Origin of the sequence: Actinosynnema sp. NPDC053489 (assembly GCF_044544865.1) — a bacterium.
Lineage (GTDB): Bacteria > Actinomycetota > Actinomycetes > Mycobacteriales > Pseudonocardiaceae > Actinosynnema.
The window spans coordinates 113,926-169,823 of record NZ_JBITXT010000008.1; the positions used below are offsets into that span (position 1 = coordinate 113,926).

Annotated in this window: 55 protein-coding genes (2 of these 55 only partly in view); 36 read left to right on the forward strand and 19 right to left on the reverse strand. The window is 73.0% G+C overall.

Going from position 1 to position 55,898, the window contains the following annotated elements; translation table 11 throughout:
• The 4 genes from ACIGNX_RS20110 to ACIGNX_RS20125 form a co-directional block, all read left to right on the forward strand.
• Positions 1-383: the end of a YifB family Mg chelatase-like AAA ATPase gene (locus ACIGNX_RS20110; protein ID WP_396542147.1), read on the forward strand. Its footprint begins 1,129 nt before the window's first position; only the last 383 of its 1,512 coding nucleotides appear in the window; the start codon falls outside the window, past its left edge; it ends in the stop codon at positions 381-383.
• A 382-nt stretch (positions 384-765) separates the two neighbouring features.
• Positions 766-1,914, forward strand: a complete 1,149-nt coding sequence (gene dprA, locus ACIGNX_RS20115; protein WP_396542149.1) for a DNA-processing protein DprA — start codon at positions 766-768, stop codon at positions 1,912-1,914.
• A 33-nt stretch (positions 1,915-1,947) separates the two neighbouring features.
• The gene (locus tag ACIGNX_RS20120) at positions 1,948-2,925 is read left to right on the forward strand and encodes a tyrosine recombinase XerC (protein WP_396542151.1); all 978 of its coding nucleotides are present in this window, start codon (positions 1,948-1,950) and stop codon (positions 2,923-2,925) included.
• Positions 2,900-3,895, forward strand: coding sequence for a FliA/WhiG family RNA polymerase sigma factor (locus tag ACIGNX_RS20125; protein WP_396542153.1), 996 nt, complete (start codon positions 2,900-2,902; stop codon positions 3,893-3,895). The genes ACIGNX_RS20120 and ACIGNX_RS20125 overlap by 26 nt, the downstream gene beginning before the upstream one ends.
• 21 nt (positions 3,896-3,916) lie before the next feature.
• On the opposite strand, the gene ACIGNX_RS20130 is transcribed toward ACIGNX_RS20125, so the two are convergent.
• A complete protein-coding gene (locus tag ACIGNX_RS20130; RefSeq protein ID WP_396542155.1) occupies positions 3,917-4,735 on the reverse strand; it encodes a M23 family metallopeptidase in 819 nt (272 codons plus the stop codon).
• Between the two features lie 359 nt (positions 4,736-5,094).
• On the opposite strand from ACIGNX_RS20130, the gene rpsB reads away from it, so the two are divergent.
• From rpsB to ACIGNX_RS20155, 5 genes are all read left to right on the forward strand, one after another.
• Positions 5,095-5,940: a 30S ribosomal protein S2 gene (gene rpsB / locus ACIGNX_RS20135; protein ID WP_396542157.1), complete on the forward strand. Its 846-nt coding sequence runs from the start codon at positions 5,095-5,097 to the stop codon at positions 5,938-5,940.
• A gap of 161 nt (positions 5,941-6,101) precedes the next feature.
• Positions 6,102-6,917 (forward strand): translation elongation factor Ts, encoded by an 816-nt coding sequence (gene tsf / locus ACIGNX_RS20140; protein WP_396542159.1) that lies wholly within the window; start codon positions 6,102-6,104, stop codon positions 6,915-6,917.
• Between the two features lie 139 nt (positions 6,918-7,056).
• Positions 7,057-7,767, forward strand: a complete 711-nt coding sequence (pyrH, locus tag ACIGNX_RS20145) for a UMP kinase (protein ID WP_141984185.1) — start codon at positions 7,057-7,059, stop codon at positions 7,765-7,767.
• Between the two features lie 46 nt (positions 7,768-7,813).
• Positions 7,814-8,371: a ribosome recycling factor gene (gene frr, locus ACIGNX_RS20150; protein WP_141981148.1), complete on the forward strand. Its 558-nt coding sequence runs from the start codon at positions 7,814-7,816 to the stop codon at positions 8,369-8,371.
• Between the two features lie 68 nt (positions 8,372-8,439).
• Complete coding sequence (locus ACIGNX_RS20155) at positions 8,440-9,303, forward strand: phosphatidate cytidylyltransferase (protein ID WP_396542161.1); 864 nt, start codon at positions 8,440-8,442, stop codon at positions 9,301-9,303.
• A 6-nt stretch (positions 9,304-9,309) separates the two neighbouring features.
• Here the strand turns inward: ACIGNX_RS20155 and ACIGNX_RS20160 are convergent, their stop codons facing one another.
• Positions 9,310-10,125: a VOC family protein gene (locus ACIGNX_RS20160; RefSeq protein ID WP_396542163.1), complete on the reverse strand. Its 816-nt coding sequence runs from the start codon at positions 10,123-10,125 to the stop codon at positions 9,310-9,312.
• A 57-nt stretch (positions 10,126-10,182) separates the two neighbouring features.
• Here ACIGNX_RS20160 and ACIGNX_RS20165 point away from each other — a divergent pair, with 57 nt between their 5' ends.
• Positions 10,183-10,929, forward strand: a complete 747-nt coding sequence (locus ACIGNX_RS20165) for a class I SAM-dependent methyltransferase (protein WP_396542165.1) — start codon at positions 10,183-10,185, stop codon at positions 10,927-10,929.
• Positions 10,930-10,952: 23 nt separating this feature from the next.
• On the forward strand, positions 10,953-11,936 hold the full coding sequence (locus ACIGNX_RS20170; protein ID WP_396542167.1) for an aldo/keto reductase: 984 nt from the start codon (positions 10,953-10,955) through the stop codon (positions 11,934-11,936).
• 1 nt (position 11,937) lies between these two features.
• On the opposite strand, the gene ACIGNX_RS20175 is transcribed toward ACIGNX_RS20170, so the two are convergent.
• On the reverse strand, positions 11,938-12,621 hold the full coding sequence (locus ACIGNX_RS20175; protein WP_396542169.1) for a PadR family transcriptional regulator: 684 nt from the start codon (positions 12,619-12,621) through the stop codon (positions 11,938-11,940).
• Positions 12,622-12,753: 132 nt separating this feature from the next.
• On the opposite strand from ACIGNX_RS20175, the gene rlmN reads away from it, so the two are divergent.
• From rlmN to ACIGNX_RS20190, 3 genes are all read left to right on the forward strand, one after another.
• Positions 12,754-13,860, forward strand: coding sequence for a 23S rRNA (adenine(2503)-C(2))-methyltransferase RlmN (gene rlmN, locus ACIGNX_RS20180; protein ID WP_396542171.1), 1,107 nt, complete (start codon positions 12,754-12,756; stop codon positions 13,858-13,860).
• A 147-nt stretch (positions 13,861-14,007) separates the two neighbouring features.
• Positions 14,008-15,138, forward strand: coding sequence for a helix-turn-helix domain-containing protein (locus tag ACIGNX_RS20185; protein ID WP_396542173.1), 1,131 nt, complete (start codon positions 14,008-14,010; stop codon positions 15,136-15,138).
• A 24-nt stretch (positions 15,139-15,162) separates the two neighbouring features.
• The gene (locus tag ACIGNX_RS20190) at positions 15,163-16,014 is read left to right on the forward strand and encodes a hypothetical protein (protein ID WP_396542175.1); all 852 of its coding nucleotides are present in this window, start codon (positions 15,163-15,165) and stop codon (positions 16,012-16,014) included.
• 73 nt (positions 16,015-16,087) lie between these two features.
• Here ACIGNX_RS20190 and ACIGNX_RS20195 read toward each other — a convergent pair whose 3' ends face one another.
• On the reverse strand, positions 16,088-16,576 hold the full coding sequence (locus tag ACIGNX_RS20195) for a beta-class carbonic anhydrase (protein WP_396542176.1): 489 nt from the start codon (positions 16,574-16,576) through the stop codon (positions 16,088-16,090).
• 223 nt (positions 16,577-16,799) lie between these two features.
• The gene (locus ACIGNX_RS20200) at positions 16,800-17,057 is read right to left on the reverse strand and encodes a DUF2631 domain-containing protein (RefSeq protein ID WP_396542178.1); all 258 of its coding nucleotides are present in this window, start codon (positions 17,055-17,057) and stop codon (positions 16,800-16,802) included.
• Between the two features lie 227 nt (positions 17,058-17,284).
• Between ACIGNX_RS20200 and ACIGNX_RS20205 the strand changes: the two genes are divergently transcribed.
• Positions 17,285-18,925, forward strand: coding sequence for a sensor histidine kinase (locus ACIGNX_RS20205; RefSeq protein WP_396542180.1), 1,641 nt, complete (start codon positions 17,285-17,287; stop codon positions 18,923-18,925).
• 2 nt (positions 18,926-18,927) lie between these two features.
• Positions 18,928-19,578, forward strand: a complete 651-nt coding sequence (locus tag ACIGNX_RS20210) for a response regulator (protein WP_396542182.1) — start codon at positions 18,928-18,930, stop codon at positions 19,576-19,578.
• Between the two features lie 89 nt (positions 19,579-19,667).
• Here ACIGNX_RS20210 and ACIGNX_RS20215 read toward each other — a convergent pair whose 3' ends face one another.
• Positions 19,668-19,934 (reverse strand): GlsB/YeaQ/YmgE family stress response membrane protein, encoded by a 267-nt coding sequence (locus ACIGNX_RS20215; RefSeq protein ID WP_233824889.1) that lies wholly within the window; start codon positions 19,932-19,934, stop codon positions 19,668-19,670.
• A gap of 155 nt (positions 19,935-20,089) precedes the next feature.
• Here ACIGNX_RS20215 and dxr point away from each other — a divergent pair, with 155 nt between their 5' ends.
• The 6 genes from dxr to map are packed head-to-tail and all read left to right on the forward strand — an operon-like array spanning position 20,090 to position 27,354.
• Positions 20,090-21,310 (forward strand): 1-deoxy-D-xylulose-5-phosphate reductoisomerase, encoded by a 1,221-nt coding sequence (gene dxr, locus ACIGNX_RS20220; protein ID WP_396542184.1) that lies wholly within the window; start codon positions 20,090-20,092, stop codon positions 21,308-21,310.
• 1 nt (position 21,311) lies between these two features.
• A complete protein-coding gene (locus ACIGNX_RS20225; protein WP_396542186.1) occupies positions 21,312-22,508 on the forward strand; it encodes a M50 family metallopeptidase in 1,197 nt (398 codons plus the stop codon).
• A gap of 22 nt (positions 22,509-22,530) precedes the next feature.
• Entirely contained in the window at positions 22,531-23,688 is a 1,158-nt protein-coding gene (gene ispG / locus ACIGNX_RS20230; protein WP_396542188.1) for a flavodoxin-dependent (E)-4-hydroxy-3-methylbut-2-enyl-diphosphate synthase, read from the forward strand.
• Positions 23,689-23,738: 50 nt separating this feature from the next.
• Entirely contained in the window at positions 23,739-24,593 is an 855-nt protein-coding gene (locus tag ACIGNX_RS20235) for a GNAT family N-acetyltransferase (protein ID WP_396542190.1), read from the forward strand.
• A gap of 29 nt (positions 24,594-24,622) precedes the next feature.
• Complete coding sequence (locus ACIGNX_RS20240; RefSeq protein ID WP_396542192.1) at positions 24,623-26,437, forward strand: penicillin-binding transpeptidase domain-containing protein; 1,815 nt, start codon at positions 24,623-24,625, stop codon at positions 26,435-26,437.
• 59 nt (positions 26,438-26,496) lie between these two features.
• Positions 26,497-27,354, forward strand: a complete 858-nt coding sequence (gene map, locus ACIGNX_RS20245; protein WP_396542194.1) for a type I methionyl aminopeptidase — start codon at positions 26,497-26,499, stop codon at positions 27,352-27,354.
• Here map and ACIGNX_RS20250 read toward each other — a convergent pair.
• Positions 27,341-28,039 carry an alpha/beta fold hydrolase gene (locus ACIGNX_RS20250; RefSeq protein WP_396542196.1) on the reverse strand — a complete coding sequence of 233 codons (699 nt, stop codon included), beginning with the start codon at positions 28,037-28,039 and terminating at the stop codon, positions 27,341-27,343. The two genes, map and ACIGNX_RS20250, sit on opposite strands and share 14 nt — an antisense overlap.
• Before the next feature lie 68 nt (positions 28,040-28,107).
• On the opposite strand from ACIGNX_RS20250, the gene ACIGNX_RS20255 reads away from it, so the two are divergent.
• Positions 28,108-29,631, forward strand: coding sequence for a cobyric acid synthase (locus tag ACIGNX_RS20255; RefSeq protein WP_396542197.1), 1,524 nt, complete (start codon positions 28,108-28,110; stop codon positions 29,629-29,631).
• Between the two features lie 67 nt (positions 29,632-29,698).
• Here the strand turns inward: ACIGNX_RS20255 and ACIGNX_RS20260 are convergent, their stop codons facing one another.
• A complete protein-coding gene (locus tag ACIGNX_RS20260) occupies positions 29,699-30,625 on the reverse strand; it encodes an EamA family transporter (RefSeq protein ID WP_396542198.1) in 927 nt (308 codons plus the stop codon).
• Between the two features lie 73 nt (positions 30,626-30,698).
• Here ACIGNX_RS20260 and ACIGNX_RS20265 point away from each other — a divergent pair, with 73 nt between their 5' ends.
• The gene (locus ACIGNX_RS20265) at positions 30,699-31,607 is read left to right on the forward strand and encodes a LysR family transcriptional regulator (protein ID WP_396542199.1); all 909 of its coding nucleotides are present in this window, start codon (positions 30,699-30,701) and stop codon (positions 31,605-31,607) included.
• Positions 31,608-31,760: 153 nt separating this feature from the next.
• Here ACIGNX_RS20265 and ACIGNX_RS20270 read toward each other — a convergent pair whose 3' ends face one another.
• On the reverse strand, positions 31,761-32,432 hold the full coding sequence (locus tag ACIGNX_RS20270) for a FadR/GntR family transcriptional regulator (RefSeq protein ID WP_396542200.1): 672 nt from the start codon (positions 32,430-32,432) through the stop codon (positions 31,761-31,763).
• Between the two features lie 125 nt (positions 32,433-32,557).
• Between ACIGNX_RS20270 and ACIGNX_RS20275 the strand changes: the two genes are divergently transcribed.
• On the forward strand, positions 32,558-33,772 hold the full coding sequence (locus ACIGNX_RS20275) for an MFS transporter (RefSeq protein ID WP_396542460.1): 1,215 nt from the start codon (positions 32,558-32,560) through the stop codon (positions 33,770-33,772).
• A 187-nt stretch (positions 33,773-33,959) separates the two neighbouring features.
• On the opposite strand, the gene ACIGNX_RS20280 is transcribed toward ACIGNX_RS20275, so the two are convergent.
• Positions 33,960-35,336, reverse strand: coding sequence for a mycothione reductase (locus ACIGNX_RS20280; RefSeq protein ID WP_396542201.1), 1,377 nt, complete (start codon positions 35,334-35,336; stop codon positions 33,960-33,962).
• A 55-nt stretch (positions 35,337-35,391) separates the two neighbouring features.
• Positions 35,392-35,919, reverse strand: a complete 528-nt coding sequence (locus tag ACIGNX_RS20285; protein ID WP_396542202.1) for a YbhB/YbcL family Raf kinase inhibitor-like protein — start codon at positions 35,917-35,919, stop codon at positions 35,392-35,394.
• A gap of 161 nt (positions 35,920-36,080) precedes the next feature.
• Between ACIGNX_RS20285 and ACIGNX_RS20290 the strand changes: the two genes are divergently transcribed.
• Complete coding sequence (locus tag ACIGNX_RS20290; RefSeq protein ID WP_396542203.1) at positions 36,081-36,908, forward strand: polysaccharide deacetylase family protein; 828 nt, start codon at positions 36,081-36,083, stop codon at positions 36,906-36,908.
• A 111-nt stretch (positions 36,909-37,019) separates the two neighbouring features.
• Positions 37,020-38,666, forward strand: a complete 1,647-nt coding sequence (locus ACIGNX_RS20295; RefSeq protein ID WP_396542204.1) for a PstS family phosphate ABC transporter substrate-binding protein — start codon at positions 37,020-37,022, stop codon at positions 38,664-38,666.
• A gap of 114 nt (positions 38,667-38,780) precedes the next feature.
• Here ACIGNX_RS20295 and lon read toward each other — a convergent pair whose 3' ends face one another.
• Positions 38,781-41,150, reverse strand: coding sequence for an endopeptidase La (gene lon, locus ACIGNX_RS20300; protein WP_396542205.1), 2,370 nt, complete (start codon positions 41,148-41,150; stop codon positions 38,781-38,783).
• A 151-nt stretch (positions 41,151-41,301) separates the two neighbouring features.
• Between lon and ACIGNX_RS20305 the strand changes: the two genes are divergently transcribed.
• Complete coding sequence (locus tag ACIGNX_RS20305; protein ID WP_396542206.1) at positions 41,302-42,102, forward strand: SAM-dependent methyltransferase; 801 nt, start codon at positions 41,302-41,304, stop codon at positions 42,100-42,102.
• Here ACIGNX_RS20305 and ACIGNX_RS20310 read toward each other — a convergent pair.
• Both ACIGNX_RS20310 and ACIGNX_RS20315 read right to left on the reverse strand, forming a co-directional pair.
• Positions 42,068-42,931 carry a serine hydrolase gene (locus ACIGNX_RS20310; RefSeq protein WP_396542207.1) on the reverse strand — a complete coding sequence of 288 codons (864 nt, stop codon included), beginning with the start codon at positions 42,929-42,931 and terminating at the stop codon, positions 42,068-42,070. The genes ACIGNX_RS20305 and ACIGNX_RS20310 overlap by 35 nt on opposite strands.
• Positions 42,928-43,869 carry a LysR substrate-binding domain-containing protein gene (locus ACIGNX_RS20315; protein ID WP_396542208.1) on the reverse strand — a complete coding sequence of 314 codons (942 nt, stop codon included), beginning with the start codon at positions 43,867-43,869 and terminating at the stop codon, positions 42,928-42,930. Before ACIGNX_RS20315 ends, ACIGNX_RS20310 begins: the two co-directional genes overlap by 4 nt.
• A 92-nt stretch (positions 43,870-43,961) precedes the next feature.
• Between ACIGNX_RS20315 and ACIGNX_RS20320 the strand changes: the two genes are divergently transcribed.
• On the forward strand, positions 43,962-44,879 hold the full coding sequence (locus ACIGNX_RS20320; protein WP_396542209.1) for an MBL fold metallo-hydrolase: 918 nt from the start codon (positions 43,962-43,964) through the stop codon (positions 44,877-44,879).
• On the opposite strand, the gene ACIGNX_RS20325 is transcribed toward ACIGNX_RS20320, so the two are convergent.
• Positions 44,876-45,460 (reverse strand): TetR/AcrR family transcriptional regulator, encoded by a 585-nt coding sequence (locus tag ACIGNX_RS20325; protein WP_396542210.1) that lies wholly within the window; start codon positions 45,458-45,460, stop codon positions 44,876-44,878. The genes ACIGNX_RS20320 and ACIGNX_RS20325 overlap by 4 nt on opposite strands.
• Before the next feature lie 71 nt (positions 45,461-45,531).
• Here ACIGNX_RS20325 and ACIGNX_RS20330 point away from each other — a divergent pair, with 71 nt between their 5' ends.
• Positions 45,532-46,164, forward strand: a complete 633-nt coding sequence (locus tag ACIGNX_RS20330; protein WP_396542211.1) for a CatB-related O-acetyltransferase — start codon at positions 45,532-45,534, stop codon at positions 46,162-46,164.
• A gap of 192 nt (positions 46,165-46,356) precedes the next feature.
• Complete coding sequence (locus ACIGNX_RS20335) at positions 46,357-48,270, forward strand: patatin (protein ID WP_396542212.1); 1,914 nt, start codon at positions 46,357-46,359, stop codon at positions 48,268-48,270.
• 9 nt (positions 48,271-48,279) lie between these two features.
• On the opposite strand, the gene ACIGNX_RS20340 is transcribed toward ACIGNX_RS20335, so the two are convergent.
• Positions 48,280-49,209 (reverse strand): alpha/beta hydrolase, encoded by a 930-nt coding sequence (locus ACIGNX_RS20340; RefSeq protein WP_396542213.1) that lies wholly within the window; start codon positions 49,207-49,209, stop codon positions 48,280-48,282.
• A 69-nt stretch (positions 49,210-49,278) separates the two neighbouring features.
• Here ACIGNX_RS20340 and ACIGNX_RS20345 point away from each other — a divergent pair, with 69 nt between their 5' ends.
• Positions 49,279-50,301, forward strand: coding sequence for a M48 family metallopeptidase (locus ACIGNX_RS20345; protein WP_396542214.1), 1,023 nt, complete (start codon positions 49,279-49,281; stop codon positions 50,299-50,301).
• 73 nt (positions 50,302-50,374) lie between these two features.
• Entirely contained in the window at positions 50,375-51,127 is a 753-nt protein-coding gene (locus tag ACIGNX_RS20350; protein WP_396542215.1) for a S1 family peptidase, read from the forward strand.
• A gap of 45 nt (positions 51,128-51,172) precedes the next feature.
• Here ACIGNX_RS20350 and ACIGNX_RS20355 read toward each other — a convergent pair whose 3' ends face one another.
• Positions 51,173-51,778, reverse strand: coding sequence for a LysE family translocator (locus ACIGNX_RS20355; protein ID WP_396542216.1), 606 nt, complete (start codon positions 51,776-51,778; stop codon positions 51,173-51,175).
• A 176-nt stretch (positions 51,779-51,954) separates the two neighbouring features.
• On the opposite strand from ACIGNX_RS20355, the gene ACIGNX_RS20360 reads away from it, so the two are divergent.
• Positions 51,955-52,674: a S1 family peptidase gene (locus tag ACIGNX_RS20360; protein ID WP_396542217.1), complete on the forward strand. Its 720-nt coding sequence runs from the start codon at positions 51,955-51,957 to the stop codon at positions 52,672-52,674.
• A 20-nt stretch (positions 52,675-52,694) separates the two neighbouring features.
• Positions 52,695-53,153: a GNAT family N-acetyltransferase gene (locus ACIGNX_RS20365; RefSeq protein WP_396542218.1), complete on the forward strand. Its 459-nt coding sequence runs from the start codon at positions 52,695-52,697 to the stop codon at positions 53,151-53,153.
• On the opposite strand, the gene ACIGNX_RS20370 is transcribed toward ACIGNX_RS20365, so the two are convergent.
• Positions 53,107-54,285, reverse strand: a complete 1,179-nt coding sequence (locus ACIGNX_RS20370; RefSeq protein ID WP_396542219.1) for an 8-amino-7-oxononanoate synthase — start codon at positions 54,283-54,285, stop codon at positions 53,107-53,109. The genes ACIGNX_RS20365 and ACIGNX_RS20370 overlap by 47 nt on opposite strands.
• Before the next feature lie 36 nt (positions 54,286-54,321).
• Here ACIGNX_RS20370 and ACIGNX_RS20375 point away from each other — a divergent pair, with 36 nt between their 5' ends.
• A complete protein-coding gene (locus ACIGNX_RS20375) occupies positions 54,322-55,554 on the forward strand; it encodes a cytochrome P450 (protein WP_396542220.1) in 1,233 nt (410 codons plus the stop codon).
• On the opposite strand, the gene ACIGNX_RS20380 is transcribed toward ACIGNX_RS20375, so the two are convergent.
• A protein-coding gene (locus ACIGNX_RS20380; RefSeq protein ID WP_396542221.1) for a zinc-binding alcohol dehydrogenase family protein crosses the window boundary here: on the reverse strand, positions 55,474-55,898 show its 3' portion. Its footprint extends 475 nt past the window's final position; 425 of the gene's 900 nt are visible here — the last part of the coding sequence; the start codon falls outside the window, past its right edge; it ends in the stop codon at positions 55,474-55,476. The two genes, ACIGNX_RS20375 and ACIGNX_RS20380, sit on opposite strands and share 81 nt — an antisense overlap.

Sequence of the window (55,898 nt, forward strand, 5' to 3'; positions counted from 1 at the left end):
CCCTCCTGGACCGCGTGGACCTGCGGGTCGTGATGCGCCCGCTGACCGCCATGAGCGGCGTGGACCTGTCCCCGCCGGAGCCGAGCGCGGCGGTGCGCGAGCGCGTCCACAAGGCGAGGACGCGGGCGGCGGAACGGTGGTCGGCCCACGGCTGGTTGACGAACGCCGAGGTTCCCGGCCCCGCCCTCCGGCGGGAGTTCGCCCTGCCCAGGCACGCGACCAAGGTGCTGGACCGGGCCCTGACGACGGGGGCGCTGACGGGCCGGGGCGCGGACCGGTGCCTCCGCGTCGCCTGGACCCTCGCCGACCTGGCCGAAGAGGCCCAACCCACCCCCGACCACGTGGCAGCCGCCCTGGAGTTCCGAGAGCGCAGGACATCATGACCACCCCGACCCCACCCGAGCGCAGGTCCCGCACCCAGCCTCACCGCATCCCATCAGCCCTCACCCCGCCGGGACCGGCGGTCGCCCCGGCAACCGGCGACCCACTCCAACCCGCACGGGTCCGCGCCTCTCGCCCGCCGTTCGGCGGGCCGGCACCACTGCCGACCCCCGGCCCACCCGCCACCGTGCCGCCCGCGGCGGGCCCGCCACGCCCCGCCTCGTCGGCACCGCTGGTGCTCGGCCCGGCCACAGCGGCTGCGCCGGACCCGGTCCCGACGCTCGACCCGCCTCCCGTCACCACCGGCGAAGCGGTCCGTGCGAGGGGCACCGGGGTGGGGGAGACGGTCCTGTCCCGCGATCCGGGCGAGTGGTGGCGGTGGGCATGAGCTCCGACGAGATCCGGTTGGCGCGGGCGTACCTGTCGCGGGTGGCCGAACCGCCGGCGGCGGCGCTGGTCCGGTTCGTCGCCCAGGTCGGGGCGGTGCGGGCGGCCAAGGCGGTCCGTTCCGGGGAGGTCCCGCCCGCCGTCGACAGCGAGACGTCCGCGCGGCGGGCGGTGGACCGGGCGCAGGAGGACCTGGAGGCCGCCGCGAAGGTCGGCGGGCGGCTGCTGGTCCCCGAGGACGACGAGTGGCCGCGGTGGCCCCTGAACGCGTTGGCCATCGCCGCCGCCAACAACCTGCGGTGCGGGGTGGAGCCGTTGGCGCTGTGGGTGCGCGGTGCGGCGAACCTGGCCGAGGTCACCCGACGGGCGGTCGCGGTGGTCGGTTCCCGGGCCGCCTCCGGGTACGGGCAGCACGTCGCCGGCGAGTTCGGGTTCGGGCTGGCCGAGGCGGGGGTCACGGTCGTGTCCGGTGCGGCCTACGGCATCGACGGCGCCGCCCACCGGGGTTCCGTGACGGCCGGTGGGCCCACGATCGCCGTGCTGGCCTGCGGCATCGACGTCGCCTACCCCGCGGGCCACCGGGCCCTGCTGGAGCGCATCCCCGGCCACGGCCTGGTGGTGAGCGAGTACCCGCCGACGCACACGCCCGCGCGCCACCGGTTCCTCACCCGCAACCGGCTCATCGCGGCGCTCGCCGAGGGCACGGTGGTCGTCGAGGCGGGCAGGCGCAGCGGTGCGAAGAACACCGCGGCGTCGACGGCCGCGCTCGGTCGGGTGCTCATGGCGGTGCCCGGGCCGATCACCTCGATCAGCTCGTCGGGCTGCCACGAGCTGCTGCGCTCCGGGATGGCGCTGCCGGTTACCAGCGTGCCGGAGATCGTCGAGTCGACCGGGCGGCTCGGGGTCGACCTGGTCGAAGCCAACCGGAGCACCGACACCGGACCGCCGCAGGGCGACGCGATGCGGGTCTTCGAAGCACTCGGCCTCACCGCCGGGCACAGCCCGGAGGCGATCTCGGTGGAATCCGGCGTGGAACTCGCACGGGTGCGCGCATTGCTCCCACAATTGGAACTGGCCAGTCTCGCGGAACGCGTGGAAAGTGGTTGGAAGCGCTCCCAGAACGGGGATTGGCGTGGCGATACTTGACCAAGAGCGCTTGAGGGCGCAGCGTCAGGGGCTATGTCCCCGCCGCCGCCCGCTCGGACACGTCGCGTCGACCTCGTTCGCCTGCGTCGCGCGCTCCCCGCGGATGTCGGGGCGGCCCTGGACCGCTATGAACGGCACCTCGCTATGGAACGCGGGCTGTCACCGCACACGGTGCGCGCCTACCTCGGCGACGTGGTCGCCCTGCTGGTCCACTTAGCCGGCGGCACGCCCGAGAACGCCACCGTGGAAGCGGTGGACCTGGCCGGCCTCCGGTCGTGGCTCGCTTCCCAGCACTCCGCCGGCGCCGGCCGGACCACGATGGCCAGGCGTGCCGCGTCCGCCCGCACGTTCACCGCCTGGGCCTTCCGCACCGGCCTGCTCGCCGCCGACCCGGGCCCGCGGTTGTCCGCACCCCGCCCCCACCGCACCCTGCCCGCGGTGCTGCGCCCCGACCAGGCGGGCGCGGCCTTGGCGGCCGCCGGGGCCGGGGCAGAACAAGGTGATCCGGTTGCGCTGCGTGACCAAGCCGTGGTGGAGTTGCTGTACGCGACGGGTGTCCGGGTCGCCGAGTTGTGCGGTCTCGACCTCGACGACGTGGACTACTCCCAAAGGGTGATTCGAGTTCTGGGCAAGGGTGGTCGTGAGCGCACCGTGCCGTTCGGCGTCCCGGCCGAACGGGCGGTACGGCGCTGGGTGGAACAAGGACGATCCGCCCTGGTCAACGACCGTTCACAGCGTGCGCTGCTGCTCGGTGCGCGTGGCGGTCGGCTCGATCCGCGTACCGCGAGGAAGATCGTCCACGACGTAGTGGGTGCGGTACCCGAGACGGTCGACGTCGGCCCCCACGGCCTACGCCACTCCGCGGCCACGCACCTGTTGGAAGGGGGAGCGGACCTGCGCACCGTCCAAGAGCTTCTTGGTCACGCTACGCTCGCAACGACTCAGCTCTACACACACGTCACCGTCGAACGGCTGAAGGCGATCCATGACCGAACCCACCCCCGCTCCTGACGTCGCAGGGGGAGGTTCGCGGACCGCAACCGTGACCTCTCCCTCCGCCGCGCACGTCGGGACCTCGTCGGCGGCGCGCACCGCGACTGGGACGAACGGTCACCACGTCGACGGCGCGACGCCGCGCGCGAACGGGCACGCGACGCCCGCGGCCGGCAGACCGGCGCACGCCGCGTCCGAGTCGCGCACCGCCGATGACGTGGAAGCCGGGATCATCGCGCTCTGGCACACCTACGGGCAGTCGCGGCAGCAGGGACTGCGCGACCGGCTGGTGCTGCACTACGCGCCGCTGGTGAAGTACGTCGCCGGCCGGGTCGGCACCGGTCTGCCCGCGCACGTCGACGTGGCGGACCTGATCCAGTCCGGCATCTTCGGCCTGGTCGACGCGATCGAGAAGTTCGAGCCCGAGCGCGGCCTGAAGTTCGAGACCTACGCGATGCAGCGCATCCGCGGCGCGATCCTCGACGACCTCCGCTCGCAGGACTGGGTGCCGCGCTCGGTCCGCAGCCGCGCCCGCGACGTCGAGCGCGCCTTGGAACGCCTCGGCGGCCGCCTCCAGCGCACCCCGACCGACCGCGAGCTGGCCGCCGAGCTGAAGATCGGCCTCGGCGAGCTGCGCGAGCTGTACGCGCAGCTCCAGCTCACCAGCGTGGTCGCCCTGGACGAACTCATCGCCGCGGGTCGCAGCACCGGCGGGGCGGGCTCGTCGCTGGCCGAGTCGCTGCCCGACGAGGGCGCGGAGGACCCGATCGCCACCCTGGTCGACCAGGACAGCCGCCGCCAGCTCGCCGACGCGATCGCGCAACTCGCCGAACGGGACCGCGTCGTGGTCACCCTGTACTACTTCGAGAACCTGACGCTGGCCGAGATCGGCAAGGTCCTGGGCGTCACGGAGTCCCGCGTCTGCCAGCTGCACACCCGCGCGGTGCTGCGGCTGCGCACCAAGCTGAACGAACAGCCGGAGGGCTGACCCGCCGCCCCGACCGCGCACCTACCAGACCGAACTCGCCACGAAGCCTCCCCACCGGGGCCGCCCGAGGCTGCTGGACGACGCCTGTTCGACGGGTGGGGCGGGCGCACGGCGGGCGATGGTCAGGACGGGGCCGGAACGCGGGGCCACGCCGCGGCCGGCCCTTCGGCGCTGGTGATGCGCTGGGTCGAGGTCGCGCTGGTTGGGGTAGCGCTGGTTGGGGTTGGCGTTGGCTAGGGTTGGCGCGGGCTGCGGTGATGCCGGTTGGGGCGGCGTGGTGCGCGGAATGCGGGCCGGGTGGGCTCGGGGTGGCGTGATGGTGGAGGGGCTCGCGGGGTTGGTCGGGTGCGGCAGCAGGCGCAGGCGGGTGGGTGCCAGCAGGCGGAGCGGGTCGAGGTAGGTGCCGGGCGGTGGTGTGGGGCGGATGGCTCCCCAGTGCAGGCACGCGGTGGTGGGGCAGCCCTCGTGGCCGGCGGTGACGGTGCCTATCACGGTTCCCCGGCGGACCGGTTGGCCTCGGACGACGGCTGGCTCGACCGGTTCGTAGGTGGTGCGCAGGCCGCTCGCGTGGCGCAGTGACACGACCGCCCGGTCGGCGACCGGGCCCGCGTGCACGACCACCCCGTCGCCCGCCGCCAGGACCGGGGTGCCGGGGCTCGCCGCCACGTCCACCCCCCGGTGGCCCGGGGCGTACTCCGTCACCGGCCGGTCGAACGCCCGCACGACCTGGTGCGGCGGGGCGAGGGGCCAGGCGAAGCGGGACGCCCGGGCGCCGCTCGCCCACCCGGCCGGGGGCGGTGCCGCCAGCGCTGTCAAGGCCAGGACCAGCAGTGTTCGCATCGTGGGAGTCACGGGTTCAGCTTCCCGGCGGGCACCGGGGGCTACCAGTGGCTTCTCCCCGGCTGTGGACAACTCGAGTGCCTGTGGACAACCGGCGGCCCGGTTCGTGGTTCCCCGCCCCACCGGCGTACACTCGACGCGCGGCCCGTGTGAGCGCGGGGCGACTTCGCGTGCCACTGCAGATCCGGCCCGGTTTCGTGTGGTCGAGTCACGGCGTCCGGCGGTCCTGAGGTGAGCGCCTCCGGTCCGGACGGCGGCAGGGGCACCAGGGCGGCGGTCCGACCCGGTCCGCCGCGACCAACCGGAACGCGCGCCGGCCCACGCCAGGCGCGCCCGAACGAAGAGGTGCGAACCCGGCCATGGCCGTCGTCACCATGAAGCAGCTGCTCGACAGCGGCGTGCACTTCGGGCACCAGACCCGTCGCTGGAACCCGAAGATGAAGCGCTACATCTTCACCGAGCGCAACGGCATCTACATCATCGACCTGCAGCAGACGCTGACCTACATCGACCGGGCTTACGAGTTCGTGAAGGAAACGGTCGCGCACGGCGGGTCGATCCTGTTCATCGGCACCAAGAAGCAGGCGCAGGAGGCCATCGCCAACGAGGCCCTCCGCGTCGGCATGCCCTTCGTCAACCAGCGCTGGCTGGGCGGCATGCTCACCAACTTCTCCACGGTGCACAAGCGCCTCCAGCGGCTCAAGGAGCTGGAGTCGATGGAGCAGACCGGCGGTTTCCAGGGTTTCACCAAGAAGGAAATCCTGATGATGAACCGCGAGAAGGACAAGCTAGAGCGCACGCTCGGCGGTATCCGCGACATGTCCAAGGTGCCCAGCGCCGTGTGGATCGTGGACACCAAGAAGGAGCACATCGCCGTCGGCGAGGCGCGCAAGCTCAACATCCCGATCGTGGCGATCCTCGACACGAACTGCGACCCGGACGAGGTCGACTACCCGATCCCGGGCAACGACGACGCGATCCGGTCCGCCGCGCTGCTGACCAAGGTCGTGGCCGAGGCCGCCGCCGCCGGTCTGATGGCGCGCTCCGGTGCCCGCACCCAGGCCGCCGACGGCGCCGACAAGCCCGAGCCGGGCGTCGCCACCGACGAGCCGCTGGCCGAGTGGGAGCAGGAGCTGCTGGTGGGCGCCGAGGCGACCGACAAGCCCGCCGGTTCGGCCGAGGGCTCCGAGGCCGTCCAGTCCTGACCCGTCCGCACGCCGCGCCCGCCGGGACCACGGTGGGCGCGGCGTGCGCACAGGACCGGCCTCCACCCGGCCGCCCCGGCCGGGACCGCACGACCACAGCGCGTAATCGCGTCGGCGAGCGAAGCCGACGACCAGACCGCAGAAGGAACGGAAATCGCACGATGGCGAACTACACCGCCGCTGACGTGAAGCGCCTCCGCGAGCTGACCGCCGCAGGCATGATGGACTGCAAGAAGGCGCTCGAGGAAGCCGACGGCGACTTCGACAAGGCGGTCGAGATCCTGCGCATCAAGGGCGCCAAGGACGTCGGCAAGCGCGCCGAGCGCACGACCTCCAACGGCCTGGTCGTGGCCGAGGACGGCGTGATGATCGAGCTGCGCTGCGAGACGGACTTCGTCGCCAAGAACGCCGACTTCCAGGAGCTGGCCTCCCGGATCGTCGCCGTCGCCAAGGCCACCCGCCCGGCCGACGTCGAGGCCCTCAAGGCCGCCGACCTCGACGGCAAGCCCGTCGACGCGGTCGTCCAGGAGTTCTCCGCCAAGATCGGCGAGAAGCTGGAGCTGGCCAAGGTCGCCGTCTTCGACGGCACCGTGACCACCTACCTGCACCGCCGTGCCGCCGACCTGCCGCCCGCCGTCGGCGTGGTGGTCGAGTACACCGGTGGGAACGAGGACGCCGCCCGCGGCGCCGCCATGCAGATCGCCGCGATGCGCCCCCGCTACCTCACCCGCGACGAGGTCCCCGCGGACGTGGTGGCCAACGAGCGCCGCATCGCCGAGGAGACCGCTCGCGAGGAGGGCAAGCCGGAGGCGGCGCTGCCCAAGATCGTCGAGGGTCGCGTGAACGGCTTCTTCAAGGACGTCGTGCTCCTGGAGCAGGCTTCCGTGACGGAGTCCAAGAAGACCGTCAAGGCCGTGCTGGACGAGGCCGGTGTCACCGTGACCCGCTTCGCCCGGTTCGAGGTCGGCCAGGCCTGATTCGCGTGAGGGCGGGGTTGCGCGCAGACGTCGCGACCCCGCCCTTGCCGTGTCCGAAGGAGCACCTGTGAGCGCAGAGGTAGACCACGCGAAAGCGGAGCACGCCGACGACGAGCCCATCCACGGCTACCGCCGGGTGATGCTCAAGCTGGGCGGCGAGATGTTCGGCGGTGGCGGTGTCGGCGTCGACCCCGACGTCGTGCAGACCGTCTCCCGCCAGATCGCCGCGGTCGTCCGAACAGGGGTGCAGGTCGCCGTGGTCATCGGCGGCGGCAACTTCTTCCGCGGCGCGGAGCTGCAGCAGCGCGGCATGGACCGCAGCCGCGCCGACTACATGGGCATGCTCGGCACCGTGATGAACTGCCTCGCCCTGCAGGACTTCCTGGAGCGCGAGCACGGCATCGAGACGCGCGTGCAGACCGCCATCACCATGGGCCAGATCGCCGAGTCCTACATCCCCCGCCGGGCCATGCGGCACCTCGACAAGGGGCGCGTGGTGATCTTCGGCGGCGGCGCGGGCATGCCGTACTTCTCCACCGACACCACGGCCGCGCAGCGCGCCCTGGAGATCGGCTGCGAGGTCGTGCTGATGGCCAAGGCCGTGGACGGCGTCTACACCGCCGACCCGAAGATCGACCCGGACGCGCTGATGTTCGACAACATCACCCACCGGGAAGTGCTCGAACGCGGCCTGAACGTCGCCGACGCGACCGCGTTCAGCCTGTGCATGGACAACAACATGCCGATCATGGTGTTCAACCTGCTGACCGAGGGGAACATCGCGCGGGCCGTGCGCGGTGAGAAGATCGGCACGCTGGTGAGCACCCCCGGTGGTCGCCCGTCCTTCTAGACCTGCTGGGATTCGAGCCGAACTGCGCACACCAAGGGAGTCAGCCGTGATTGACGAGACCCTCCTCGACGCCGAGGAGAAGATGGAAAAAGCGGTGTCCGTGGCGAAGGAGGACCTGGCCGCGGTGCGCACCGGCCGCGCCAACCCCTCGATGTTCTCCCGCATCGTGGTCGAGTACTACGGCTCGCCGACCCCGCTGAACCAGCTGGCCAGCGTCGCCATCCCCGAGGCGCGCATGGCGGTGATCAAGCCCTACGACGCCAGCCAGCTCAACGCGGTGGAGAAGGCCATCCGCGACTCCGACCTGGGCGTCAACCCCAGCAACGACGGCTCGATCATCCGCGTGGTGATCCCGCAGCTGTCCGAGGAGCGCCGCCGCGAGATGGTCAAGGTCGCGAAGGGCAAGGGCGAGGACGCCAAGGTGTCCGTCCGCAACATCCGCCGCAAGGCCAAGGAGGAGCTGGACCGCCTGGTCAAGGACGGCGAGGTCGGTGAGGACGAGGGCACCAGGGCCGAGAAGGAGCTGGAGAACGTCACGCACCGCTACGTCGCCCAGATCGACGAGCTGGTCAAGCACAAGGAAGCCGAGCTGCTCGAGGTCTGAGTGATCACGTCGGGGTCGGCGGGTCGGGTCACCCTCCGCGCGGTTCGCTCGGCCGGTGCACGGCCGTGATGGGAGCACAACAGGTGTCAGGCGGCGGTGACCGGGACGCGCCGGGGAAGAGCGCGTCGCGCGCGGGGCGCAACCTCCCCGCGGCCATCGCCGTGGGCGTCGGCCTGGGCGCGGTCATCCTCCTCGCCCTGCTGACGGTGCGGCAGCTGTTCGTCGGCGTCGTCGCCGTGGCCGTCGCGGTGGCGATGTACGAGCTGGCCGGCGCGCTCCAGCGCGGCGCGGGCATCCGCGTGGCGCTCGTGCCCGCGCTGGTGGGCGGTCAGGCCGTGGTGTGGCTGGCCTGGCCGCAGGAGCGCGGCGGCGTGCTCGGCGCGTTCGTGGTGACGATCCTCGCGTGCCTGGTCTGGCGGCTCAAGGACGGCGCGGACGGCTACCTGCGCGACGTCACCGCGTCCATCTTCACGGTCGCCTACGTGGCCGTGTTCGCCGCGTTCGCGGTCATGCTGGTCGTGCCGGACGACGGCGTGTTCCGCGTCCTGGCGTTCCTGATCGGCGTGGTCCTGTCCGACACCGGCGGCTACGTGGCGGGCGTGCTGTTCGGCAAGCACCCGATGGCCCCCACCATCAGCCCGAAGAAGTCCTGGGAGGGCTTCGCGGGCTCGATGGTGGCGGGCATGGTCGGCGGCGCGCTCACCGTCGGCCTCATGCTGGACGGCCGGTGGTGGCAGGGCGTGCTGTTCGGCGCGGCCCTGGTGGTCACCGCGACCGTCGGCGACCTGGTCGAGTCGCTGATCAAGCGCGACCTGGGCATCAAGGACATGGGCACGCTGCTGCCGGGCCACGGCGGCCTGATGGACCGGATGGACTCCCTGCTGCCCTCGGCCGTCGTCGCCTGGCTGCTGCTGCACGTGTTCGTCGGCTGACCGCCGTCACTCGTCGTACGGGTCGTCGATCGGCGCCCCGACCTCGTCGTCCGACAGCGGGGTGGTGCGGGACGGGTCGATGACCGAGAACACCGCGCCGGTGTGGTCGGCGACGACCGTGATCCGCCCGAACGGCGTGTCGTAGGGCTCCACGGTGACGCGCCCGCCCAGTTCGAGCACCCTGGTGGCGGCGGAGTCCGTGCCGATCTCGGGCGCGGCGGTGAAGTACACCATCCAGTGCGGCGGGGTGTCCGGCGGGAACGCCCGCCCCATCCGCTGCCGCCCGAGCACGGTGTTGCCCTGGAGGCCCCAGAGCGTGTAGTCGACCGCCTGGCCGTCACCGATCTGGGCGACCTCGAACCCGCACAGCTCGGCGAAGAACTCGTCCGCCACCTGGCCGTCGCGCGTGTTCAGCTCGGCCCACGCGTACGCGCCGTGCCCGTTCGTGCCGAACACCCAATCGGGTGGAACGTGCCGGAACCCGACGACCGCGCCGGTCGGGTCGGCGACGATCGTGACGTTGTCGGACGGCTCGCCGAGCACCCGGCCGCCGAGCGCGAACACCTTCTCGGAGGTGGCGCGGGCGTGGGGCGTGTTCAGGTACAGCGTCCACGCGCTCGGTTGCGGCGCGGCGACCAGCTCGGCCACCGGCAGCCCGTCGACCAGCGCGATCGCGTTGCCGCCGGAGTCGGTGAAGTACCAGCCGAACAGGCCCGAGTAGAAGTCGGTCGTGGCCTGCAGGTCCGTGGTGGCGAGGTCCACCCAGCACGGTGCGCCGTGGTGCATCTCGGCGAGAACGGGTGAATTGGGCACGATCGACACGGCGTACCTCCTGCACGAGCCGGTTAGTCGATCACGCTACGGCTCTAGAGTCGTCCCGTGAAGGGATTCGTCCGTGCCGCCTTGGCCGCCGTGCGGCCCGTCGACGTCCTGCCGAGCCCCAACATCTGGCACTGGCCGGAGGTCTACGAGGTCGAGAACCGCGCCCAGGACGTCGACGGCGCGATCTGGGGCGCGCTGCGCGAGGAGTGCGACTGGGCCGGGCGGGACGTGGTCGACGTGGGCTGCGGCGACGGTTTCCACCTGCCGGTGTTCGCGCGGCGGGCGCGGTCGGTGGTCGGTGTCGAGCCGCACCCGCCGCTGGTGCGCCGCGCTCGCGCGCGGGTCGCGGACGTGCCGAACGCCGACGTCGTGGCCGGGCCCGCGCAGCGGCTGCCGCTGGGCGACGCGACGGCGGACCTGGTGCACGCGCGCACGGCGTACTTCTTCGGCCCCGGTTGCGAGCCGGGCATCCGCGAGGCGGAACGGGTGCTGCGGCCCGGTGGGGCGCTGGCGGTCGTGGACCTCGACGGCCTCGCCGAGCCGTACGGGCCGTGGCTGCTCGCCGACGAGCCCCGCTACAACCCCGTGGACGTGGAGCGGTTCTTCGCCGAGCAGGGGTTCTCCTTGCGCCGGGTGCGCGCGCTGTGGCGGTTCGAGCGCCGGGAGGACCTGGAGGCGGTGTTGCGCATCGAGTTCTCCGCGGCCGTCGCGGAACGTGCCATCGCCCACACGCCCGGCCTGTCGTTCGAGGTGGGCTACCGGGTGCACGTCAGGCGCAAGCCCGCCGGGATTGTGCTGCCCTGATAGCGCTCACATAGGATCGGGCCGTGGAGAACAGGAACGCGGGCAGGGTCGGTCGGCAGGTCGGCGTCGTGGGTCTCGGCTGCTGGCAGCTCGGTGCGGACTGGGGCCAGGTCGAGGAATCCGACGCGCTGGCGGTGCTGCACGCCGCCGCCGACACCGGCGTGAACTTCTTCGACACCGCCGACGTCTACGGCGACGGCCGCAGCGAGACGCTGATCGGCAAGTTCCTCCGCGAGCGCGGGGACGCCGGCATCACGGTGGCCACCAAGATGGGCCGCCGGGTCGAGCAGGTGCCCGGGAACTACACCCGCGAGAACTTCCTGGCCTGGAACGACCGGTCGCGCGCCAACCTCGGCGTCGACACGCTCGACCTGGTCCAGCTGCACTGCCCGCCGACCCCGGTCTACTCGACCGACGAGGTGTTCGACGCGCTCGACGAGATGGTCGAGGCCAAGAGGATCGCCGCGTACGGCGTGAGCGTGGAGACCGTCGAGGAGGCGCTGACCGCGATCGCCCGGCCCGGCGTCGCGAGCGTGCAGATCATCCTGAACGCGCTGCGGCATAAGCCGCTGGAGCGGGTGCTGCCCGCGGCGGCGGAAGCGGGCGTGGCGATCATCGCCCGCGTCCCGCTCGCCTCGGGCCTGCTGTCCGGCAAGTACACCGCGTCGACCACGTTCGGCGCAGACGACCACCGCAACTACAACCGCAACGGCGACGCGTTCGACGTCGGCGAGACGTTCTCCGGCGTGCCGTTCGAGGTCGGCCTGGAGGCGGTGGAGCGGCTGCGGCCGCTCGTGCCCGCCGGCGCGACCATGGCGCAGTTCGCGCTGCGGTGGATCGTGGACCAGCCCGGCGTCACCGTGGTCATCCCCGGTGCCCGCAACGCCGAGCAGGCCAGGGCGAACTCGGCCGCCGCGGACCTCGCGCCGCTGCCCGCCGAGGCGTTGGCCGAGGTGCGGTCGGTGTACGACGAGCTGATCCGGCCGCTGGTCCACGACCGCTGGTAGGTCAGTCCTCCGGACCGTCCTCCTCGACGTCCAGCTCGCCGAGGATCGCGTACAGCTTGCGGCGGGCCTCGCCGAGGATCTCGACGGCGCGGGCCTGCTGCTCGCGCGTGCCCGCGACGGCCATCTGCTGCATGGCGGCGCCCAGGTGGCGCGCCGCCGTGCGCAGCTTCGCCGCGTGCGTGTCGAGGTCGTCGTTCACCTGCTGCCACGGCGGCGTGTCGTCCAGCTTCGCCGCCTCCTCCCGACCGGTCTCGGTCAGGGTGAACAGCTTCTTGCCGCCCGCCTCCTCGGTGGAGGCGACCAGGCCCTCGTCGGCCAGGAGTTGCAGGGTCGGGTAGACCGAGCCCGGGCTGGGCCGCCAGAGGCCGTCGGTGCGGCGGCCGATCTCCTGGATCATCTCGTAGCCGTGCATGGGGCGTTCGGCGAGCAGCGCGAGCACCGCCGCGCGCACGTTGCCCTTGCGCTGCCTGCCGCCGCGACCGCGGCCCCGGCCGTGGCCGAAGAAACCGGGCGGTTCGGGCGGGAGCGGCGGGCCGGAGAACGGGCCGCCGGGGAACGGGCCCCGGTCGAAGCCGCCGCCGAAGCCACCGCCGCCGCCGCCGAAGCCGCGCCGGGGGTCGCCGAAGCCGTGCTCGCGGTGGTGCCGGTGCTCGTGGCTGAAGTGGGGGTGTCCGTGGAAACGCATCGTCGTGCTCCTTCTGTCGATCGGTTGCGACGTGTCGACGATATATCGGAACGTATCGCGATGCAACGGTGATGGCGCTCGCGGTCGGCGTGGTCCTCGGCACTCTCCGCGCGTGGGACACTGGAGGGCGCTATGACTGCCCTCCCCCTCGTCTTCGACGCGCCCAAGCGCGGCCTGCCGCCGCGCCACCTCGCCGACCTCTCCGCCGACCAGCGCCGGGAGGCCGTCGCCGCGCTCGGTGAGAAGCCGTTCCGCGCCGCGCAGCTGTCGAACCACTACTTCAGCCGGCTGACCGTCGACCCGGCCGAGATGACCGATATCCCGGCCGCCGCGCGGGACCGCCTGGTGGACGACCTCATGCCACCCCTGTGGACGGAGCTGCGCAGCGTCGAGGCCGACGGCGGCACGACGCGCAAGACGCTGCTGCGCGCGCACGACGGCACGCTGGTCGAGAGCGTCCTGATGCGCTACCCCGACCGCGCCACGCTGTGCATCTCGTCGCAGGCGGGCTGCGGCATGGCGTGCCCGTTCTGCGCGACCGGCCAGGGCGGGCTGACCCGCAACCTGTCCACGGCGGAGATCGTGGACCAGGTGCGGCGCGGCGCGGCGGCCATGCGCGACGGCGAGCTGCCCGGTGGCCCGGGGCGGCTGTCGAACATCGTGTTCATGGGCATGGGCGAGCCGCTGGCCAACTACAAGCGCGTGGTCGAGGCGGTGCACCGCATCTGCGACCCGGCGCCGGAGGGGTTGGGCATCTCGCAGCGCTCGGTGACCGTGTCGACGGTCGGGCTGGTGCCGGCGATCCGGAAGCTGACGGAGGAGGGCCTCCAGGTCCGGCTGGCCGTGTCGCTGCACACGCCGGACGACGAGCTGCGCGACACCCTCGTGCCGGTGAACACGCGGTGGAAGGTGGCGGAGGTGCTGGAGGCCGCGCGGGGCTACGCCGACCGCACCGGCCGCCGGGTGTCGATCGAGTACGCCCTGATCCGCGACATCAACGACCAGCCGTGGCGGGCCGACCTGCTCGGCAAGCTCCTACGCCGGCACCTGGGCCAACTGGTGCACGTCAACGTCATCCCGCTGAACCCGACGCCGGGCTCGAAGTGGGACGCCTCGCCGAAGCCGGTGGAGCGGGAGTTCGTCCGGAGGGTCAACGAGCAGGGCGTCGCCTGCACCGTCCGCGACACCAGGGGCCAGGAGATCGCCGCCGCCTGCGGCCAGCTCGCCGCCGAGGGCTGAGCCCCACCCCTCGATCGAGCGCTTCTTCAACCCGCCTGAGACTTGACTGGAAACTTTCCCCGGCGGTCCAGTTTCCCATTGGGGGAAAGTTGGCCATTGGGGAAAGTTTTCTTGGTCTGCAGGCTGTATCCGTGACACAGTGTCGTGGTGGACCACACCGAGCAGTCAGGTGAAGTTGTGCTTCGGCACGGCCTCGAACGACTCGCCGACCTGCTCGGGCGGACTTGGGAGCTGTCGCCCCGCACAGACGTGACCACCCGTGGTGGTGTGGACGCTCTCGTCGACGTGCGGCCGCCCGACGGTGGAATCCAGGCGCAGTTGGCGGTCGAGGTGAAGTCCCGCCTGACCCCGCGTCAGGTGGAGGACGACCTGCTGCCGCGGTGGGAACTCATCAAGCAAATTAACTCCGGGACGAACCTGGTGGTCGTGGCTCCCTGGCTGGACCGACGGACCCGAGACCTCCTCCGCGAGCGCGGCATCGGATACCTGGACCTCACGGGGAACGTCCACCTCCGGGTGCCGCGACCTGCGATCGTCATCCACACGGATGGAGCGGTGAAGGACCCGCGTGGTGGTGCGCAGTCCCGAGCCGGCGGTCCGACGCTCGCGGGTCCGAGAGCCGGTCGGCTGATCCGCGCGCTCGTCGACCACGCTCCGCCCTATCGCGCGACCCAGCTCGCGCAACTCACCGGGCTGAGCCTCCCCTGGGTCTCGAAGCTGTTGACGCGACTAGAGGAGCAACTCCTGATCCGCCGGGACGGTCGCGTTGTCACGGAGGTGGAGTGGCCGGACCTCCTCCGCGCTCGTGCCGGGTCTTACGACCTGCTGCGGCAGAACCCGTTCGTCCGGATGCTGGCGCCCAACGGGAGCGAGCACGTGCTCGGCAACGTCGAACCACGTCCGCACGGTGCTCCCGGGACGTACCCCGAGGTGGTCGTCACCGGCCACTACGCGGCCCGCCAGGTGGCGCCCGTGGCGTCCGGCGGGCAGTTGATGCTCTACGTCCACGATGGTCCGCACGCCGTGGACGAGGTGGCCGACCGGCTGGGACTGCTCCGTGTCGACGCGGGCGGTGACGTGCTGGTGATGCGGAGCCATGATGAAGTCGTCTTCGACCGCTGGCGCGAGGTCGACGGTATCCCGCACGTGGCGTTGAGCCAGTTGGTCGTGGACTGCCTGGCGGGACCCGGGAGGTTGCCCGCGGAGGGCGAGGCAGTGCTGCGGTACATGGCCGAGCACGTGGACGAGTGGCGTGACACCGGCCTGTCGACCGGGTGAGCGTCCGAGCAGGAGCGAGGGTTCGTGTCGAAGGTGCCGGATGGCGTCGATCGGGATCGGCTGACCATCACCGCCCGCAAAGTGCTGCTCGACGGGTTGGAGGCGCTTGCTTCCCATCGGTCGGCGATCACGGTGATCGGAGCGCAGGCGGTCTACTTGCGCACGGTGAACGCGGCGCTCAGAAGCGCCGCGTTCACCTCCGACGGTGACTTGGCGATCGATCCGGCCGTCCTGGGCGACGAGCCCCTGGTGGACGAGGCGCTCGTCGCGGCGGGTTTCAGGCTCCGCAACGCCGACCAACCCGGTCTGTGGGTCCGATCCGAAGTTGTCGGTGGTGGGGAGGTCGACATCGAGTTGGACATCCTTGCCGGCGCCTCGCTCACGACCGGCGGCCGTGCTGCCAGGATTCCCCCGCACGGGAAGATGTCCGTCAAGAAGGTCCCAGGCATCGAGGTCGCCGTGGTGGATCGCTCTCCGGTGGTGGTGCGGAGCCTTGCTCCGGAGGACGTCCGCAGCGTGGAGGTGGCCGTTGCAGGGCCCGTGGCACTGCTCGTGTCGAAGGCCTTCAAGATCCACGATCGCCTCGAGAACGCGGCGAACCGCCCGGACCGCCTCGTGGACAAGGACGCGGCGGACGTTCTGCGCATCATGATGACGATCCCGGTGAGGGAAGTCGCCACTTCGTTCGCCCGCCTGGTCCGCGATCCGCGGGTCGGGAGCATCGCGGCCGGGGGATTGGCGCTGTTGCGGAGGCAGTTCGGTGGGGCGGACGCGGCCGGGGTGCGGATGGCTGTGAACGCGCTCGCCGGTGACCTCGACGGTGAACGCGTGCGTCTGCTGGCACCGACGTACGTTCGCAACCTCGGCGAACGGTAGCCGACGACCGGTCCTCACCCGCCGAACGACCGCGACGGCACCCGCACCCGGGAGCCGTCGCGGCCGGGGGTGGTCAGACGACTTCGTTCAGCTTGCCCGTCGCCACGTCGAAGACGAAGCCCCGCACCGAGTCCTGCACCGGCACGAACGGGCTGTTGCGGATCCTCGCGATCGACTGCCGCACGTCCTCCTCCAGGTCGCTGAACGCCTCCGCCGCCCACGACGGCTTGACGCCCGTCTCGTCCTGGATCGAGCGCTTGAACTCGTCGTCGGTGAACGTCAGCATGCCGCAGTCGGTGTGGTGGATCAGGATCACCTCGCGGGTGCCCAGCAGGCGCTGGCTGATCGCCAGCGAGCGGATCTCGTCCTCGGTCACGACGCCGCCCGCGTTGCGGATCACGTGGGCCTCGCCCTCGTTCAGGCCGAGCACCCGGTAGACGTCGAGGCGCGCGTCCATGCACGCCACGACGGCGACGCCCTTCGCAGGCGGGAGGGGGAGGGGGCCGGAGAAGTCGGCCGCGTAGGCCGCGTTGTTCGCCAGGAGTTCGTCCGTCACGGACATGCGGTGGTCCTCATCTGCGGGAGCGGGTGACGTGTGCGCTGCGTCACCGAGCCAACTGCCGCACGGGCGCTCCGGCAACCGGTGCCCAGCCCGTGGGACCGGTTGACCGCACTCCACCCACTGTTCGGACGAAGAGAGGACCGCTCACGTCGAAACCGCCCGCGAACGGCGGAACTCCCGGCACGAACGGGCGCGCCGGGAGTTCGGGTGTCACGAGGCGGAGTCAGCGCCGCCAGGAGGTGCGGCTGCGGACCTGGTCCCAGATCAGCAGGCCGGCCAGGAGGACGCCCACGAGGACCACCCAGATGTCCTCGGTGCGGCCGTGGTGGTTGCCGATCAGCAGGCCGAACACCGCCAGGGTCGACAGCCAGCCCGCGATCTTGATGCCCTTGGGGAACGTGCCGTGCCAACCCCACTCCGCCGACGGCTCCTCGTGGGGGTCGACCGCCGGACGCTTGTCCAGTTCCGAGGACGAAGACACAGCCGCACGACCTTCCTGCCGATCACGTTCACCAACGCCGTCATGGTCGCACACCGCGCCACCGGGCGAGACGTGAGGTGCGCGGCACCGCGACCCGCGCGCCACCACGCCGACCGGAGCGCGGCGGCACAGGCGCACCCGTGCTGACCGGCGTCAACTTTCGTCGGAGGTGGTCGAGACCAAGGGACGCCGCCGGCGGGTGGTCCGGTCTCCTACCGTGGTCCGCTGTGACGTCCGTCGTTCAGCGGCTGCGGCCGGTGCTGCCCGACCTCCGGGAGGGCCCGGCCGCGTTCCTGCGCGCCCACGCCGAGCGCCTGGGCCAGGTCACGCCGTGGCGCGCGGGCCGCGAGGTGCTCGCCGTCCTCGTGCTCCTCGGGCTCGACGTGTTCCCGGGCTGGATCACCGGCGAGTGGCGGCCGTCCGGGTGGCTGCTCGTCGCCACGGGCGTCGGCTACGTCCTGATCTACCTGGGCAGGCTGTTGTTCCCCGCGCTGGCGCTGCTCGCGGCGACGTGGGTCGTCTTCAGCACCGAGCACGGCGGCATCGCGCTGGTCGTGATGCTCGCCTACGCGGCCGGCTACCGGATCGCGCCGTGGCAGCGCGCGTTGCTCACCGCCGTGCTCGCGCTGGCGATCCACGTGTTCGCGTGGGGCCTGTCCACCCCCGGCCTGTCCGGGACGTTCGGCCAGTGGGTGATGCTCACCGTGTACTGCATGGTGGTGGCCCTGCCGTTCCTGGTCGGCCGGTACGCGGCGCAGCGCAACGCCCTGGTAGCGGCCTTGCAGGAGCGCGAGGAGCGGGTGGTGCGCGAGCGGCGGATGGTGTCGCGCCAGGTGCGGCTGCGCGAGCGCAACCGGATCGCCCAGGACATGCACGACAGCCTCGGCCACCGGCTCAGCCTCATCTCGGTGCACGCGGGCGCGCTGGCCCTGGACACCGGGCTGGGGGAGCGGCAGCGGGAGGCGGTGGGGGTGCTGCGCAGCGCGGCCCTCACCGCGATGGAGGAGCTGCGCGGGGTCATTGGCGTGCTGCGGCGCGACGAGGAGCCCGAGGAGGACCAGGTCCGGCGCACCGTGGAGGCGATCGACGAGCTGGTCGACGGCGCGCGGCGGGCCGGCGTGCGGGTCAGCCTGGTCCGCGGCGGCCAACCCGTGCTGCTGCCCGCGAAGGTCAGCCACGCCGCCTACCGCATCGCCCAGGAGGGCCTGACCAACGCCAACAAGCACGCGCCCGGCGCGAGCGTGCAGGTGACCGTGAAGTACGAGCCGGACGCGCTGGTGGTGGAGGTCCGCAACAACCCGCCCCGCGCCAAGCTGCCCAGCGGCGGCGGGTTCGGCCTGGTCGGGTTGGGCGAACGGGTGCGGCTGGCCGGCGGCATGCTGCACGTCGGCGAGCTGCCGACCGGCGGGTTCCGGATCGCGGCCGTGCTGCCCTACGAGGACACCGCCGCGGCGGACGACGAGCCCGCCGACGACCCGGTGGACGTCGAGGCGCCCGCCCGGCCGACCGGCATCCGCAAGTGGGCGGGCGTGGGTTCGATCGTGCTGGCCGGGGTCGTGGTGCTCGTGGTCGTCGGCGGCTACACGTGGATCGGGACGCAGCCGGTCACCAAGGTCGTGTCCGAGGAGCTGTACGACTCGATCGAGGTGGGGCAGTCGCAGGCCGACGTGATGGCCCGGCTGCCGGGCGGCGCGGAGCCGCCGCTGGGCGACATCCGGTCCGACGCCGCGCCCGAGCCGCCCGGGACGTCGTGCGAGTACCGGGTGGCCGACGTGCAGACCTACTCCTCCCGGGCGACCAAGATCGTGCGGTTCTGCTTCGCGAACGGCACGCTAGTCGAGAAGAACACCCACCTGCAGGGGATGTGAGCGTGATCCGGGTCCTGATCGCCGACGACGAGCCGCTGATGCGCGCGGGCATCAAGGCCATCCTCGGCACCGCCGACGACATCGACGTGGTCGCCGAGGCCGGTGACGGGCGGGAGGCCGTGCGCTCCGCGGTGGAACGGCGGGTGGACGTCGCCGTGCTCGACATCCGCATGCCCCGCCTGGACGGCCTGGCCGCGGCACGCGAGCTGCGCACCGCCGCGCCCTCGGTGCGGGTGGTGATGCTCACCACGTTCGGCGAGGACGACAACATCGTCCGGGCGCTGTCCGACGGCGCGGCGGGGTTCCTGCTGAAGGACTCGGCGCCGGAGGAGCTGCTGCGGGCCGTCCGCGCGGTCCACTCGGGGGAGGCATACCTGTCGCCCATGGTGACGAGCCGGGTGGTGGGGATGGTGGCGCAGGTAGGCCAGCCGCGCCGGCAGGAGGCGAGGCGCCAGGTCGAGGGGCTGACCGAGCGCGAGGTGGAGGTGCTGTCGCTGCTCGGGCTGGGCATGTCCAACGCCGACGTGGGGCAGCGGCTGCACATGAGCGAGGCGACCGTGAAGACGTACGTGAGCCGGCTGCTGGCCAAGCTCGGGCTCACCAACCGGGTGCAGGCGGCCCTGCTGGCGCGGGACGCGGGCCTGGCGAACTAGGCGCGCGGAAATTCAGGTGCGCACAGGGGTGTGCCCCGCCGAGATGCTCGACGGGGCACACCCTGAGTGGTTGTCAGCTGAGAGCGTCGTCATGCCCTGGCGCGATTGCCGGTCACCATGCGGTAGATCCCGAGCACGATCAGCGAACCGAGGATGGCGAGCAGCCAGGTGCTCAAGTCGAAGAAGGTGTTGATGTCGGTACCGAAGATGGCACGACCGACGAAGCCACCGATGATGGCGCCGACGATGCCGAGCAGCATCGTGATGATGATGCCGCCGGGGTCCCGACCAGGCATGATGGCCTTGGCGATGGCACCCGCGATGAGGCCGAGGACGATCCAACCCAAGATGCCCACGGGGGCTCTCCTTCCTGATGGCCGCGACGGGCGGATCCGTCGGGCGCTTGATCGAGGAATGCCCACGTTCGGGTGAGACCACGCGCTCGTTATCCTTATGTTATCGAAGTACCGCTGTGCGGCCTATCAGGTCGGCTCGGGGACAATGGTGCGTGATGAGCACACCACGCACGGTCCTGGTCCTCGGGTCGACCGGGTCGATCGGCACCCAGGCCCTCGACGTCATCGCCGCCAACCGCGACCGGTTCTCCGTGGTCGGCCTGTCCGCGGGGGGTGCGGACCCCGCCGCCCTGGCCGCGCAGGCCGTCGAGTTCGGGGTGCGGGCCGTGGCCGTCGCGCGCGCCACCGCGGTGGAGGACGTCACGCTGGCCCTTTATGCCGAAGCGCAGAAACGCGGTTACGCGAAGGGCGCTTTCCGGTTGCCGCGCATTTTCGCCGGTCCGACCGCTATGACCGATTTGGTGGATTCCACAACGGCCGACGTGGTGCTCAACGGCATCACCGGTTCCATCGGGCTCGCACCGACGCTGCACGCGCTCAAGACCGGGGCCACGCTCGCCCTCGCCAACAAGGAGTCGCTCATCGCGGGCGGCCCGCTCGTGCTCAAGGCGGCCAAGCCCGGCCAGCTCGTGCCCGTCGACTCCGAGCACTCCGCCCTGGCCCAGTGCCTGCGCGGCGGCCGGGCCGACGAGGTCGCCAAGCTGGTCCTCACCGCCTCCGGCGGCCCGTTCCGCGGCCGCACCCGCGCCGACCTCGCCGACGTCACCGCGCGTGAGGCGATGGCCCACCCCACGTGGTCGATGGGCCCGGTCATCACCGTCAACTCGGCCAGCCTGGTGAACAAGGGGCTGGAGCTGATCGAGGCGCACCTGCTGTTCGGCGTGCCCTACGACCGCATCGACGTGGTGGTGCACCCCCAGTCGATCGTGCACTCGATGGTCACCTTCACCGACGGCTCGACGCTCGCCCAGGCCAGCCCGCCGGACATGCGGCTGCCGATCGCCCTGGCCCTGGGCTGGCCCGACCGCGTACCCGGCGCCGCCGCCGCGTGTACCTTCGACGTCGCGACGGCGTGGACGTTCGAGCCGCTGGACGACGAGACGTTCCCCGCGGTGCGGCTGGCCAGGCAGGCGGGTTCGACGGGCGGTTGCCTGCCGGCGGTCTACAACGCGGCGAACGAGGAAGCGGTCGCGGTCTTCCTCGGCGGCGGCACGTCGTTCACCTCCATCGTGGACACTGTCGAACGGGTGCTCGCGGAGGCGGACGGCTGGGCGCACGAGCCGGTCGACGTCGCCGAAGTCCTCGCGGCGGAGCAGTGGGCTCGGGCGCGGGCGCGGGAACTCGTGGCCACCTCGGTGGGGTCTGGAAGGGACTGACGTGCTCGTTTTCCTGGGCATCCTGTTGTTCGCCCTGCTCATCGGCATCTCGATCGCGCTGCACGAGCTGGGTCACCTGGCCACGGCGAAGATGTTCGGGATGAAGGTGACCCGGTACTTCATCGGGTTCGGGCCCCGCATCTGGTCCTTCCGCCGGGGCGAGACCGAGTACGGTGTCAAGGCCATCCCGGCCGGCGGGTTCTGCGAGATCGTGGGCATGACCGCGCTGGAGGAGGTCGCTCCCGAGGACCGGCACCGCGCGTTCAACCGGCAGAAGACCTGGAAGCGCGTGGTCGTGCTCTCCGCGGGCTCCATCACGCACTTCATCGTCGGCTTCGTGATCCTGTACTTCATGGCCGTCACCATGGGCATCCCGAACCTGCGCGACAGCGCGCTGGTCGCCGAGGTGGCCCCGTGCGTGCAGAGCAGCACCCAGGGCGAGTGCGCCCCGGGCGCGCCGGCGCCGGCCAGGGACGCGGGCTTCCAGGTCGGCGACGAGATCCTCGCCGTCGCCGGCACGGCCACCCCCACCTGGGGCGACGTGCTCCAGAAGACCCGCGAGCGGTCCGGGCCGACCGAGTTCAGGGTGCTGCGCGACGGCGACGAGCTGACCCTCACCGCGGACGTGGCCCGGGTCGAGCGCGAGCTGGAGCGCAAGGACGGCACGCGCTACAAGACCGAGGTCGGCGCGATCGGCGTGGTCCAGCAGCGCAACTTCGAGTACAACGCGCTCACCGCGTTCGGCGGCGCCACGCAGTTCACCGGCACCATGTTCGAGAACACCTGGCGCGGCCTGATCAACTTCCCGAAGAAGATCCCCGCCGTCATCGAGGCCATCGGCGGCGGCGAGCGCGACATCGACAGCCCGGTCAGCGTGGTCGGCGCGAGCAGGCTCGGCGGCGAGGCGGTCGACCGCGGCCTGTGGCAGCTGTTCTGGCTGATGCTCGCGGGGCTGAACTTCTTCGTCGGTGTGTTCAACCTCCTGCCGCTGCTCCCGCTCGACGGCGGTCACATCGCCGTCAACCTCTACGAGCGGGTGCGAGACTGGATCCGGAAGCTGCGCGGCCTGCCCGCCGGCGCGCCGGTCAACTACCTGCGGCTGCTGCCGCTCACCTACTTCGTGATCTTCGTCGGCGGATCGGTGACGCTGCTGACGATCACGGCGGACATCGTCAACCCCATCAAGCTCTTCCAGTGATCCCAGTGAGAGGTGCCAGTTCATGAGTGACGGCGTCATGCTCGGCCTGCCGGCGATGCCTCCTCCGGTGTTGTCGGAGCGGCGCAAGACCCGCCAGCTCATGGTGGGTTCCGTCGGGGTCGGCAGCGAGTTCCCGGTGTCGGTGCAGTCGATGACCACCACGGTGACCGCGGACGTGAACGCGACGTTGCAGCAGATCGCGGAGCTGACCGCGGCCGGGTGCGACATCGTGCGGGTCGCCTGCCCCTCGCAGGACGACGCGGACGCGCTGGCCGCGATCGCCAGGAAGTCCCAGATCCCGGTCATCGCCGACATCCACTTCCAGCCCAAGTACGTGTTCGCGGCCATCGAGGCCGGGTGCGCGGCGGTGCGGGTGAACCCCGGCAACATCAAGAAGTTCGACGACAAGGTCCGCGAGATCGCCCAGGCCGCCAAGGACCACAACACCCCGATCCGGATCGGGGTCAACGCGGGCTCGCTCGACCCGCGGTTGATGGCGAAGTACGGCAAGGCGACGCCCGAGGCGCTGGCCGAGTCGGCGCTGTGGGAGGCGTCGCTGTTCGCCGAGCACGACTTCCACGACCTGAAGATCAGCGTGAAGCACAACGACCCGGTCGTGATGATCCGGGCCTACGAGCTGCTGGCCGAGCAGTGCGACTACCCGCTGCACCTCGGCGTGACCGAGGCGGGGCCCGCGTTCCAGGGCACCATCAAGTCCGCGGTCGCGTTCGGCGCGCTGCTGCGTCAGGGGATCGGCGACACGATCCGGGTGTCGCTGTCCGCGCCGCCCGTGGAGGAGGTCAAGGTCGGCCACCAGATCCTCCAGTCGCTCAACCTGCGCCCGCGCAAGCTCGAGATCGTCTCCTGCCCCTCCTGCGGTCGGGCCCAGGTGGACGTCTACACGCTGGCCGAGCAGGTCACGGCGGGTCTGGAGGGCATGGAGGTGCCGCTGCGCGTGGCCGTCATGGGCTGCGTGGTGAACGGGCCCGGCGAGGCGCGCGAGGCGGACCTCGGCGTGGCGTCGGGCAACGGCAAGGGCCAGATCTTCGTCAAGGGCCAGGTGATCAAGACCGTGCCCGAGCACCAGATCGTGGAGACCCTGATCGAGGAGGCCATGCGCATCGCCGAGGAGATCGGGGAGACCGCCGAGGGCGGCGAGCCCGTGGTGACGGTCGGCTGAGCGGGTGGCGGACGCGCGGGTAACGCGGTGCATCTGGCAGGCTTGACGACGTGCTGAGGTTGGCTGGGGCGCGCTTGCTCGACGAGCGGGACCTGCCCGAGGTCCTCGCGGTGCTCGCGGCCGACCCGGTGGCGTCCTGCATGGTCGCCGCACGGGTCGAGGTCGCGGGCCTCGACCCATGGCGGCTGGGTGGCGAGGTCTGGGCCTACGACCACCGGTCGCTGCGCGGCGGCCGGGTCGACGCCCTGTGCTTCGCCGGGCCCAACCTCATCCCGCTGAGCGGCAACGCGGCGGCGCTGCGCGGCTTCGCCGACCGGGCCCGCCGCCGCGGCCGCATGTGCTCCTCGCTGGTCGGGCCCGCCGAGCAGGTGCTCGGCCTGTGGGACGAGCTGGCGCCGGACTGGGGACCGGCCCGCGAGGTGCGCGCCGACCAGCCGTTGATGGCGCTGGGCGGCAGCCCGTCGATCCAGCTCGACCCGCTGGTGCGGCCCGTGCGGCCCGACGAGCTGGACCGGTACCTGCCGGCCGCGATCGCCATGTTCATCGAGGAGGTCGGCGTCGACCCGTGCGCCGAGGACGGCGGCGCGTCCTACCGGGCGCGCGTGGCCGAGCTGATCGCGGGCGGGCGGGCGTTCGCCCGGTTCGAGGGCGGCGACGTGGTGTTCAAGGCCGAGATCGGGGCCATGTCCGCGAAGGTCGGGCAGATCCAGGGCGTGTGGGTGCGGCCGGACCGGCGCGGGCACGGCATCGGCGCGGCGGGCACGGCGGCGGTCGCCGAACGGTTGGTGAAAGGGCTGGGCCGGACGGCCTCGCTGTACGTGAACTCCTACAACGACGTGGCCAGGGCCGCGTACCGCAAGATCGGGTTCTCCCAGGTCGGGCAGTACGCCACGGTGCTGTTCTGAGCGTCCGCGCCGCACGGCATACTCGGCCCGTGATCGCGCGCAAGCCGGCTTCGCCCGGGCTGATCCTGTTCGGGGTCGTCCTGCTGCTCGTCAGCGGCTGCGGCCTGTTCTCCTCCCGGCCCGGGCCCGACCAGGTGGCGGGCGACTTCCTGACCAGGTTCGCGTCGGGCGACGTCGACGGCGCGGCCGGGCTGACCGACGACCCCGGCACCGCCAAGGACCTGCTGGCCAAGGTCCGGGAGGTGCTCAAGCCGGAGGGCGCGGCCGCCTCGGTCGGGCAGGTCCGCTCGGCGGGCGAGTCGACGACCGCCGACGCCACCGCGTCGCTGGACTGGGACCTCGGGCACGGGCACCGGTGGAGCTACGAGACGAGGTTCGAGCTGCGCCGCCAGGAGGACGACTGGAAGGTCCACTGGGCGCCCTCGGTCGCGCACCCCAAGCTCGCCGTGCAGCAGACCCTCGGCCGGGCCGAGGTCGAGCCCGCGCCGGCCCCGGTGCTGGACCGGGACGGCACGCCGCTGCTCGCGCCGGAGCAGGTCGTGTCGGTCCTGCTCGACGCGAAGGAGGCCGGCGACGTGAACGCGGTGGCCACCGCCCTGGCGACCGCCCTGACGCCCATCGACCCGGCGATCACCCGCGAGTCGATCGTGGACGGCGCGGCGAAGGTGCCCGCGGGGCAGGTCTACCAGGTGGCCGCGCTGCGCGACGCGGACTACCAGACCGTGAAGCCCGCGATCTACGAGCTGCCGGGCGTGCGGTTCACCTCGCAGACCAGCCTGCTCGCGCCGTCGCGCACGTTCGGCTCGCAGGTGCTGCCGGCCGTGCGCAAGGCCGTGGAGGAGGAGATCGCCGGCAAGTCGGGGCTGCGCGTCTACACGGTGAACGCGGCGGGCGACGAGGTGGAGACCCTGTACGAGCAGGCCCCGGAGCCGGCGCAGGCCATCCAGACGGCGTTGAGCCGGACCGTGCAGACCGCGGCGGAGGACGCCCTGGAACCCGTGCCGCAGGCGGCGATGCTGGTGGCGCTGCAGGCCACGACCGGCGAGGTGCTGGCCGTGGCGCAGAACGGCCCGGCCGACGCGGAGGGCGCGGTCGCGTTGACCGGCCGCTACCCGCCCGGGTCCACGTTCAAGATCGTGACGGCCGCGACGGCCCTGGCGTCCGGGCAGGCGACGGCCGACAGCCCGCTGCCGTGCCCCGGCAAGGCCGTCATCGACGGCCGCCGGGTCGTGCCGAACGACCGCGAGTTCGACAAGGGCACGATCCCGCTGCACTCGGCGTTCGCGTTCTCGTGCAACACCACGTTCGCGCAGCTCGCCGCCGGGATGGCGCCGGACGCGCTGACCAAGGCCGCGGACTCGTTCGGCCTCGGGGTCGACTTCGAGGTTCCGGCGATCACCACGATCACCGGCTCCGTGCCGCCCGCCGACGACGTGGTGGAGCGGGCGGAGGACGGCTTCGGCCAGGGCAGGGTGCTCGCCAGCCCGTTCGGCATGGCCCTGGTGGCGGCCACGACGGCGACCGGCAGGATGCCCGTGCCGACCCTGCTGAAGGGCCGGGAGACCAAGGTCGACCACACCCCGGCACCGCCCGCGCCCGCGGTGCTGGAGCCGCTGCGGGCGATGATGCGCGAGGTCGTCGAGTCCGGCACCGCGCCGCAGCTCAAGCCGTACGGTGACGTGCGCGGCAAGACCGGCACGGCGCAGTTCGGGGACGGCACGAACTCCCACGGCTGGTTCGTCGGCTACCGGGGCGACGTGGCCTTCGCCACCCTGCTCCTGGGCACCAACAGCTCGGGTCCGGCGGTCGACGCCTCGGCCCGCTTCCTGGCCGCGCTGGGCTGAGCCGGGCGCGAGGGGACAGGTGGCGCGGGGCCCGTCGCGCCGAGCCGTAATCTGGGGGCATGTCCGTGCGTGCCGTCCTCAAGCCAGGGGTGCTGTCCCCCCGTCGTCCGGTGCCCGCCAACATCGAGCGGCCCGAGTACGTCGACCGCCCCGAACCCAAGCGCAACACCGACCCCTGGGTGCAGCCGCCCGAGGTGGTCGAGGCGATGCGCGTCGCCGGCCGGCTCGCGGCGCAGGCGTTGCAGGAGGCGGGCAAGGTGATCGTGCCCGGCGTGACCACCGACGAGATCGACGCGGTCGCGCACGAGTTCCTCTGCGACCACGGCGCGTACCCCTCCACGCTCGGCTACCGCGGTTTCCCCAAGTCCTGCTGCACCTCGTTGAACGAGGTCATCTGCCACGGCATCCCCGACTCGACCGTGGTCGAGGACGGTGACATCGTCAACGTCGACGTCACCGCCTACATCGGCGGCGTGCACGGCGACACGAACGCCACCTTCCTCGCCGGCGACGTCAGCGAGGAGGCCCGGCTCCTGGTCGAGCGCACGCACGAGGCCACCATGCGCGCCATCAAGGCGGTCAAGCCGGGGCGGCAGCTCAACGTGGTCGGTCGCGTCATCGAGTCCTACGCCAACCGCTTCGGCTACGGCGTGGTGCGCGACTTCACCGGCCACGGCATCGGCCGCACGTTCCACAGCGGCCTGGTCGTGCTGCACTACGACGCGCCGCACGTGCCCACGGTCATCGAAGAGGGCATGACGTTCACCATCGAGCCGATGATCACGCTCGGCGGCATCGAGCACGACCTGTGGGACGACGGCTGGACGGTCACCACCCGCGACAAGAGCTGGACCGCCCAGTTCGAGCACACGATCCTCGTCACCGCCGACGGCGCGGAGATCCTCACCGCCTGCTGAGCAGCGGCACCAGGGCGGCGGCCACCGCCTCCGGCGACGTCACCGCGCCGAGGTGGTGGCTGTCCAGCTCCACGACCGGCCACCCCCGCTCCCGCGCCGAGGCCGCGGCGTCGGCGTAGGCGGGGCTGAGCCGCACGTACGAGCACGGCCCCGTCCACGCCACGGTGGGCCGGGGCTCCTTGAGGAACGCCAGCGGCACCTCGGGCGCCTCCGCCACGATCTCCTCCAGCAGCCGCACGTCCGGCACCATCGCCGACAGCGCCTCGGGCGCGAACCACAGGTCCCAGCGCGGCATCAACCCGTCCCGCGAGATGGCCTTGAGGTGCGCCATCCGCTCGGCCGGCGCACCGTCGCGCCAGCTGAGCCCCGGCGTGGGCAGGTCGGCGTCGAGGAACACCAGCCCGCGCACGGGCGTCTCCAGCGCGTCGGCGAACGCGGGCAGCAGCGGCCCGGCCCCGCTGTGCCCGACGAGCACCAGCTCGCCCTCGACCGAAGAGTCCTCCACGGCGTCGGCGAACACCCCGATCAGCCGCTGGTGCACGGGGGCGGCGTTCACCGTCACCCGCAGGTCGAGCAGCAGCACGGGGTAGCCCAACCCGGCCAGCGCCGAGGCGAGCGGGCGCAGGCTCGCGGGCCCGAGGTAGGGGCTGTGCACCAGGACCGCGGTGGCGGGGACGTCGACCATGCCGTGGATGATGTCAGCCGGGACCGACACAAGTCCGGTGGTCGGCCCGGCCGACGTGAGGGGACTTCGTGCGCAGTGCGGTGCTGGTGGCCGGCACGACGTCGGACGCGGGGAAGAGCGTGCTGGCGGCGGGCCTGTGCCGGTGGCTCACCCGGCAGGGGGTGCGGACGGCTCCGTTCAAGGCGCAGAACATGTCGAACAACTCGGTCGTGACGGCCGACGGCGGCGAGATCGGCCGCGCGCAGGCGGTGCAGGCCGCCGCGTGCGGGCTGGAGCCGAGCGTGCGGTTCAACCCGGTGCTGCTCAAGCCGGGCGGCGACCGCAGTTCCCAGGTCGTGGTGCTGGGCCGTGCCGTGGGCGAGGTGTCCGCCCGGTCCTACCGGGCGCGCAAGGCCGAGCTGTTCACGACGGTGCTGGACACGCTGGACGGGTTGCGCGACGACTTCGACGTGGTGGTGTGCGAGGGCGCGGGCTCGCCCGCCGAGATCAACCTGCGGGCGAACGACATCGCCAACATGGGCCTGGCGCGGGCGGCGGACCTGCCGGTGCTCGTGGTCGGCGACATCGACCGGGGCGGGGTGTTCGCGCACCTGTTCGGCACGCTGGCCCTGCTCGAACCCGCCGACCAGGCGCTGGTCGCCGGCTTCGTGGTCAACAAGTTCCGCGGCGACCCGGCGCTGCTCGAACCGGGCCTGCGGCAGCTGGGCGCGCTCACCGGCCGTCCCGTGCTGGGCGTGCTGCCGTGGCGGGAGGAGCTGTGGCTGGACGCCGAGGACTCCCTGTCCTACGCGGCGGACGGCGTGATCGGCCGCCCCGAACCGCCCCGCGGCGACCAGTGGCTGCGCGTGGCCGTCGTGCGCCTGCCGCGCATCTCCAACGCCACGGACGTCGAGGCGCTGGCGTGCGAGCCGGGCGTGTCGGTCCGCTTCGTCACCGAACCGTCCCGCCTGGCCGACGCGGACCTCGTCGTCGTGCCGGGCTCGAAGGCCACCGTGGAGGACCTGCGCTGGCTGCGGACCACGGGCCTGGCCGACGCGATCGCCGCGCACGACGGCCCGGTCCTGGGCATCTGCGGCGGCTTCCAGATGCTCGGCAGGACGATCGAGGACGAGGTCGAGTCGCGCGCGGGCGAGGTGGCGGCGCTCGGCCTGCTCGACCTGGACGTGCGGTTCGACCGGGACAAGACCCTGCGCCGACCGCGCGGCACGGCGCTCGGCCACCCCGTGACGGGCTACGAGATCCACCACGGCGTCGTCACCCGCAACGCCGAGGAGGGCCTGGTCACCCTCCCCGACGGCACCCCCGAAGGGGCGCTGCGCGGTCGGGTCGCCGGCACCCACTGGCACGGCCTGCTGGAGAACGACGCCTTCCGCCGGACCCTGCTCCGCTGGGCCGCGGGCCACGCGGGCCGCACCGGCTTCACCCCGGCGCCCGCCACCGACTTCGCCGCCCGCCGGGCCGCCCAACTGGACCTGCTGGGCGACCTGGTGGCCGACCACCTCGACACGACCGCCGTCTGGGACCTGCTCGAGAACGGCACCCCGCCGGGACTGCCCACCATCCCTCCCGCGGGCCCCCCACCACTTCCCTGACCGCGACCCACCGAGGCCCGGTTCGCCACGGCTTCGGCCGGCCTGGGGGTGCCCGGGAGAGCCCGGGTCACATCGAGCCGGACCTGCCTCCGGCCCCCACCAGCCCCGGTTCGCCCACCCGGGCCCTCACCCGGTCGACCCGCCCCCACCGCACCGTCGTCGCCGCCATCCCGACGATCACCAACCCGGCCGCACCCAACCGGACCGCCGACACCGTCTCACCCAGCAGCAACCACCCGGACAACATCCCCGCCACCGGCACCAACAGCGCGAACGGCACCACCGCGCTCGCCTCGTACGTCCTCAGCAGCAGGTTCCACAACCCGAACCCGAGCAGCGTCGACACCCAGGCGATGAACAGGATCGAACCGACCCCGGTCCAGCTCAGGCCGCGCAACGCCGCCAGGTCGGCGGCGGGCCCCTCGATCGACAGCGACAGCCCGAGCAGCGGCAGCACCGCCACCGCGCTCACCCACACGATGAAGTTGAGCGGGTCCGGCGGCCGGGCGTACCGGGTCACCACGTTGGCCACGCCCCACGCCGCCGCGCCGAGCACGACCAGCAGGAACGCCGAGATCGGGCTGCCGACCCCGTAGTCGAACGCGATCACCGCGATCCCCGTCGCCGCCACCCCCATGCCGACCAGCTGCACGGGACGGGGGCGTTCGCGCAGCAGCACGGCGGCGAACAGCACCGTGAAGAACACCTGGCTCTGCAACACCAACGACGACAGCCCGGCGGGCATCCCGGCCGCCATCCCGACGAACAGCAACCCGAACTTGGCCACCCCCAGCGCCAGCGCGACCGCGACGACCCACCTCCACGCCACCCTGGGCCGTCCGACGAAGAACAACGCGGGCACGGCGGCGGCCAGGAACCGCAGGGCGGAGAAGAACAGCGGCGGGAAGTCGCGCAGCCCCACCTTGATGACGACGAAGTTGACCCCCCAGATGGTGGCGACGAGCACGGCTATCGCGACGTGGCGTGGTTTCACGCCTCCGAGTCTCAGCGCCAAAATCATTTAGCACCAGCGACGAGTTCTGAAGATTTCGGTTTAGGATCGCTACATGCTGGATTTCGGACGGCTCCGCGCCCTGCACGCGGTCGCGACGCACGGTTCGGTCGGGGCGGCGGCCACCGCCCTGGGCTACACGCCCTCGGCGGTGTCGCAGCAGATCGCCAAGCTGGAGCGGGAGACCCGCACCACGCTGCTGGAACGCCGGGGTCGCGGTGTCGCGCTGACCGACGCGGCGCACCTGCTGTCGGCCACCGCCGGGCAGGTGCTCGCGCTGGTCGAGCACGCCGAGGTGGCCCTGGAGGAGCAGCGCGGCGCGGCCGTCGGCGAGCTGCGGGTCGGCGCGTTCGCCACGGCCGCGCGCGGCCTGCTGCCCGCGGCGCTGGTGCGGTTGGCCGAGCGGCACCCCCAACTGGACGTGCGGCTGGTCGAACTCGACCCGCCGGACGGGCTGGAGGCCGTGGCGCGCGGCGAGCTGGACCTGGCCGTCACGCACGACTGGGTGAACACGCCGCTGGCCGTGCCGGAGCCGGTGTCGCGGGCGCGGCTCGGCGAGGACGTCGCGGACGTGCTGCTGCCGGTCGGGCACCCGCTGGCGGACCGGGAGTCGGTGACGCCGGAGGACCTGGCCGGCGAGCGGTGGATCTGCCAGCCGGAGGGGACGATCTGCCACGACTGGCTGGTGAACACCTTCCGGGGCGCGGGCATGGAACCCGACCTGGCCTACCGGATCGCCGAGTACGAGACCCAGTTGGCGTTGCTGGGCCGGGGGATCGGCGTGGCGCTGCTGCCGCGGCTGGGCCGCGGGGTGTTGCCGGGCTCGGTGCGCGCGGTGCCGTTCCTGCCGACGCCGACCCGCCGGGTGTTCGCGGTGTGGCGCACGCAGGCCGGCCGCCGGCCCGCGGTGACCGCCACCCTCGCCGCGCTGCGGGACTGCTGGGAGGAGCGGGAGACGGCGTGAGGTAACGATCGCGCATCCGGCCGTTGCGGCGGCCGGACCCGCGGCGACTACCGGTTGGGGGCTCGAGCCACTCACCAAGGGGCTTCCCGCGGAATCCGCCACCGCGGGAGGCCCCCGCCCCGCGCGCCGCGGCGCGACGGCCGAACCGGCGCGTCAGCCCTTGTGGCGCTCCAGCAACTCCTCCAGGAAGCCGCCCGCCTCGGCCGCCGCCCGGGCCGCGTCGCCGTCGCGCACCGCGTCGAGCAGGCCGGCGTGGGACACCTGGTCGTCCTCGTGGTCGGTCTCCACGGTGGCCGTGATGCTCGCCCGGACCGCTTCGGTCAGGCCCTGGTACAGCTCGGCCAGCAGGGTGTTGTAGGAGCACTGGACGAGCAGCACGTGGAACGCGGTGTCGCGCTCCACCAGCCGGGTCCAGTCCTTGGCGGTCAGCGCCGCGTCCCGCTCGGCCAGCAGCTGTTCGAGCTTGCGCAGGTCCTCGTCGGTGCGGTGGGTGGCGGCCAGGCGCGCGCCCTCGACCTCCAGCGTCCGGCGCACCTCGAGCACCTCGCGCAGCTCGGTGCCGCACAGCCGGCGCACCGCGCCGGACAGCTCGCTGGTCGCGCGGACGAACGTGCCGTCCCCCTGGCGCACCTCCAGCAGCCCGGCGTGGGACAACGCGCGCACCGCCTCCCGCACGGTGTTGCGACCCACGCCCAGGGCGGTGACCAGCTCCGGCTCCGGCGGGATGCGGCGGCCGACCGGCCATTCACCGGCGGCGATCGCGCTCCTCATCTGATCGATCACCTGGTCGACGAGCCCGGCCCGCCGGGTAGTGGCCAACGGCACAGCGTCATCCTTTCATCCGAACATCCCACGTCTGTAATAGTAGGCCGGTGCCAATCCAGCAGACCCGGCCAGACTGGTCACCGTCGAACCCCCACACTGCCACCGATGGCGGTGCCGACGCGACGATCGTCGACCATCCTGGCCGCCCGGCTGCCGCCACCGCGCGCCGCAACCGCCAAGTTGCCCTGGTCGGCAGCACCCTGTTGGCGATCGGCGTAGCGCTGGCCGCCGCCAACCTGCGCCCGGCCGTGACGAGCCTGGCCTCGGTGCTGGGCGACGTGCGCGCGTCGCTGGGCGTCTCCACCGCGTGGACGAGCCTGCTCACCGCCGTGCCGACGCTGTGCTTCGGCATCGCCGCGTTCCTCGCGCCGTGGCTGGGTCGGCGCCTCGGGATGGCGCGCGCGGTCGGGCTGTCGCTGCTGGTGCTCACCGCCGGCCTCGTGCTGCGCGTGGTGGACGGCCCGGCGGCGGTGCTCGGCGGCACGTTCATCGCGTGCGCCGGCATCGCGGTGTGCAACGTGCTCATCCCGGTCGTGGTGAAGGAGTCGTTCCCGAGCCGGGTGGGCCTGGTGACGGGCGTCTACACGGCCGCCCTCGCGGCGGGCGCGGCCCTGGGCGCGGCGCTCACGCCGGGGCTGGAGTCGGTGTTCGGCTCGTGGCGGCTCTCGGTGGGCGCCTGGGCGTTCCTGTCGGTGGCCGCGCTGCTGGTGTGGTCCGTCGGGGCGCGGCACGGTTCGTCGGCCCGACCGGTCGTGCGCCGGGCGGCGGCGGGGCGGTCCCTGCTGCGCAGCCCGCTCGCGTGGGTGATCACCGTGTTCTTCGGGCTGCAGTCGCTGCTGGCCTACACCGTGATGGGCTGGCTGCCGCAGATCCTGGTCGACTCCGGGGTGGACCGGACCACGGCGGGCCTGCTGCTGGCCATCACGATGGTGCTCGGCGTGCCGGTGAGCCTGGTCGTGCCGCCGCTGGCGGCCCGGCGGGCGTCCCAGTCGTGGCTCGTGCTGGTCCTGGGCGTGCTGTCGGTGCTGGGCGTGCTGGGCCTGGCCCTGGCGCCCGCCGCGGCACCCGGCCTGTGGGTGGTGCTGATCGGCGTGGGCATGGGCATCTTCCCGCTCGCGCTGGTCATGATCTCGCTGCGCACCTCGTCCGGCGCGGACACCGCGCGGCTGTCGGCGATGGCGCAGAGCATCGGTTACCTGATCTCGGCGGCCGGGCCGTTCGCGTTCGGCGTGCTGCGCGGGGCGACGGGCGGCTGGACGGTGTCGATGCTGGTGCTGGTGGGCCTGCTGGTCGTGCTGACCGGGCTCGGGTGGGTCGCGGGCCGGCCGCGGACCGTCTAGCGGCGCGAGTCGGCCCGGCCGAAGCCGCCCGCGCCCGGGTGTAGCGCTCGGCGGGCGCGCGCCGATGTTGATAACACCTCGCCTTCTCGATGCGATGTGTCTGTCACGGACATGCCCGTGCACGCGGGAGACCCGGCCGCGCGAGGGGTGCGACCGGGTCTCCCGTCTGGTTCGCGCGTGGCGCGCCCTAGTGCTCCAGGGGCAGGTTGAGCAGCGCGTTCTCGATCACCTCGGGCATGCCGGGGTGGATCCAGTACTGGCCGCGCGCCATCGTCCGGGCGTCCAGGCCGAAGCTCATCGCCTGGATCACCGGCTGGATCACGCTCGACGCCTGCGGCCCGATGACGTGCGCGCCCAGGATCAGGCCCGTGTCCGGGTCGGCCAGCACCTTGGCGAACCCGGTCGTGTCCTCCATCGCCCAGCCGTACGCGATCGACGCGTACGCCTGCGAGCCCACCACGTACCGCACGCCCCGCCCGGCGGCCTGCTCCTCGGTCAACCCGACCGAGGCGACCTGCGGCGACGAGAACACGGCGGCGGGCACGAACCGGTGGTCCGAGGAGATCGGCTCGTCCGGGTGCAGCAGGTTGTGCTGCACGACCCGCGCCTCGTGGTTGGCCACGTGCTTGAGCCGGTACTCGGAGCTGACGTCGCCCAGCGCGTAGATGCCCTCGACGGACGTGCGCTGGTGCTCGTCCACGACCACCCGGCCGTCCGGGTGCACGTCGACGCCCGTGGCGGCCAGGTCCAGCAGGTCCGAGTTAGGCGTGCGGCCGACCGCGACCAGCAGCTCCTCGGACTCCACGACCTCCGCGCCGTCCGGGCCCTCCAGGTGCAGCCGCACCACGCCGTCGACCCGCTCGGCCCGCACCGCCTTGCGCTTGAGCCGCACGTCCCACTTCCGCGAGGCGATCCCGGTGAACCGCTCGGCCACCTCGCGGTCCTCGTGGCGCAGCAGGAGGTCCGACCGCCCGACCACGGTCACCGCGACGCCGAAGGACGAGAACACGTGCGCGAACTCGGCCGCCACGAAGCCGCTGCCCAGGATGGTCAGGCGCGGGGGCAGGGCGTCGAGCCGCATGATCGTGTCGCTGGTGTGGTAGCCGGTCGTCTCCAGGTCCGCCACGTCCGGCAGCACCGGGCGGCTGCCCGCGGCGAGCACGAAGCGGTCCGCGGTGATCACCTCGCCGGTGCCCGTGTCGAGGGTCTTCGGTCCGGTGAACCGGGCCGTGCCCGCGAACACGGTGACGTTGGCGTTCTCCTCGGCCCGCCAGCGGCGGCCACCCTCGGAGATCGGGTCGATGCGGCCGAAGATGCGGTCGCGCACGTCGGTCCACCGCACGCCGTCGAGGTGGGCGTCCACGCCCAGCCGCGCGCCCGAGGCGGGCGCGGCGGCGACGTCGGCGGTGTGCACGAACATCTTGGTGGGGATGCACCCGACGTTCAGGCACGTGCCGCCGAAGACGCCCTTCTCGACGATCGCGATGTCCCAGCCGGCGAACCGCTCGTCCGCGATGGAGTTGCCGGAACCGGTGCCGATGATGACCAGGTCGAAGTGCCTCACGTCGTGCTGCAACCCGTGACGCGGGGCGCTTGTTCCCGGCGGTGCGGATCGGCCGTCAGTGCGCGTAGGTCGGCGCGGTGATCGCCCGGGCCAGCGTGTGGAAGGCCAGGTTGAAGGCCACCACCGCGGGCGAGGCGTCCCCGTCGACGTCCAGCCGCTCCACGTCCACGGCGTGCACCACGAAGTAGTAGCGGTGCACCTGGTCGCCGGGCGGCGGGGCGGCCCCGCCGAACGCGCGCGTGCCGAAGTCGCTGCGGACGTGGAACGCGCCGGCGGGCAGGGTGTCGTCGGAGGCACCCGCGCCCGTGTCGAGCGAGGTGACCGAGGCGGGCAGGTTCACCACCACCCAGTGCCAGAAGCCGGAGGGAGTGGGCGCGTCCGGGTCGAAGCAGGTGACCACGAAGCTCTTGGTCCCCTCCGGGAACCCGGTCCAGCTCAGCTGCGGCGAGGTGTTGCCGCCCTCGAACACGTGCGCCTCGGCCAGGGCCTGGCCGTCGGCCACGTCGGTCGAGCTGACGGTGAACGACGGCACCTGCGGCAGCAGCGCGTACGGGTCGGGTGCGACGGGGCGTTCGAGGCTCATCGAGTCCTCCACACGTGATCTTGCGGGACAGACCCGCACGACCCTATCGCCGGGCGCGGGCCGGTGCAGGTCCCGGAGCAACCCGGGGCGTCGTCGTGGCGTCTTCAGTGGCGTGGGAGTGTCGCCTCCGCAGGTGACACCCGTTCGAGGGGGATTTTCCGATGAGACGCAGGGGAGTGGCGGTCGCGGCCGCCGTCATCGCGGTGGTGACGGCGTGCGCGCCGCAGCCGCAGGCGCGACCCGAGCAGGCCGCACCGACCACGACCACCAGCACCGCGACCACGACGACGACCACCACCCCGCCCACCGCCCTGCCCGGGCCCGGCGGGACGACCATCCCCGTGTTCCAGCAGCCCTACGCGTTCGGCACGCCCCAGCAGCACGTGCCGCCGACCGTGAACGGGCTCGTGCCGGTGGTGCGCCGCATCGAGACCGACCGGCCCTACGTGTTCATCACCATCGACGACGGCGCGGTCCGCCACCCCGCGGCGGCCGAGCTGATGCGCAAGAGCGGCGTCGAGCCGACGCTGTTCCTGAACAGCAAGCACGTCGACGGGCACGCCGACTACTTCAAGGAGTTCGACGGCCTGGCCAGGGTGCACGCCCACACGGCCAACCACCCCGACCTGACCGGCACGTCGTACCAGTTCCAGCACCAGGAGATCTGCGGCAACGCCGAACTGCTGCGGGCGCAGCTGGGCGCGCGGCCGAAGCTGTTCCGGCCGCCGTTCGGCAACTTCGACGTCACGACGCGGCGGGCGGCGGCGGACTGCGGGTTCACGGCGCTGGTGCTGTGGACGGCGGCGGTGAACGACGGGGTGGTGCAGTTCCAGGCCGGCGCCCGGCTCAACGCGGGCGACATCGTGCTCATGCACTTCCGGCAGACGTTCGTGGAGGACTTCCTGGCGTTCCTCCAGCGGTGCAAGGCCGACGGCCTCACCCCCGTGGTGCTGGACGACTTCCTCGCCGATCCGGGGGCGGCGCTGTGACGTCGTCCTGACGTGGCGGGTCGGGGGGTGTTCGCGGGCGGCGCGGTGAAGTGGCGATGAACTCCCGGTGAGGCCGCGATCCCGGACCGAGCCGCCGATCGACAATTCGGTGTGCACCTGCTGCGCTCCGCGTTGGACTTCCTCGGTGGTCCCGGTCCGGTGCTGCTGGCGATCGGGCTGCTGTTCGCGACGCCCGCCATCGACCGGCTCTTCGTGCGCCGCAAGCGACTCGGGTTCCGCGTGCTCTACAACTCCAAGATCGGGCTCGGTCCCGAGCAGCTGCACGACGGGACCGAGCCGAACTCGCCGCAGCTGCGCGAGCTGGTGCGGGTGCTGGACCGGATGAGCATCGTGGTCATCCGGATCGGCAACACCGGCAGCTACGACATCGACGGCGAGGACTTCGACAAGCCGCTGACGTTCACCTTCGGCGACCGGGTCGTCTGGAACGCGCGGGTGTCCGAGGCCGGGTCCGAGGAGGTGAAGGCCGAGATCCGCCGCAGCCTCCGGTTCTTCGGCTCCGCGGAGGCGGAGGCCGGCCCGGTGAGGGCGTCGCTGCCGACGGTGCGCGAGCGGATGGCGCAGCGCGTGGCGCGGTGGGGCGGCCTCGCGGTGACCGCCGACCCGCCCGGCGAACCGGTGTGGCACGGGGTGCGGCTGGAGGAGCTGGCGCTGCGGCGCAAGCAGAAGTTCAAGCTGCTGGTGGTGCTGCGCGAACCCGACGGCAACCCCGACGGCGAGCTGGGCAAGGACGTCAAGATCGTCGGCAGCCTCGGCGGCTCGGGGATCGTGCACGACGAGCGCCCCAAGGGGCTGCTCACCCTGCCCCGGCTGACCGGTGGCCTGGCCGCGCTGCTCGCGGCGGTGCTCGTGCTGGTGCTGGCGTGGCCGCCGGGTTCGACCGACACGACCGTGCCCTGTGCGACGGGGAAGCTGGCGGTCGTGGGGTCGAGCGTGTTCATGCCGACCATGGCCGCGATCGCCGACCAGTACGAGAAGGCGTGCCCGGGAGCGGAGATCACCACCACCGCGACCGGCAGCATCCAGGGCGTGCGGGACGTCGCGGCGGGCGACGACCGGACGATCGCGCTGTCTGACGGGAAGCAGGAGGCGCAGGGCGTGTTCGCCCGGCAGTTGGCGATCGTCGTCTACCACGTGGTGGTGCACGGCTCGGTCGGCCTCGACACCATCACGGTCGAGCAGCTGCGGAAGATCTACCGGGGTGAGTACACCGACTGGAGCCAGGTGCGCGGCGGGGCGCCGCTGCCGATCCGGATCGTCGGGCGCGGTGGCGAGTCGGGGACGCGGGAGCTGTTCGAGCGACGGGTGCTCGGGGGCAGCGAGAGCGCGTTGTCGTCCAACGACTGCCGGGTGAAGGACCGCGCGCCGGAGGCGCCCGTGATCCGGTGCGAGCGGGACGAGAACGCCGACGTGGTGAACATGATCGGCGCGGTGGAGGGTGCGATCGGGTACGCCGACGCGCCGTCGGTGGCGCAGGCCCGCAAGACCGACGCGCTGACCGCGCTGTCGTTGAACGGGAAGGTGTTCGACGCGGCGGCGGGGGTGGAGGCCGGGTACCCGTTCTGGACGGTGGAGTACCTGTACGCGCGGTCGGAACCGGCGGCGGGGTCGTTGGCCGGGCGGTTCCTGGCGTACGTGCGGGAGCACGACGATGCGCGGGTGCGGATGAAGGACGCCGGGTACCTGCCGTGCTTGGCGGCGGATCGGGTGCCGGTGGACCTGTGCGGTTCGAGGTGAGGGCGGGTCCGGGGTGCCGTCCGGCCCGATGTGGCACGGAGCCCGTTCGGGCCCCGTGCCACATCGGGCCTCGGTGGGTCTGCTGCGGACCCGATGTGGTCGGGACGGGTGGGATCAGGCGGCGTTGGTGGTCGTGGTCGTCGTGGTGTCGGTGGCGGTTGGTTCGAGGGCCAGGTCGAGGACCTCGCGGACGTCGGCGACCAGGTGGACGGTCAGTTCGTCCAGGACCGGGGTCGGGACGTCGTCCAGGTCCGGTTCGTTGCGCCGGGGGAGCAGGACCGTCGTGATCCCGGCGCGGTGGGCGGCGAGGAGCTTCTGCTTGACGCCGCCGATCGGCAGGACCCGGCCGGTCAGGGAGACCTCGCCCGTCATGGCCACGTCCGAGCGCACCGGGCGGCCGGAGAGCAGCGAGGCCAGGGCGGTGGTCATGGTGACGCCCGCCGAAGGGCCGTCCTTCGGCACCGCGCCCGCCGGGACGTGGATGTGGACGCCCCGGTCCGCCAGGGCCTGGGCGCGGTCGTCGTTGGAGCGCAGGTAGGACAGGGCGATCTGGGCCGACTCCTTCATCACGTCGCCCAGTTGGCCCGTCAGGGTGACGCCCGAGGCACCCGTTTCCGCGGCGGCCAGGGAGGCTTCCACGAAGAGGACGTCGCCGCCCGCTCCGGTGACCGCCAAGCCCGTCGCGACGCCGGGGACGGCGGTCCGCTCCGCCGATTCCGGGGTGTGCTTGGGCGAGCCCAGGTAGGTCCGCAGGTCCGCCAGGTCGACGGTGACCGGCAGCGCCACCTCGTCCAGCGCCACCTTCGCCGTGACCTTCCGCAGGATGCGCGCCAGGGAGCGTTCCAGTTGCCGCACACCCGCCTCGCGGGTGTACTCGCCCGCCAGCCTGCGCAGCGACGCCTCGGTGATCGTGACGTCGTCCGGGGTCAGGCCGGCGCGTTCCACCTGCCGGGGCAGGAGGTGGTCGCGGGCGATGGTGACCTTCTCGTCCTCGGTGTAGCCGTCGAGCTGGACCAGCTCCATGCGGTCGAGCAGGGGGCCCGGGATGGACTCCAGCACGTTCGCGGTGGCCAGGAAGACGACGTCGGACAGGTCCAGCTCGACTTCCAGGTAGTGGTCGCGGAACGTGTGGTTCTGCGCCGGGTCCAGGACCTCCAGCAGGGCGGCCGTCGGGTCGCCCCGGTAGTCCGCGCCCACCTTGTCGATCTCGTCGAGCAGGACGACCGGGTTCATGGACCCCGCCTCGGAGATCGCCCGGACGATGCGGCCCGGCAGCGCGCCGACGTAGGTGCGCCGGTGCCCGCGGATCTCCGCCTCGTCGCGGACGCCGCCCAGGGCGACGCGCACGAACTTGCGGCCCATGGCACGTGCCACGGACTCGCCCAGCGACGTCTTGCCCACGCCGGGAGGTCCGACCAGGGCGAGGACCGCGCCGGAACGACGGCCGCCCACGACGCCCAGGCCACGGTCGGCGCGGCGGCGGCGCACGGCCAGGTATTCGGTGATGCGCTCCTTGACGTCGTCCAGACCCGCGTGGTCCGCGTCGAGGACGGCGCGCGCGCCCGCGATGTCGTATGCGTCCTCCGTGCGCTCGTTCCACGGCATGTCCAGCACCGTGTCGAGCCACGTGCGGATCCAGCCCACCTCGGGCGACTGCTCGGCGGTGCGCTCCAGCTTGTCCACCTCGGCCAGCGCGGCCTTGCGGACGTTGTCGGGCAGGTCGGCGCCCTCGACGCGGGCGCGGTAGTCCTGCTCCTCGGTCGCGGGCTTGCCGTCCAGCTCGGCCAGCTCCTTGCGGATCGCGGCCAGCTGCTGGCGCAGCAGGAACTCCCGCTGCTGCTTCTCGACGCCTTCCTTGACGTCCTTGCGGATGGTCTCCGCCACGTCCAGCTCGGTCAGGTACTCGCGACCCCACTCCAGCAGCTTCTCCAGCCGCTCGGTGACGTCGTTGGTCTCCAGCAGCCAGACCTTCTGCTCGTCGCCCAGGTAGGAGGCGTAGCCGGCGAGGTCGGCCAGGGCGGACGGGTCGTCCACCTGCTGCACCGAGTCGACCACCTGCCACGCGCCGCGCTGCTGGAGGATCGTGGTGACCAGGGCCCGGTACTCGCGGGCCAGTTCGCGGGTGCGGTCGTCGATCGGCGGCTCGTCGGTGACGGTGGCCTCGACCCACAGGGCCGCGCCCGGACCGGTCGTGCCGGTGCCGATGCGGACCCGCTCGGTGCCGCGCACCACGGCCGCGCGCTCGCCGCCGGAGAGCCTGCCGACCTGCTCGATCAGCGCCAGCGTGCCCACCTTCGCGTACTTGCCGTCCAGCCGGGGCACCAGCAGCACCTTCGACTGGCCGCCCGCGGCGGTGGCGGCCTCGATGGCGGCGCGGGCCTCGGCGGTGGCGTCCGAGCCGCTGATCCGGATCGGCACGACCATGCCGGGCAGGACGACCACGTCGTCCAGCGGCAGCACCGGCAGCGCCAACGTCTCGCCCATGAATCCTCCAAAGTTGAGTCTGACTGGCTCAACCAAGATGAGCCCGGGATTGTTTCCGATAGGTGTTCGCCCAGAGCGAGCGTCCGTTCGGGGGTTGTGCCCCCGGTGCGGTGCCACCAAGATCACGCCGTCTACCGACGAGGAGGTGCGCATGGAGCAGGCGAGCTGGGTCCCGTCCTCCGTCGACCTGGACCGGCCGAGCGCGGCCCGGATGTACGACTACTTCCTGGGCGGGTCGCACAACTTCGCGGTGGACCGCGAGGCGGCCAAGTCGGTCGAGCGGATCTTCCCGGGCATGTCCGGCGCGGCGCGGGCCAACCGGTCGTTCCTGCGGCGGGCCGTGCGGTACCTGCTCTCGCAGGGCGTCGACCAGTTCCTCGACCTCGGGTCGGGCATCCCGACGGTCGGCAACGTGCACGAGATCGCCCAGCAGACGAACCCCGCCGCCCGGGTCGTCTACGCCGACGTCGAGCCGGTGGCGGTGGCGCACAGCACGGCGTTGCTGGCGGACAACCCGCTGGCCAGCGCCATCCAGGCGGACCTGCGCGACCCCGACTCGGTGCTGGGCGCCGACGAGGTGCGGTCCGTGCTCGACTTCGACCGGCCCATCGGGCTGCTGATGGTCGCGGTGCTGCACTTCGTGCCGGACGACGACGACCCGCAGCGGGCCATCGACCGGTACCGGGAGGCGCTGGCGCCCGGCAGCTTCGTGGCCATCTCGCACGCGAGCTGGGACGGCGTGTCGCAGGAGGGCCGGGAGAGCGGCGAGCAGGTCAACGCGATCTACCGCCGCACGGACAGCCCGCTGGTGCTGCGGTCCGGCGCGGAGGTCTCGGCCTTCTTCACCGGCCTGGACGTCGTGGAACCGGGCGTGGTGCCGCTGAGCGAGTGGCGTCCCGACTCGGACGACGCCTACATCACCGCGTACGCCGGGGTGGGTCGCAAGCCCTGAGGTGCTCGACGGCCAGCCGGGCCGCCGTGCCGATCACGGCGTCCGCCGCGGGGAGGGTGAAGGCGGTGCTCGCGCTGCGGGTGAACACCGCCACGGCGTAGCGCCCGCCGTCCGGGTACTCGACCACGCCGACCTCGTTGCGCACGGTCGGCAGCGTGCCGGTCTTGCCCGCCACCCGCACGTCGTCGAACGGGAAGCCGGACGCCAGCCGGTGCGGCCACACCTGCAGGGCCATGGCGCGGCGGATCGGCGCGCAGCGGTCGTGCCGCCACACGTGCCGCAGGAGCGCGGTCAGCTCCCGCGGCGTGCCCCGGTTGGTCCGGTCGGGGTCGAGGGCGCGCAGCCGGGACAGCACGACGGGGTCGGCGAGGGCGTCCGGCAGCTCGTCCGGGACCGCGTCCTCGGCGATGGTGCGCATGGAGTCCCTGGCCCGGTGCACGACGTGGGTCCGGGTGAGGCCCAGGTCGCGGAGGGTGCCGTTGAGCCGGTCGAAGCCGACCAGGTCCACCAGGGCGTCCGCGGCGGCGTTGTCGGACACGGTGATCGCGAGGTGGGCCAGGTCGCGCAACGACGCCGTGACGGGGTCGAGCATGCCCCCGATGCCGGTCGGGCCGCTGCTGCGGTCGCGGTCCAGGGTGACGCGCTCGGTCAGGTCCCGGCCGTCGTGGTGCAGCGCGACCAGCAGCGGCACCTTGAAGACGCTGGCCAGCACGACCGGCTCGTCCGCGCCGACCGCCACCTCGTGCTCCGGGTGGTCGAGGTCGACGGCGTGCAGCCGCCCGGTGACGCCGGCGTCGGCGAAGGCGGCGCGCACCCGTGCGGCGGTCACGACAGGTACTCCGCGGCGGGGCGGGGGTAGCGGGGCAGCGTGCCCTCGGCGTGCCGCATCCCCTGCGCGGTCAGGACCTCGGTGACGGCGTCGGCGAACGCCGCGACGGCCGGGGTCCGCCTGCCGCGCGGCCAGGCGGCGGAGGTCCGCCACAGCAGCGGAGCGCCGCGCAACGGCCGCCACACCGCGTCCGGCGGTGGCGCGACGCCGTCGTGCAGCGCCACCGCCCCGCCGGCCAGGACCAGGCCGAGCGCGAACTCCGGGTTGCCGGCCTGGTGCACCTCGGTGGGCGTGTAGCCGTGCCGGGCGCACGTGGTCAGCACCTCGTCGTGCAGCGCGGGCGCGACCGCGCGGGGGAACAGCACCAGCGCCAGGCCGTCCAGGTCGGCCAGCCGGACCTCCGCGGCCGCGGCGAGCGGGTGGCCGCGCGGCAGGAGCACGCCGATGGGGCTGGTCAGCACCGGTCCCAGGGCCAGCCACGAGACGTCGAACGGGAACCGCAGCACGCCCACGTCCAGGCTCCGGTCGGCCAGCGCCCGCAACTGCCCGGCCGTGCCGAGCTCGCGCAGCTTCAGCTCGACGGGGCTGCGCCGGCGGAACGCGGGCAGCAGGGCGGCGACCGCCCTCCCGCCCAGGTCGGGCGGCACGCCGGCGCGCAGCGACCCGGCCTCGCCGCGGCTGAACCGCCCGGCCAGCGCGCGCAGCCGGTCCTCGTCCGCCAGGAGGGTGCGCGCCTCGGCCAGCACCTGCCTGCCCGCGTCGGTGAGCGCGACGCGCCGGGCGTCCCGGTCGAGCAGGCGGACGCCGAGGTCGCGTTCCAGGCGCTGGATGCTCTGCGACAGAGGTGGCTGGGACATGTGCAGCCGGGCGGCGGCCCGGCCGAAGTGCAGCTCCTCGGCGACGGCCACGAAGTGCCGCAAGTGCCTGAGGAGGTCCACGAACAGCGATGATAGGCGTTCCGATATCGCATGGGTGGTGATATCGGACTTGGACACGCCCTGTCGTCCCTGGTGTTGTCGATGGCATGTGCGTGAGCAGACGACAGGTGTTGACGGGTGCGGCGGCCGTCGCGGTGGCGGGCGCCGGGCTGCCGGGGGTGGCGTTCGCGGAGGGGCGCAGCGGGGTCGGCCTGCGCTGGTTGGGCGTGGCCGGGTGGGAGCTGCTCTTCGACGGCAGGCGGGTGCTCGTGGACCCGTACCTGAGCCGGCTGCCGGTGTTCGACGCGCAGGGCGGGATCATCGCCGACCACCCGCTGAGGGTGCGCGAGGACCTGGTGGACCGCCACCTCGCCGAGCCGCCGGAGCTGGTGCTGGCCACCCACGGCCACTACGACCACCTGCTGGAGGTCCCGTACGTGGTGCGCAAGCACGGTTCGCGCGTCATCGGCACCGAGACGCACCGGCACCTGCTGACCGCCCAGGGCGTGCCGGGCGACAAGGTGATCGTCGCGTCGGGCGGCGAGTACCTGGACTTCCACGGCTTCACGGTCCAGGTCTTCCGCGGCCTGCACAGCCAGTTCGGCGCGTACGGGTACTTCGCGCCCGGCACGCTGACCGCGCCGCCGGCACCGCCGACCACGATCAGCGACCTCGTGGAGGGCGGGTCGCTGGCGTACCAGGTGACCGCGGGCGACTTCTCGGTCCTGTTCCTGTCCGGCACGGCGAACTTCGTCGAGCGCGAGATCGCGGGGCTGCGGCCGGACGTGCTCGTGCTCGGCATGAGCGGCCACGCGAACGTCTTCGACTACACCGCGCGGGCGTTGCGGGCGACCCGGCCGAAGCTGCTGGTGCCCAGCCACCACGACGACATGGTGACGCAGCTGGACGACCCGGCCCTGCCGGCGCGCGGCAACCCCGCCGCGGCGGCCGAGCTGAGCGAGACCGCGCGGCGGATCGGACTGGCCGCGCGCGTCCTCGACCCGGAAATCCTGCGCTGGTACCGGCTCTAGCCGAGCAGCCCCGCGCGGGCGGCGGCGAGGGCGGCTCGCGCGGAGCGCTCGGCGGTGGACCGGTCGACCGGCTCGCCGGTGATGAAGACCCGGTAGTACAGCGGCGCGCAGGCGAGGCGGACCAGCTCGACCGGGTCGGTGCCGGCCGGCAGCTCGCCGCGGTCGACCGCGCGGGTGACGACGGCGGCGGCGTCGGCGTGCCGTGCGGCGTAGAAGTCGCGCTTGGCGTCGAGGGCGCGGGCGGACTGGAGGGCGGCGGTCACGACGGCGACCACCACGGGTCGGCGCCCGGGGTCGGTGAACGTGTCGGCCACCTCGGCGGCGATGGCGATCAGGTCGCCCTCCACCGTGCCGGTGTCGGGGGCCCGCCAGTCGGTTTCGCGGGTGTGGTCGAGGGCGTCGGCGACGAGACCGTCGACCGTGCCCCAGCGGCGGTAGACGGTGGTCTTGTGCACGCCGGCGCGTTCGGCGACGTGCTCCACGGTCAGGCCGGGGTAGCCGCGGTCGATCAGCTCGGCGTACACGGCGGCGAGGACGGCTTCGCGGACGCGGGCGGAGCGGCCGCCGGGTCGGGACGTCAAATGCAACTCCAGTTGCGTTAGTGCGGTGGACGTGCCACTCTAACGCAACGCCAGTAGCGTTAGGAGTGCCGTTGATCCCCGACCCCACCGTCCTGCACCCGCTGCCCCACACCGACCGCGTCGTGCAGCTCAAGCCGTTGGTGACCTCGCCGACGATCGAGGTCGGCGAGTACACGTACTACGACGACCCGGAGCACGCGCTGGAGTTCGAGACCCGCAACGTGCTCTACGGGTACGGCAGCGAGAAGCTGGTGATCGGCCGGTTCTGCGCGCTGGCCACCGGCACGCGGTTCATCATGGCCGGCGCGAACCACCTCACCACCGGCGTGTCCACGTTCCCGTTCACGATCTTCGGCGGCACGTGGGGTGAGCGCACGTTGGACCTGATCACCGGCATGCGGACGCGTGGGGACACCGTCGTCGGCAACGACGTGTGGTTCGGGTACGACGCGCTCGTGATGCCGGGGGTGACCATCGGGGACGGCGCGATCATCGCCGCCGGGGCGGTGGTGACGTCGGACGTGCCGCCGTACGCGGTGGTGGGCGGGAACCCGGCGCGCCAGGTGAAGCGGCGGTTCCCCGACGAGGACGTGGCCCGCCTGCTGCGCGCCCGGTGGTGGGACTGGCCGGTCGAGCTGATCACCGAGCACGTGCGCACGATCATGTCCGGCACCCCCGCCGACATCGAGCGCCTCGCCCCCTGACCGCGTGTGTCGAACCCCCGCGTCCCGTGTGTCGAACGCTCAGGACCCCCGAGTTCAACGCTCGGGTACCGGGCGGGGCGACCCGGGCGTTGAACTCGGGGGTCGCGGGCGTTCGACACACGGGGTCTGAGGGTTCGACACACGAGGTTTGGGGGTTCGACACACGGGGGAGGCGGGGAGAATCATGGGGCGGTGGCCGAGGACTTCAACCGGTACTGCGACCTGACCATGCGCGGTGGGACGGCCAGCGGGGTCGTGTACCCCCTGGCGGTCGCGGAGTTGGCCCGGCACTACCGGTTCCGGTCGTTGGGCGGTGCTTCGGCGGGCGCCATCGGGGCCGCCTTCACGGCCGCCGCCGAGAAGGGGCGCGACCGGGGCGGCTTCCGCAAGCTCGCGGAGGTCGTCGACTGGTTCGCCGCACCCGGCTGGCCGCTCGCGCAGCTCTTCCAGCCCAGCGCGCACACCCGCAAGCTGTACCGGATCGTGGCCGCCTCCATGCAACGCCGCGAGACCACCGGCCGCAGCCCGCTGACCTGCCTGCTGCTCGCCCTGGTCAGCGCCATCGGCCCGCGGTCGCGCGCGGCCCTCGCCCTGGCGCTGGCGCTGTGGCTGGTCGGACCGACGTCGTGGTCCCGCCTGGTCACGTGGGGCGCCACGCCGACCTGGGTGCTGATCACCGTCACGGTCCTGGCCCTGGTCGCCGTGCCGGCCATCGTGCTGCGCGTCCTCCCGCGCGGGCGGGACGCGTGGCTGCGCCGCTCCGGCACCGCGCTGCTGCTGGTGCTCCCGCTGGTCCCGGTCGCCGTGACCACCCGGTGGACGGCGCCGAGCCTGGCGACCGCGGCCACGGCCGCGGTGTGGTGGCTGGTGCTCGGGTTCGCGTTCGCCGGCGCGGTCGCGGTCACCTACGCGTTGGGCGCCAAGCGGTTCCTCGACCGGATGGCCACGACCATCCACTTCGGACTCGTGCCCGGCACCGGCGCGTTCCGGCCGAACTTCTGGGACCGCCGCTGCGGCGTGCCCGCCTCGACCGGCGTGCCGCCGTTGAGCGACTGGATCGCCGACCTGCTGGACGACCTGTCCGGGACGACCGACCTCACGTTCGCCGACCTGGACACCAACCTGGTCCTGATGACCACGGACCTGTCCGAGGGCCGCCCCTACCGCCTGCCGTTCACCGCACCGCGCGCGGAGTGGCTGTTCTGCCGCACGTGCCTGCTGACCGTCCTGCCCGGGCGCACCGTGGCCAGGCTCGGCCAGGACCCGACGGAGCACCGCTGCCCGCTGCACCCCGCCGAACCGGTCCACGTGCTGCCGGACGACCTGCCGGTCGCCCTGGCCGTGCGGATGAGCACGCCCCTGCCCGGCCTGATCGCCGCGGTCCCGCTGGTGCGCGCCGAACCGGAACCGCGCGTGCACTGGTTCTCCGACGGCGGCATCACCAGCAACTTCCCCATCCACTTCTTCGACAACCTGCTGCCGCGCTGGCCGACGTTCGGCCTGAGCCTGCAGTCCTACCCGCCGGGCGACGACCGGGACGTGTGGTTGCCCGAGCAGGACGCCTCCACCGGCGGCAGGCCGTGGCGCGGCATCGGCCTGGTGCAGCAGTTCGCGTCGGCGATCCTGGACACCGCGCTGGACTGGCGCGACACCATGCAGTCCGCGCTGCCCGGCTACCGCGGCCGGATCGCGCACGTCCGCGTCGGCGCGGCCGAGGGCGGCACGAACCTGTTCATGCGCCCGGAGACGATCCGCGCCCTGGCCGAACGCGGCGCGCGGGCCGGTCGGCTGCTGCGGGAGCGGTTCACCGAGGACGGCGGCGTCAAGACCGACCGCTACCGCTGGATCCGGATGCGGCTGGCCATGCGCGAGTACCAGCAGCTGGCCGAGCAGTCCCGCGCCCGCGCCGACCTGTACCGCGACCTCACCGCCCGCTACCGCGTCCCCGAGGACCTGCACGCCTGGTTCGCCGTGCCGCCGACCGGCACGGACCCGGACGCGGCGCGCGTCGGCCTCACCCTGGACGCGCTCGGCGCGGTGCCCGGCGGCCCGTTCGACGGCGAGCCGCCGATCGACCCGGACCTGCGCCTCACCCCGCCCGAGTAGCGCGCCGGGTCACAGCTCGTCGAGGAACTCGTCCACCTCGGCCAGCGCCCGCCGCCGCACCGGCTCGGCGGACAGGAACAGGTCGTGCATCCCGCCCTCGACCGCCACGACCCGCACCCGCGGACCGATCCGCGGCCCCCACTGGACCATGTGCCGCACGTCCAGCACGGTGTCCGCGGTCATCGCCTCGGGCGTCCACCGCTTGGCGCCCAGGTGGCTGCGCCCCGACCTCAGCAGCAGCACGGGCACCGGCACCTCCAGCCCCCGGTGCAGCCGGGCGTGGCCGCGGCGGATCGCCCGCAGCCACCCGGCGTGCACGGGGAACGCCTCGATCGGCTTCCACGCCGTGTCGAAGTCCCACTCCCCGTGGTGGTCGCGGTGGATGCTCTCGCCGTACACCGGGCCCAGGCCGGGCCGGAGCACGAGCCTCGGCGCGAACCGCCCGACGCCGCGGATCACCGCCGTGCCGACCGTCCGCAGCAGCCACGGCTCGGCCAGGTCCAGCCACGGGCTGTTGAGCACCAGCGCGTCCAGCACGTCGTCCGACCGCCGCTCGTGCGCCCACAGGCTGGTGATGAGCCCTCCGGTCGAGTGACCCATGACGACGAGGTGCCGGTGGCCGTCCTCCTCGCGGATCACCCGCACCGCCGCGTCGATCTCCTCGAAGTGCTCGGCCAGGTCGGTGACGAAGTTGGCCACCTGCCCCGGCCGCAGCGACCGCCCGTAGGCGCGCAGGTCGAGGGCGTAGAAGTCGAAGCCCCGCGCGGTGAAGTGCTCGGCGACGTGCCGCTGGAAGAAGTAGTCCGCGAAGCCGTGCACGTGGAGCACCGCGCCGCGGGTCGCCTGCCGCGCCCGGCGGCGCACCAGGGTCGCGGTCGTGTCACCGCCCAGGGGCAGCGCGCGGGTCTCGTAGTCGGGGCCGAGCACGTCTGCGTTCACCACGCCAGTGTGCACGCCGATTCGTCCGATCGGGGATAGCCACGTCACGGAACGTGGCACTGTGACGGCATGAGCAGCGAGGAGATCGCGCGGTCGAGCGCCCGGGTCCGGTTCCCGGGCATCAGCCCGCGGGCGTACGAGCACCCGGTCGACCGGGGCGCGTTGGCGGTCCTGCGGGCGGTGCCCGGCATCGGCCCGGTGCTGCGGGCCGTGGCGGGGGCGTTCACCGAGCGCGGGGAGCGGCTGGGCCACCTCGCGTCGAGCATCCGGGTCGGTCCGAAGCAGTACCCGCGGCTGGACCGGCTCCGGCTGGAAACGGCGGCGACGCTGGACGTCGACCCGGTGCCGGAGCTGTTCGTCAAGCGCGACCCGGTGCCCAACGCCCTGGCGCTGGGCATCGACGAGCCGTTCATCGTGCTGACCACCGGCCTGGTGGACCTGCTGGACACCGAGGGCCTGCGGTTCGCCATCGGGCACGAGATGGGGCACGTGCTGTCCGGCCACGCGCTGTACCAGACGGTCCTGCAACGGCTGCTGCAGCTCCAGTACGGCCTGGGCTGGATGCCGGCGGGCTACTGGGCGGTCCGCGCGGTCATCGCGGCGCTGTTCGAGTGGTACCGCAAGACGGAGCTGTCCTGCGACCGCGCCGGCCTGCTGTGCGTGCAGGACCCGTCCGCCGCGCTGCGCGTGCACGTGGCCATGGCGGGCGGCACGGACCCCGGCCAGGTCGACACGGCCGGGTTCCTCGAGCAGGCCAGGGAGTACGAGCGGGCCGAGGACGTCCGCGACAGCGTGCTCAAGCTGATCCGCACGTGGCCGCTGACGCACCCGCTCGCCGTGGTCCGCGCCGCCGAGCTGCAGCGGTGGGCGGCGGGCGAGGAGTACCGGGCCATCCTGACCGGCTCCTACCGGCGCCGCGAGGACGACCGCCCGACGAGCTCCTTCACCGAGGACCTCAAGTCGGCGGCCCGGTCGTACAAGGAGTCCGCGGCGCAGTCCGAGGACCCGTTGGTCAAGGTGTTCAACGAGGTCGGGGACGTCCTGGCGGGCGCGGCGGGCAAGGTGCGGGGCAAGTTCACCGGAGTGGACTAGCCCGTTCGGCCGAGCGGAATGCGCCATCGTGGCTAACCTCCCACCTGACGACTGTGATCAGGAGGAGGGCCGGATGCGGCTTGCCGGGTTGTTGATGGCGTTGGTGGTGGCCCTCGCGGGCACCGCCTCGGCGGACGTGGACGAGCGCGTCGTGGGCGGTGAGCGCGTGTCGATCGCGGACCACCCGTGGGTGGTCTACCTGACCGACGCGGCGGGCAACCAGTTCTGCGGCGGCACGCTGGTCGCGCCGACCAAGGTCGTGACCGCCGCCCACTGCGCGACCAGCCGCACCCCGCGCAACACGCGGGTCGTGCTGGGGCGCGAGGACCGCCAGGCCGCCGACGGCGTGGTCTCCCGGCTGACCGGCATCTGGGTCCACCCGGACTACGTGTCCGCCGACCAGGGCGCGGACGTCGCCGTGCTGACGCTGCGCTCGGCGGTGAACTACCGGCCGCTGCCGCTGGCCCGGCCGTCCGACGGGGCGCTGTACGAGCCGGGCACGAACGGGCTGGTGCTGGGCTGGGGCCGGACCAGCGAGCAGGGGTCGTCGTCGCGGTACCTGATGGGCGCGACCGTGCCGGTGATGGACGACGGCTACTGCGAGTCCGCGTACCCGCAGTACGACCCGGACGAGATGACGTGCGGCGGTTACCCGGGCGGTGGCGTGGACACCTGCCAGGGCGACTCGGGCGGCCCGTTCGTGGCCGGCGGGAAGCTCATCGGGATCACCTCCTGGGGTGAGGGTTGCGCCCGGGAGGGCCGGCCCGGCGTCTACAGCGAGGTCAAGAGGTACGCCGACGTCATCCAGCAGCAACTGGCGGGCTGACCGGCGGCGTGCGGACCCCCGGGTCGCGGGGGTCCGCACGCCGGTCTAGAGGACCAGCCCGACCGACATGGTGAGGAACACCGCCGCGCACACCGCGTCCAACGCCGTGGTCACGCCCGGCCGGCGCAGCGAGCCCGCGACCCGCGCCGCGGCCACCACGATGGTCAGCTCCCACAGCGCGGCCAGCCCGAGGAACACCGCGGCGAGCATCCCGAGCTGGAACGCCGGGTCGCCCGTGCCGATGAACTGCGGCAGGAACGCCAGCGAGAACAGCAGCATCTTCGGGTTGGTGATGTTGGTCAGGAAGCCCTGCCGGAACGGTCGGGTCGCCACCGGCTCCGCTGCGCCGCCCGAGCGCCGCAGCAGCCCGCGGGTGATCGTGACGGCCAGGTAGAGCAGGTAGGCCGCGCCGATCCAGCGCAGGCCGGTCAGCACGGCGGGGTAGCGGGCGATCACCACGCCCAGGCCGGAGACGACCAGCGCCACCTGCGCGAGGGCGGCGGTGTGGATGCCCGCCAGCGCCAGCAGGCCGGCCCGGGTGCCCGACCGCATCGAGGTGCGCAGCAGCAGGAAGGCGTCCACGCCGGGGGTCAGCACGACCACCGCGCACGCGATCAGGAAAGCGGGCAACTGGGTGAAGTCCCAGGGCATGGAAACCTCCCTCATGTTCCGGACAGAACTCGGTGATCTGCCTCACTCGCCGTCGAATCTTCGGCGCTACAGCACTCTAACAACAGATTTTCCGGTTCCCATACCCCGGTGCGATCGGATGGGCGGCTCCGCTACGGTCGGTGGCCGATCGACCACATGCCGTAGAGAGGTGCTCCATGCGCATCAGCGCGCCCGTGTTCGCCGTCCTCGTGCTGGTCCTGTCCGCGCTGCCCGCGGACGCGGTCGTCGGCGGGCGGGAGGCACCAGCGACACCGTGGGCGGTGGCGTTGTTCGACGGGGGCGCGTTCTTCTGCGGCGGCGCCCTGATCGCGCCGGACAAGGTCGTCACGGCCGCCCACTGCACGGTCTCCCGCAGCGCGCTCGGCAGCCGCGACCGGCTGCCCGCCAACCTGACCGCCGTCGTCGGCCGCGCCGACCTCGACACCGCCGAGGGCCGGGTCGCCCGGGTCGCCGCGCTCTGGCGGCACCCCGCGTTCACGCAGGTCTCGGCGGGCGACGACGTGGCCACCCTCACCCTGGCCACCCCGCTGCCGTACCGGCCGATCCGGGTCGGGACCGCCGCCTCGGGCCAGGCGCGCGTCTACGGCTGGGGCCGGACCGGCGAGCTGGACGCGCCCAGCCGGCGGCTGCGCGAGGTGGACGTGCCGATCCGGACCGACGCCGAGTGCGCCGCCGCCGTGCCCGACTACCGGCCGGGCGGGATGCTGTGCGCGGGCTACCCGGAGGGCGGCAAGGACGCCTGCGAGGGCGACTCCGGCGGCCCGCTCACCGTCGGTGACGAGCTGGTCGGGCTGGTGTCCTACGGCCGCGGCTGCGCCCGTCCCGGCCAGCCCGGTGTCTACACCCGGCTGAGCCGGTACCGGGAGCTGCACTGAGGCTGTGGTACCACGGTGAGGTGCGCTCACACCCGTACCCGGCGACGCTGCGCCGGCAGTGGTCGGCCGACCTGACCCCCGACCAGCTCTACGCCGTGCTCAAGCTGCGCTCCGACGTGTTCGTGGTGGAGCAGAACTGCCCCTACCCCGAGCTGGACGGCCGCGACCTCGAACCGGGGACCCGCCACTTCTGGCTGGAGCCCGACGACTCGCCCGCGCCCGGGGCGTACCTGCGGCTGCTGGAGGAGCCCGGCGGCGCGTTCCGCATCGGCCGGGTCTGCACGGCCCGCGCCGCCCGCGGCCGCGGCTACAGCCGCCGGTTGATGGAGGCGGCGCTGGCCGAGGTCGGCCGGGCCGACTGCGTGCTGGACGCGCAGACCTACGTGGCCGACTTCTACGCGTCGTTCGGCTTCCGGCCGCAGGGCGCGGAGTTCATCGAGGACGGGATACCGCACCTGCGGATGCGCCGGTCTCCGTGATCACCCGCACGGCCCGCTCGACGTCGGCCTCGGACAGGTCGGCACGGGCGGTCAGGCGGAGCCGGGAGATCCCGTCGGGCACCGACGGCGGCCGGAAGCAGCCGACGACCACGCCCTGCGCGCGGCACGCCTCGGCCCAGCCGAACGCCGCCTCGGGCGACGGCGCCCGCACCGACACCACGGCCGCGGTCGGCGTGCTGACCCGCAACCCGTTCTCCCCCAACCGGAACGCGAGGTCGTGCGCGACCTCCAGCGCCCGCGCGGGCCGTTCCGGCTCCTCGCGCAGCACCTTCAGCGCGGCCAGGGCCGCCGCCGCGCTGGACGGCGCGAGCCCGGTGTCGAAGATGAACGTGCGCGCGGTGTCGACCAGGTGCCTGATCACCCGGCTGGGCCCGAGGACCGCGCCGCCCTGCGCGCCGAGCGACTTGGACAGCGTCAGCGTCGTCACCACGTCGGGCGCCTTGGCCAGGCCCGCCGCGTGCACCGCGCCGCGACCGCCGTCGCCGACCACGCCCAGGCCGTGCGCGTCGTCCACGACCAGCGCCGCCTCGTGCTCGCGGCACGCGGCGGCCAGGTCGGCCAGCGGCGCCTGGTCCCCGTCGACGGAGAACACCGAGTCGGTCACCACCAGGGCCCGCCGCTTGCCGCGCGTGGCCAGCGCGTGCGCGACCTGCGCGACGTCGCAGTGCCCGGCGACCACGACGTCGGCCTTGGACAGCCGGGTGCCGTCGATCAGGGACGCGTGGATGTGCTGGTCGGCGACGATCGCCGTGCCGGGGCCGGACAGCGCGGTGAGCGCGCCGAGGTTCGCCGCGTAGCCGGAGGAGAACACCAGCGCGGACTGCGCGCCGCAGAAGTTCGCCAGCTCGTACTCCAGCTCGGTGTGCAGCTCGGTGGAGCCGGTGACCAGGCGCGACCCGGTGGAGCCCGCGCCCCAGCGCAGCGAGGCCGCCGCGGCGGCGCCCGTCACCCGCTTGTCGCGGGCCAGGCCCAGGTAGTCGTTCGACGCCAGGTCGAGGTTCGTGGAGTCGGCCGGGCGCGGGCGGACCCGGCGGGCCAGGCCCGCCTTCGCGCGGGCCTCGGCGCGCGTGTCGATCCAGTCGAACACCGAGTCACCTGTGCGCACACTCACGCCGGGAGTGTCGCATCCGGCGGCTACCGTGCCGGCGTGGACCTCTTCCAGCCCGATCCCGCCGAACTGCGCTCGTTGCGACGGGACGCGCCGGTCCACCGCGACGAGCGCACCGGGCTGTGGCTGGTCAGCCGCTACGACGACGTGCGCGCCGTGCTGGCCGACCCGCGCCGCTTCCGCCCGGACAACGCGCTGACCGCGGTCGTGCCGATCGCCGGCCCGGTGCTGCGGGTGCTGGCCCGCTCCGGGTTCTCGCTGCCGCCGACGCTGGCCAACAACGGCACCGACACGCACGCCGCCCTGCGCCGGCTGGTGGCCCGCTTCCTCACCCCGGCGCGGGTGGCGGGGTTGCGGGCGCGGATCGCGGAGCTGGCCGCCGAACGGCTGGACCGGCTCGGCGGGCGCGCCGACCTGCACCCGGCCCTGGCCCGGGACCTGCCCGCGATCGTGCTGCTGGAGGTCATGGGCATCCGCGACGTGGACGTGGCGGCGCTCAAGGGGTGGAGCACGGCGTCGCTGGAGCTGTTCTGGGGTGACGTCACGGTCGAGCGGCAGCACGAGCTGGCCGGGCCCGCCGCGGCGTTCCACCGGTGGCTGACCTCCCGGATCAAGGCGGCCGACCCGTCCGACGAGGACCTGTTCGGGGCGTTGCGGGCGCAGGGCGTGCCGGTCCGGGACGCGGCCGGGCTCTGCTACTTCCTGCTGATCGCGGGTCAGGAGACGACGACCCAGCTGCTGTGCGCGGCGTTCCACGCGGTGCTGCGGGAGGACGGGCTGTGGCCCCGGCTGGGCGAACCGGGCTTCGCCGCCGCGTGCGTGGAGGAGGTGCTGCGGCGGGACCCGCCGGTGAGCACCTGGCGGCGGGTCACCGCCGAGCCGGTCACCCTCTCCGGGGTGGACGTCCCGGCGGGCGCCCCGCTGCTGCTGATGCTCGCGGGCAGCGGCTCGGACCCGGAGGTCTTCGCCGAGCCCGAGCGCTTCCGGCCGGGGCGTCCGCGCGGGCGCGGGCACCTGGCGTTCGGCTTCGGCAGGCACTTCTGCCTCGGCGCGGGGCTGGCCCGGCTGGAGGCGGAGGTGGTGCTGCGGGAGACCGCGCGGCGGTTCCCGCGGCTGCGCCTGGCCTCGCTCGACCCGCCGCCGATGCTGGGCCTGCTGTCGTTCCGCGCGCCGTTGAGCGTCGAGGTCGAGCTAGGGGACCAGCACGACCTTGCCGGTGGTGGTCCGGCCCTCCAGCAGTTCGTGGGCGCGGGCGGCGTCGGCCAGCGGTAGCGCCTCGCCCAGCACGGGGCGCAGCCCCAGGTCGAAGACCCGCCGCACGGTGTCCGGGGTGAGGGGGTTGCCGAACCCGAGCACCGCGACGCCCTTGCGGAACACGTCGGACGCGGTCACGTCCAGCGGCTCGCCGCTCGCGAAGCCGAACACGGCGAGCCTGCCCACGCCGTCGCGGAGCAGCTCGAACGACCGCCGCCCGACCGCGCCGCCCACCGACGAGAACGCCACGTCGACCGGCTCGACCCCGGTGTGCCAGCCCGGCTCGCCGTAGTCCACCACCTCGTGCGCGCCCAGCTCGCGGGCCAGGTCGAGCTTGCGCGCGCCGCGCGCGGCGGCCACGA

Bases quoted from the DNA above. Each gene is read 5' to 3' on its own strand.
- pyrH (WP_141984185.1), top strand. From the start codon at position 7,057: ATGCTCAAGCTGGGCGGCGAGATGTTCGGCGGTGGCGGTGTCGGCGTC.
- ACIGNX_RS20175 (WP_396542169.1), bottom strand. From the start codon at position 12,621: ATGCGTTTCCACGGACACCCCCACTTCAGCCACGAGCACCGGCACCAC.
- dxr (WP_396542184.1), top strand. From the start codon at position 20,090: ATGAGCACACCACGCACGGTCCTGGTCCTCGGGTCGACCGGGTCGATC.
- rlmN (WP_396542171.1), top strand. From the start codon at position 12,754: ATGACTGCCCTCCCCCTCGTCTTCGACGCGCCCAAGCGCGGCCTGCCG.
- ACIGNX_RS20120 (WP_396542151.1), top strand. From the start codon at position 1,948: ATGTCCCCGCCGCCGCCCGCTCGGACACGTCGCGTCGACCTCGTTCGC.
- ACIGNX_RS20290 (WP_396542203.1), top strand. From the start codon at position 36,081: ATGAGACGCAGGGGAGTGGCGGTCGCGGCCGCCGTCATCGCGGTGGTG.
- map (WP_396542194.1), top strand. From the start codon at position 26,497: ATGTCCGTGCGTGCCGTCCTCAAGCCAGGGGTGCTGTCCCCCCGTCGT.
- ispG (WP_396542188.1), top strand. From the start codon at position 22,531: ATGAGTGACGGCGTCATGCTCGGCCTGCCGGCGATGCCTCCTCCGGTG.
- ACIGNX_RS20195 (WP_396542176.1), bottom strand. From the start codon at position 16,576: ATGTCCGTGACGGACGAACTCCTGGCGAACAACGCGGCCTACGCGGCC.
- ACIGNX_RS20350 (WP_396542215.1), top strand. From the start codon at position 50,375: ATGCGGCTTGCCGGGTTGTTGATGGCGTTGGTGGTGGCCCTCGCGGGC.
- lon (WP_396542205.1), bottom strand. From the start codon at position 41,150: ATGGGCGAGACGTTGGCGCTGCCGGTGCTGCCGCTGGACGACGTGGTC.
- ACIGNX_RS20265 (WP_396542199.1), top strand. From the start codon at position 30,699: ATGCTGGATTTCGGACGGCTCCGCGCCCTGCACGCGGTCGCGACGCAC.
- tsf (WP_396542159.1), top strand. From the start codon at position 6,102: ATGGCGAACTACACCGCCGCTGACGTGAAGCGCCTCCGCGAGCTGACC.
- ACIGNX_RS20305 (WP_396542206.1), top strand. From the start codon at position 41,302: ATGGAGCAGGCGAGCTGGGTCCCGTCCTCCGTCGACCTGGACCGGCCG.
- ACIGNX_RS20285 (WP_396542202.1), bottom strand. From the start codon at position 35,919: ATGAGCCTCGAACGCCCCGTCGCACCCGACCCGTACGCGCTGCTGCCG.
- ACIGNX_RS20360 (WP_396542217.1), top strand. From the start codon at position 51,955: ATGCGCATCAGCGCGCCCGTGTTCGCCGTCCTCGTGCTGGTCCTGTCC.
- ACIGNX_RS20125 (WP_396542153.1), top strand. From the start codon at position 2,900: ATGACCGAACCCACCCCCGCTCCTGACGTCGCAGGGGGAGGTTCGCGG.
- ACIGNX_RS20345 (WP_396542214.1), top strand. From the start codon at position 49,279: ATGAGCAGCGAGGAGATCGCGCGGTCGAGCGCCCGGGTCCGGTTCCCG.
- ACIGNX_RS20355 (WP_396542216.1), bottom strand. From the start codon at position 51,778: ATGCCCTGGGACTTCACCCAGTTGCCCGCTTTCCTGATCGCGTGCGCG.
- ACIGNX_RS20155 (WP_396542161.1), top strand. From the start codon at position 8,440: ATGGGAGCACAACAGGTGTCAGGCGGCGGTGACCGGGACGCGCCGGGG.
- ACIGNX_RS20130 (WP_396542155.1), bottom strand. From the start codon at position 4,735: ATGCGAACACTGCTGGTCCTGGCCTTGACAGCGCTGGCGGCACCGCCC.
- ACIGNX_RS20250 (WP_396542196.1), bottom strand. From the start codon at position 28,039: ATGGTCGACGTCCCCGCCACCGCGGTCCTGGTGCACAGCCCCTACCTC.
- dprA (WP_396542149.1), top strand. From the start codon at position 766: ATGAGCTCCGACGAGATCCGGTTGGCGCGGGCGTACCTGTCGCGGGTG.
- rpsB (WP_396542157.1), top strand. From the start codon at position 5,095: ATGGCCGTCGTCACCATGAAGCAGCTGCTCGACAGCGGCGTGCACTTC.